Here is a 57,671-nt window from a genome sequence, read left to right on the forward strand (position 1 = left end):
GTAGTGGTACGCCAGAAGCTGGGCGATGGAGGCATCCGCGCGGGCCAGGATGCGGATCACCTCCAGCGCCGTGGCCCAATGGCCGCCGCCGCCGCCGAACTGCTCGGGCACCAGCAGGGTGACCAGCCCAGAGGCCTTGAGCAGCCGAGCTTCGCGGTAGGGCGTCTCATTCGCGCGGTCTCGTTCCACGGCATCACCGGCAAGGGTCTGCGCCACGTGGGTGGCGATGGAGCTCCAGTCCTCGAGCTCTGCGGCGGAAGCCCCGCCGGTCCAGTGTGTGCGGGGCTCCGCTGTGGTGTTCAAAGGATGTGACACGGGTTCTCCTGGGCAGTGAGGGGCGGGGCTGTGAGGTCGGGCTGGGCTGCGAGGTCGGGCGGGGGCAAGGACTGGGCGGGGTGCTGTGCCGAGACCGCCAGAGGCGCCTGCCCGGAGCCGAGGACCGGCGGGGCGGTGGAACGGCTGAGGACGTTGCAGCGTCTGAGGACAGCGCGGCGTTGGAAAGACGGAGGCGGCGTCAGGCGAGCTGGGTGACCGCCGGAACATCGGGCTCGCCCACACTCCACAGCCGGACCGGTTCGGTGCCGTTGACGCGGTGATCGCCGGCGATCCGCGCCTTGTACACCCAGGGATTGTGGCTGGTCACCGTGCGCGCATTGCGCCAATGGCGGTCCAGTCCGCGGGCCTGGCTCACTCCTGAGGCGCCGAGCACATCAAAGATGCGGGTGACCGCCTCAAGCACGGGCCGGTGCAGCGCGACCTGCGCCCGTCCTGTGGCCAGCTCCACCGCGTTCGCGGCGCCGATCGCCTCCTCGGGGCTGCCTGTGCGCGCGGCATAGGCGGCATCCAGGTGTGACGCGGTGTGCAGCACCTGCGCTCGGGCCAGCGCGGCGACCGCGTCCACTTCGCCGATGGCCTGAAGCAGCTGCGGGTCCGTGCGCGGAGTCCGCGTGTTTGCGTGCGTATAGGTCCGCGGGCGCTCATGCAGCAGCGCCGCGGCATCGCGCGCGGCGGCCTCCACGATCCCCGCCAGGACGATGAGCAGGATGTGCTGGTAGAGCGCGGTCTGATAGGGGAAGCGGTCGGTGAGACCGCGGAGCTCTGCGGTCTCGACGGCGGCATCGGTGAGTCTCGCGGTGCCCGAGCCCGTGGTCCGCTGGCCGAAACCGTCCCAGTCGTTCTCGACCTGCACCCCGGGCTGATCCCGACGCACCAGCACGGCAAGCTCATTATCGGCCTCGTCTCGGGCCGTGACATCCAGCCAGTCGGCGAAGATCGCTCCGGTGGTGTAGTACTTCACCCCGTTGACCACGGGCCCTGCCGGGGTCTCGCTGACGACTGTCCCGGAGCGATGGAAGCCTCCCTTGCCCGGCTCGGTCCACGCATTTCCCACCAGCTCCCCCGCAGCGAGTCGGCCCAGCCACAGCTGCACACTCTGCTCGGTCTCTGGACGCTCTGTCGCTGAGCGCCACAGCAGGTCCTCCTGCACCGCGAGATGTCCGCGCAGCACCTGAGGAAGGTTGCTGTCTGCCGCCGCAAGCTCGAGGAGGACCTCGGTGGTCTGCACCCAGTCGAGGCCATAACCGCCCACGGCTGCCGGGAGTCGCAGTCTGCCGATGCCGGCTGCGGCCAGGTCGCGCACCTGGTCACGGGCCAGGTCGCGGTTGAGCTCCCGGTCCAGCGCGGAGAGCCCGGCACGCTCGACGGCGTCGCGCAGCTCTTGGGACACAGGCAGATGTATGTTCATACTTTCCTCCATCGGTCCTGGCGTTAGCACCCGGCAGTCCCGGGTTGCTGCGACGTCGACGGGCCAGATCCCTCAGTCGCTCTGGATGGTGATGGACCCAAATATAGAGGACGAACGACGGGTTTCGTCAAATGATCATGACGCCAGGTGTCCTGCTGTGTTCATACGCCGGTCCTTGAACACAGTTTCTGCAACTCGGCGACCGGACGTCATACGACGTCTCACAGTGCGAACAAATATTGCTGGTCGATGGGACCAGCGCGTAGCGTTGCCCTGTAACCATCCCGAGCGGCTGAGAGATCTGGCTCAGAGACGCCGCAGCAACCCGGATACGCCGGGTGCTAACGCCAGGACCGATGGAGTTGATCTGCATGTCTGTCCCTGCTCGTACTCTCGAAGCTCCCGCCACATCCCGCGTGGACTCTCTTGCGCTGCGCCATGCGCTCGCCCAGTTTCCACAGGGTGTCGTCGCCGTCGGCGCTGAGGTCAACGGCTCCCCCGAGGCGATCATCGCCTCGACCTTCACCGTGGGCGTCTCGCTGGAGCCGCCGCTCGTCACCCTGGCCGTCCAGCACGATTCCTCCACCTGGCCGAAGCTGCAGTCCAGCGGCAGCGAGCTGGGCATCTCCGTGCTCGGTCGGGATCAGTACGGGCTGTGCCGCCAGATCGCCTCCAAGGACCGGGCCAATCGCTTCACCGGGGTCGGCTATCAGCTGCACGGCTCTGCGCTGCTCCTGGAGGGGGTGCCGATGTGGCTGCGCACCCGCATCTATGACCAGGTCAGGGCCGGGGACCACGACATCATCGTGCTCGAGATCCTGGATCTGGACTTCACCGAAGATGCCGCCGGACTGGTCTTCCACCAGCATGAGTTCAAGACCCTGACCCCGCTGAGCTGACCCTGAAGGGCCTTTTGTTGACCACCCACCACACCCCTGCCCTGCCCTCCGGCGCGCCCTCGGTGAAGGCAGGACGTGCCGCGCTCGCCTCCACGGATCCGCTGCGGGCAGATGTCCATCACTGGTCCGACCCGGTGAACGAGGACGAGCGCATGGCCTTCTGGACCGAGGCCGCCACCCTGCTGGACTGGGAGACACCCTGGGAGCAGACGCATTCCTGGGTCCCGCCGAACCCGGCGATCCGGCGGGGCCCGGAGATCAGCTGGTACCAGGGCGGAACGCTCAACGCCGCGGTGAACTGCGTGGACCGCCATGTCGCGGCTGGACGCGGTGAACGCATCGCCCTGCACTTCGAGGGTGAGCCCGGAGACCGCGAAGACGTCAGCTATGCCGAACTCGGCCGCCGGGTCAACCAGGCGGCGAACGCGCTGACCGATATGGGCATCACGCGTGGGGACCGTGTGGTGGTCTACCTGCCCGTGCTCGTGGAGACGATCGTGATCACCCTGGCCTGCGCGCGGATCGGCGCCGTGCACTCGCTGGTCTTCGGCGGGTTCTCCGCCGAGGCGCTGAAGTTCCGCGTGGAGGACACCGGAGCCAAGCTGCTGGTCACCACCGATGGTCAGTACCGACGCGGCAAGGCGGTCCCGGTGAAGGCCAACGCTGACGCCGCGGTGGCCGAGGCCGCTGTGGAGCACGGTGGAGATCTGGAACATGTCCTGGTGATCAGGCGCACCGACTCAGCCGTGGAATGGACCCCGGGGCGCGATCTCTGGTGGCACGAGGTGGTGGAGACCGCCTCGACCGAGCACAGCCCGGAGTTCTTCGATGCCGAGACCGAGCTGTTCATCATGTACACCTCTGGCACCACCGGCAAGCCCAAGGGCCTGGTCCACACCACCGGTGGCTACCTCACCGGAGCGCTCTACACGTATCTGCGGCTCTTCGCCCATCCGGACCCGGCGCGACGCGCGAATGACGTCCACTGGTGCACGGCGGACCTGGCCTGGGTCACCGCCCATACCTACGAGATCTATGGCCCGCTGGCCGCCGGCGCGACCCAGGTGATCTTCGAAGGCACCCCGAACACCCCGCACGAGGGTCGGCACTTCGAAATCATCGAGCGGCACAGGGTCAGCACGTACTACACCGCCCCCACGCTGGTCCGCTCGCTCATGGGCTGGTTCCCGGACGGCGTCCCGCAGCACTATGACCTCTCCTCCATCCGGCTCGCCGGAACCGTGGGCGAGGCGGTGAACCCCGAGGCCTGGCAGTGGATCCGTCGGCAGATCGGCCGAGACACCACCGACGACGCCGGCCAGCCGGCACTTCCCATGGTGGACACCTGGTGGCAGTCCGAATCCGGGTCCACGGTGCTCTCCCCACGCCCCGAAGACGCCGGGTTCACACGTCCGGGACTCAAGCCCGGTGCGGCCAGCCGCGAGATGCCGGGCTGGGGCGCCGCCGTCGTCGATGACGCCGGCCGACCGGTGCCTGCGGGGACGCAGGGGAACATCGTCCTCACCGCGACCGGGCCCTCCATGGCCAGGACGGTCTGGGGAAGTCCCGAGCGGTACTACAGCTCCTACTGGGAGAAGTACGCTGATCAGGGCTGGTTCCTCGCCGGGGACGGCGCCCGGAGGGATGAGGACGGGGACCTCTGGATCCTGGGACGGATCGACGATGTCATCAACATCTCCGGGCACCGGCTCTCCACCATCGAGATCGAATCCGCGCTGATCTCCCATCCCGACGTGGTCGAGGCGGGGGTCTGTCCCGTCTTCGATGAGATGACCGGTCACGCCGCCGTCGCCTTCACCGTGCTCACCACTGCGGCCCGCGAACGCCTGGACGCCGCAGGTGGCGCGGGCAGCGACGCCGAACGTGAGCTGCTGAGCGCGCTGCGCAGCCATGTGGGCGAGGTGATCGGGCCGGTGGCGAAACCGCGCAGCGTGATCCCGGTGCCGGAAGTGCCCAAGACCCGGTCCGGGAAGATCATGCGCCGGCTGCTGACCCAGCTGCATGACGGTGAGACCCTCGGGGACACCACGAGCCTGCAGAATGAACCCTGTGTTCCGAAAATTGAAGAGATCTGCCAACGGCGCGGGACCGCGCCGCGGAGAGAAGAGGTAGCTACATGAGCGATCGCCAGTTCGGCTTCCGCACCCGCGCCCTGCATGCAGGAGCCGTGCCCGATGCGGTCTACGGCTCCCGTGCCGTGCCCATCCACCAGTCCACCTCCTTCGTCTTCAAGGACACCACCGACGCCGCGAACCTCTTCGCGCTGCAGAAGTACGGGAACATCTACTCCCGCATCGGCAACCCGACGGTCTCCGCGCTGGAGGAGCGCATCGCCTCCCTGGAGGGCGGCATCGGCGCGGTGGCCACGGCCTCGGGGATGAGTGCCGAGTTCCTGGTCTTCGCGGCGCTCTGCGGCTCGGGGGACCATATCGTGGCCAGCTCCAAGCTCTACGGCGGCACCATCACCCAGCTCGATGTCACGCTGCGCCGCTTCGGGATCGAGACCACCTTCGTGGACTCTCTGGACCCTGCGGACTACGAGGCCGCGATGCAGGAGAACACCAAGGTGGTCTACACCGAGGTGGTGACGAACCCCAGCTCTGACATTGCCGACCTGCGCGGACTCTCCGAGGTCGCGCACAAGCACGGCGTGCCGCTGGTCGTGGACTCCACGCTGACCACTCCGTATCTGATCCGACCCTTCGAGCACGGCGCGGACATCGTGATCCACTCGGTGACCAAGTTCATGGGTGGTCACGGCACCACTCTGGGCGGGGTGATCGTGGAATCCGGCGAGTTCCCCTGGGACAACGGGAACTTCCCCGCCATGACCGAGCCCGTGGCGTCCTACGGCGGGCTCTCCTGGTGGGGCAACTTCGGCGAATACGGCTTCCTCACCAAGCTGCGCGCCGAGCAGCTGCGCGACATCGGGCCCTCGCTCGGCCCACAGGCCGCGTTCAACCTCATCCAGGGCATCGAGACCCTCCCGCAGCGGATTGACGAGCACGTCGCCAATGCCCAGAAGGTCGCGGAATGGCTCGAGGCCGATGAGCGCGTGGACTACGTGAACTACGCCGGGCTGCCCTCCCACCCGGATCACGACCGGGCCAAGGAGATGCTGCCCGAGGGCGTGGGCTCCGTGTTCAGCTTCGGCATCCGCGGCGGACGCGAGACCGGCGCACGGTTCATCGAGTCCCTGCAGCTGGCCAGCCACCTGGCCAATGTCGGCGATGTGCGCACGCTGATCCTGCACCCGGGCTCCACCACCCACCAGCAGCTCTCCCCCGAGCAGATGAGCGCCGCCGGGATCCCTGAGGACCTGATCCGCATCTCAGTCGGCATCGAAGACGTCGATGACATCATCTGGGATCTGGACCAGGCGCTGAGCACCGCAGTCGAAGGAGACAAGTGATGAGCGAGCAGACCCTGCATGACGACGGCGAGGCAACGGCCGAACACCCCCATGGCCGCTGGACCGCGCCGTCGCCCTCACGACGGTTGCAGCTGCTGCGCAGCGCGAAGTCCGTGGCGATCGTGGGCATGTCCGACAAGCCTGCGCGAGCCAGCTACTTCGTGGCCACCTACCTGATGAGCTCCTCCAGCTACACGGTCTACTTCGTGAATCCGCGGCTCACGGAGGTCCTGGGCCAGCCGGTCTACGCCTCGCTCAAGGACCTTCCGGAGGCTCCCGACATCGTGGACATCTTCCGCCGACCCGAGGACGTGCCGGGCATCGCCGAAGAGGCTGCCGAGGTCGGCGCCAAGACGCTGTGGGCGCAGCTGGGGATCCGCTCCGAGGAGGCCATGCAGCTGGCTCAGGACGCCGGACTCAATGCGGTGCAGGACCGATGCATCAAGATCGAGCACGGCCGCTTCCACGGCAACCTTCATCTCTCCGGGTTCAACACCGGGGTCATCTCCGCGAAGCGCCAGATCCTCGACGGCTGAGCGCCCGGTTCCGCAGGGGAGCGCCCGACACCACGACGTGGCGTATATCACACATAAATGTTGATAGGCTGTGCCGTGGATCTCCAGAAATGCGGACAGCCGTCCGATTCTGGTCTCCCAGGGGAGGAAGATCGCGCCCCTGATGCCTCACGTTCGCGCAGTGCCTGAACGGATGCATCCGACAGAGACGAACAGGAAAGTCGTGGTGATGCTGTGTCCTCCGGGCGGACCCATGTGGGACGACACAGAGAGGTGGATCAGCTTCGTCGGGCGGCCGAACTCGCCTCGCAGCGCAGAGCCCAGGTGGTCTACATCGAGGGCTTCGTCGGCGCGGGCAAGAGCGAGCTGCTCCGGGAGGCGCTGAAACCCTACGACCAGTGGCGCGAGATCGCCGTCGTCCTGGACAGAGAGCAGAGCTCGGTCTCAGGGGCGCTGCTGCGAAGGCTGGTCCTCCCTCCGGAAGTCCCTGTCGGGGATCAGAGCATCGACGAGCTTGTGAGCCAGGGCCTAGGCCGCGCCGAGAGCCTGCGGCGCCCCACGGTCATCACCCTGGCCAACATCCAATGGATCGACTCAGAATCCGCCGAGGCGCTCCTGCGGATCTGCACCTTGCTGCGGGACGCCGCAGTCCTCGTCGTGATGTGCGGGACGCCCTCCACCCGTCCAGTGGTCAGTCGCCTGGGCGACTTCGCGAGGAACAGCCCGAACGCCACTCACCTCACCCTGACTCCTTTGAGCAAGGTCGAGACTCACGAGCTGCTGGCACAGCATCTCCACACTCCTCTGAGCGTGAGTCTGATCGAGACGGTCCACCGAGAGACCTCGGGCTATCCGCTGCTCATCAGTGAAGTCGGTGAGCACCTCGCCGCGACTCCCGTCGGCCAGCGAAGGCTGGCTGCCTCCGTGGCCGCGATGAAGGGGGGACATGCCGCGCGCCGCATGCGCCGAGCCCTGGACGACATGCTGGAGTCTGTATCTGATGAGACCCAGCGGGCGCTGCAGCTTCTCGCCGTCGCCGCCGAGCCTCTCCGCAAGCACCAGCTCGACGCCGCTCTGGGACATTCCGCAGACGTGCATGGGCTGCTCGGGTCGGGGCTCGTGATCCTGGATGACTCTTCCCTCGGCTACGAGGTCCGCAACAGCCTCGTGGCGGAGGCGCTCGTGGAGAAGATCCATGTCACGGACCTGGCAGACATCCACCAGAAGCTTATGACGGTGGTAGGTGCCGCCCGGGCACTGAGTCATCGTGTGGAGATTGCACGGATACTCCCTGGAGCTGACTCCGAGAGCGCGTTGATCAGCGACCTTGCGGCCGCCGCCCGCGAAGCCGTCAATCGTGGAGAACTCGACCAGGCCTTTCACCGCCGTCTCGACATCGCGCAGCTGCGACCAGACCCCGATGCGCTGCAGGAGCTGATGGACCTGGCGGTGCCGCTGGGACACCTGGACTGTTTCGTGCGCTTCGAGTCCGCGATCAGATCCCTCGTCCCGGGACTGCTGCGGCAGGCAGGCATCGCCTTTGTGGAGCTTGACCGGGAGAACATGCACGGCGCGGTCGCCGCACTCGAGCAGCAACGATGGTCAGACGCAGGATCCCCAGCCGGACTGACCTACGCCTATGCGACAGCTCATGTGACAGTTCAGCTCGGCATCAGGTCAGCCTCTGCTGATATCGGGGACATCCAGAACGAGACTCTGGCGATGCTTGAGGTCATGGACCAGGACCTGAGCCGTCGCATAGAGCTGCAGGATCAGGGCGAGACCCCGCGTTCTGCTCTGGAGTGGGAACGTGCGCATGTCACAGGACTCAGGGCCTCGATCAGAATGTGGCGCGCCATGGAGCGCCGGGAGCCACACCGGATGAGTGAGGCCGTCGAACTCATCACCGGCGAGCTCCACACGCTGCACGACATTCCAGGTTCTGAGCTGTTCCAGCTGGGCCTCCTCGCCGCCCGCGGAACTCGGCTGCGTCTCATCGGCGATCCGAACAGCGCCTACGCCGACCTGCACAGCACCGGCGTGATTCCGCCTGACCTTCCGCTGCTGACCTACTCGAGAATCCAACTGTCCCACGTGTTGTTCATGGCAGGATTCTGGGAAGAAGGTGAGGACGTGGTGGCGTCCTCAGGCGGCAGTGCGCTCTCCGCAGGGGAGGACTCGATCGCCCTCCTCTCCTATCTGACCTGGGCGCTGGTTCCCGTGGCTCGCGGCCGGTACGACGATGTCGCTCCCCTGGTCGCTGAGATCTCGGCCGTGCGCAAAGAGGTGGGCCCGGTGGTCTCGGCCGCACTGGCTTACCTTCATGCATGGAAGGCCGTGGTCGAAGGAGAACACGAAGACGCGGTTCAGCAGCTGCTCCGCATGCGCGATGATTCCGGGGGCTGGGCAAGAGCCGGCATAGAGCCGATGCTGCTGCTGGTTCGTGAAGCGCACTACGCAGGCTGGGGATCCCTGGTGACATCTCTGCGCCGAGCGGTGGCGACCGGAGAGTCCCCCGCGCGGGCCGAGTTCCTCGAGACGGTCACAGACTACTGTGAGGCGTTTGGTGCGTGGCAGGCACACGATCCCGCAACGGCGATGACACGCTTTCTGCGAGTCTCCGAATGGCTGGATGCCCAGCCGCCGCTCCGCCATGGTCAGCCGGTATCCGACTCGGGCGGCTACCGCATGTTCAAAGCCCTGAACTTCCTGGACATGGGAGCCCTGGTGCTCGCCTTCCCTGATGAGCTCAGACGTCATCGCAGCACGGTGGTCGACGGGCTGGAGTGGACGGCTGCGGCATTTGCCAGCATCGGCTCGCCGGGTCTGCTGCGGATCACCCTGGACGAGTTGTCGGCTCTGCGGCCGAGGCTCACTGGCGGCCCGCGGGGCGCACATACCGCCTACCCCCCGACACCAGCTCAGCCCGCCGCGAAGTCGGGGCCCGTGGCAGAGGATGTCACGTCGGTCCATGCAGGGCCCATGGATGGCCTTTCTGCACGGGAACGCCAGGTCGCTGTGCTGATCTCGGATGGTTGGACCAATAAGGAGATCGCCGCGGAACTGGGAGTATCGGTGCGCACCGTCGACTTTCACGTGCGCAACGCCCTGGTGAAGTTCGACGTCAGCTCCCGCCATGAGATCCGCCAGAAGCTGCGCGGTGGAGTTCGTCGCGGCTGACGAGCCCTGGTGATACCTGCTGGGTATTGCGCTGAACCCCAGCACTTTTCACCGGACTTTCGTCCGAATAGAGACTTTTGTCTATATTTCCGGGTCTCCATGTCTAGGATGGCCCCTATACCCAAACTTATGCGCCTGCCGAGAGGACGGGGCGCCGGACGGACAGGGCCCGTGGTCACGCCAACCACGAATCGCCCTGGCAATTCCCTGATGGGTCTCCATCAGAATCCCGCCCCACTGCCCGCTGCGGCCGCTCAACACCCGTGGCGGAGACATGCCCGCTCCATTTCCAGGACCGTGACGCGAACAACTGTCGGTCCGACACGATGACGCCTAGGAGGCTCCTCATGCCTGCGCCCACACACGCCGCACACTCAGAGAACGCGACCGGATCATCCCGCCGGAAGAAGATCAAGGCAATACTCGCCTCCGGCACAGTGCTGGGCATCGGCGCGGTCGTGACGATGGCCACCTGGAACGATTCCCAGTTCGCAGAAGGAAACTTCACGGCCGGAGAGTACGACGTGGTCAGCTCGGCCGATGACGTGACCTACACAGACCACGGGGAGTCGAACGTTGCAGAGCTCACCTTTGGAGCTGCCAACGCAGCGCCAGATGACAAGTACGTTGCCAGCCTCTGGCTGCAGACGACCAGCACCAGCAGCTACGCGGGCGAGATAGAGGCGATCACGGCACCCACAAGCGCGGGACAGACCGAGAACTACACGGTCAAAGTCAGGCAGCTTGAACGGGACGCTGAATGCACGACGGAGACGACTGCCGGCTCTGAAATCGCGACCGGCACAGATCTCACTGAACTCAGCGAGGTGCAGCAGTCGATCGAGTTCGGCAACGACAGCGGCACTACTGATCAGACCACCCAGCTCTGCTTCCAAGTCACCGCCTCGGAGAATCTCATCAGCAGCGAGTCAGCCTCCGTCACATGGGAAGTCCAGACCGCGTCCGCGTCCGCCCCTGCCTCTGCGTCTGCCAACTAAGGGACATCCTCCCGTAAGCTCTCTTCATGATCACGCCTGCCTCTGAGCCGCCCCGGAGGGGACTGCCTGAGAACCCGCGGAACGTGCGCCGCGACAAGGTGCGCGCACTCCTGGCGAGCGGTTCTGTGCTGGGACTGGGTGCCGTCATGACCGTGGCATCCTGGAACGCCCCGCAGAGCGCCGGGGCGACGCTCACGGCGGGGGAGTTCATCCTGACCAGCTCCACAGACGGCCAGGAGTTCACTCAGTACAGCCCAGAGAGTCCCGCTTCGCTGGACATGGGCCTGCCAGACGTGGGACGAATCGCTCCCGGCAACACCGTCTATGCCCTGTTCAGCGTCTCGACCGCCGCTGAGTCCGTAGGCGGCACCGTTGTCCCAGTGGCCGATGCCGACAACGGCACAGGACTGGGTGAACATCTGACCTACGGCGTCAGGCGCCTGCCGACGGAGGCCCCATCGTCCCCGGCGTGCAACGCAGACACCTTCGCCGCTAGCAGCGCGGAGATCGTCCCGCTCGGGTCGCCGCTCGCCACAGGAGCGAGTCCGGAGAGCTCCCAGCTCCTCGCCGCCCACGGCGCAAATCAGGTTGATTTCTGCTTCTCCGTCCTCCTGCCTGAAGAGAATGCTGACTCTGCGCGGGGCACTTCTGTCAATGCTTCTTGGGAGATGGCTGGGACCACAGAAGGTGCAGAGGGCCGAGGATGATGTCCACCCGCCTCCGGATCGGCTCCTGGACGGCCATACTTGGCGTCGCCGCCTTGACGATCGGATCCCTGAATCAGTCCCCGGAACCTACCGAAGCGGCATGGACCGACTCAGAGTACGCCGCTGCGGAACTCCGATATGAGGGAGACGGCACGGATGAAGACCCTGCCCCTGAGGGAGTCAGCTATCAGCTCGTGTCTGTGACCCAATACGTGCCGGCACCGGATTTCTGTCAGAACTTCACTCTCACCAACGCCACCGCTGAAGCTGTTGAATGGGAGTACAGCTTCGACACCTCCAAAGCTCCGTTCTGGGGCTGGACGCCTTATGACTCGGACGGTTCACCGAAGTTCGACATACACGGAGAGGGCAGGTGGACCGGAGATTTCGACTCCACATCATCCATCTGGACCATTCGTGGAAAAGATTTCCAGGACTGGCGCGGGGATACTCGTTTCATGGCGGCCAATGAGACGCGCTCGCTGAGCTTCTGCACTCACACGGGCACCGTCCCCTATCCCAGTGTCGACCCGACACTGTTCACGTGGGACCTCGACGTGAGGGAGTCTGACTGGCAAATCGCCCTGCACGCCACGGTGGAGACGGAGTCTGAGTACTATATTCCGTTTGGCATCACCGTGGATCTCGCTGAGATCGTCTGCCCGGATGTAATCGACGACGTCAAGATCGTGTGGTGGCCAGACAACGTGCCACCGCCGACCAAGGCTGGACACGTTTACTCCTACAACCTCCCTTCCGGCAACTGGGCCGCCCTGATCAGGAGCGGCCATGCCTTTACTCATGACATCGCGAGGCTAGACCTGGGTACCGAGCGGGACATCCGGAACCACCTGCAGCCAGACTGCTGATGGGATCAGCGCGGGGTGTGAGACGCCTGCTCCATATCCTCAGCGAGCTATTCCTGTGGCTCGCAGCTGCGCTCGGGGTGATATCGATCCTGCTGGTCATCGCCGGCTGGGCTCTGAACGTCTCACTGATCATGTTCCGCACCGGGTCGATGGAACCGACGATCCCGACCGGTTCCGTCGCCGTCGTCCGCGAGATTCCGGCAGACCAGGTCGAGGTCGGTGACGTCCTCACGGTGGACCGGGACGGGCAGCTTCCGGTGACGCACCGTGTGACCAGCGTCGATCCCGGAGAAATTCCCGAGCAGCGTGTCATCCGCATGCAGGGCGACGCGAACGAGGTGGAGGACCCGTATCCCTATGCGATCACCGAGGCCCGCGTCTCCTTTTTCCACATCCCGCATATCGCCAACGCCGTGAACCAGATGAACAACCCCTATGTGCTGGGCGCTGTCACGCTGGCAGCCACGCTGGGAGTGGGGTGGGCGTTCTGGCCGCGCGACGACCGGACAGTCTCGGCACGGTCCACTCCACGGGCCAGTCCGCACAGGCCGCGCCACACCGGAGCGCGGTGAATCCCTGGGCCGGTCTCAGTCCTCGATCAGGTCGTGGATCGCGATGACCTGGTCACGTCCGGGGCCCACGCCGACGCCGGAGATCCGGCAGCCGCTCAGCTTCTCCAGGGCCAGCACGTAGTTCCGTGCGTTGAGCGGAAGATCGTCCAGGGTCCGGGCGCCGGAGATGTCTTCGGTCCAGCCGGGGTAGTTCTCGAAGACCGGCTTCGCGTGATGGAACTCGGTCTGGGTCATGGGCATCTCGTCGTGGCGCACGCCGTCGACCTCATAGGCCACGCAGACGGGGATCTCTTCGATGCCGGTGAGCACGTCGAGCTTGGTGAGGAAGAAGTCGGTGAAGCCATTGACGCGCGAGGCGTAGCGCGCCATCACCGCGTCATACCACCCGCAGCGGCGAGGGCGTCCGGTGTTGACGCCGAACTCCCCACCGGTCTTCTGCAGGTACTCGCCCCATTCGTCGAAGAGCTCCGTGGGGAACGGGCCTGCGCCCACACGGGTGGTGTAGGCCTTGACGATCCCGATGGAGCGTTTGATCCGGGTGGGGCCGATGCCGGAACCGACCGAGGCCCCTCCCGCCGTGGGGTTGGACGAGGTGACGAACGGATAGGTGCCGTGGTCGACGTCGAGGTAGGTCGCCTGTCCGCCTTCCATCAGCACCACTTCGCCGCGGTCCAGGGCGTCATTGAGCAGGATGGTGGTGTCCACGACCATGGGGCGCAGACGCTCGGCGAAGTCCAGGAAGTACTCAGCGATCTCATCCACGGCGATCGCACGGCGGTTGTAGAGCTTGACCAGCAGCTCGTTCTTCTGCCGCAGCGCACCTTCGATCTTCTGCCGCAGGATGGACTCGTCGAAGATGTCCTGGACCCGGATCCCGAGCCGGGCCACCTTGTCCATATAGGTCGGGCCGATGCCGCGCCCAGTGGTGCCGATGGCTCGCTTGCCGAGGAAGCGCTCGGCGACCTTGTCCATGGTCTGGTGGTACGGAGCCACCAGGTGGGCGTTGGCCGAGATCTTCAGCTTCGAGGTGTCAGCGCCGCGGGCCTCGAGTCCGTCGATCTCGTGGAAGAGCGCCTCGAGGTTGACCACCACACCGTTGCCGATCACCGGCACGGCGTTCGGCGAGAGGATTCCGGCGGGAAGGAGCTTGAGCTCGAACTTCTCACCGCCCACGACCACGGTGTGTCCTGCGTTGTTGCCGCCATTGGGCTTCACCACATAGTCGACTCGTGAACCGAGCAGGTCTGTGGCCTTGCCCTTACCTTCGTCGCCCCACTGGGCTCCGACGATCACAATGGCTGGCATGGCGGTCCTTTCCCGGGCTGAGCTGGTCTGGGAGCACCCGTGCTGGCAAAGGCGTCCCGAGTGATTCTATCAACGCAGTTCAACCCGCAACTCCGGGCGCCCCTCGGCCGAGCAGCTTCACCGGCTCGCATGGCATCTGCTCGTGTCCAGCGACCGCTCAGCGAGGCTCCCTAGTCTCAGACCACTTGCACCGCACACCTGTCCCTCTCAAGAAGTCTGGAGCGTGCCATGCGAATCAAAGGGTCAACAGTCGTCATCACCGGAGCATCCAGCGGAGTCGGCCGGGCCGCCGCTGTGCGCTACGCAAAATCGGGTGCCAACCTCGTCCTTGCGGCCCGCGACGCTGAGGCGCTGGAGGACGCAGCGGAGACCTGCCGCGAACAAGGGGTCATAGTGCTCACGGTCCCTACCGACGTCACGGATGCGCGCGCAGTTGATCAGCTGGCGAAGGAGGCAGTCCGCGAGTTCGCCGGAATCGATGTCTGGATCAACAATGCCTCGGTCTCACTCTTCGCCTCCATCGCCGACGCACCGCTCGAGGACTTCCGCCGCGTGCTGGACGTCAACATCATGGGCTACGTCCACGGGGCCCGGGCGGCGCTGCGCTATATGCGTCCGCAGGGCCAGGGCGTCCTGATCAATGTCTCCTCCGTGGTGGGCCACGTCCCGCAGCCCTACACCGCGGCCTATTCGATCTCGAAGGCCGGGGTGAACGCACTGTCGGTGAGCCTGCGTTCTGAGCTCGCCCTGGACAAGTTCAAGGACATCCATGTCGTGACAGTTCTGCCGCCGACGATCGACACGCCGTTCTTCGACCAGGTGGCCAACGCCACGGGTCGCAAGGTCCTGGCCATGCCGCCTGTGCATTCTCCGGAGGAGGTCGCCGAGGTGCTCCTGAAAGCCGCACGGAAGCCTCGCCACGACATGCCGGTGGGCTCCGCCGCCAAGCAGATGATCCGTCAGCACAGAGTCAGTCCAGCCTCTGTGGAGTCACTCATGGCGCAGCAGGTGGACAAAAAGCACCTCTCGTCCACCCAGCCGGCGGCTGCCACCCACGGCAACCTCTTCCAGCCCAGCCCCTCCGAGCGCCACGAGCTCCACGGCGGGTGGGACGGGCGGCGTCGCCAGGCGGGCCGGAGGCTGCTCGCCACAGGTGCCCTGGTGGCCGCCGCCGCGGGGGGCCTGGCGGTTCTGGGACGACAGCAGGACCGGCCGCGCCGCCGACACTGAGCTGGCCTGGCTGGGCTGTCCTAGCCGAGCCTGCCGCCGGAAGCTTCCAGGTAGCAGGCGGCGCAGAGGGATTCGTACCAGATGTCGGCGCCGTCGATGGCGACCTGGTCGCCGTCGAAGATGATGCCCTCCCCGGAGCGGCGGGTGTTGAAGACCGCCTTGCGGCCGCAGCGGCAGATCGTCTTGAGCTCCTCGAGGGCGTGGGCCAGGTCCATCAGCCGGGCGGAGCCGGGGAAGGCGGTCGTGCGGAAATCGGTGCGGATGCCATAGGCGAGCACCGGCACATCGTCGAGCACAGCGATGCGCAGCAGGTCCTCGACCTGTTCCGGAGCGAGGAACTGGGCCTCATCCACCAGCAGACAGGCCACGGGCTTGATCTGGCGGTTCAGCGCTCCTGACTCTGCCTCCATGTCATCGAGCAGGGTGCCCGGCGTGGTGCCCGCAGCATGCTGAGCGACGAGCTGGCGCAGCGGGGCCCGGGGCGGAATGAGGAAGTCCACATTGCGCGTGACCCCCAGGCGGGAGACGATCTCATCCTCGCCCTTGGTGTCCACCTGCGGCTTGGCCAGCAGGACCCGCTGGCCGCGCTCCTCATAGTTGAACGCGGCCTGCAGCAGTCCGGTGGACTTGCCCGAGTTCATGGCGCCGTAGCGGAAATAGAGCTTAGCCATCGTCGGGCCACCCTCCCAGCATGCGTGTCAGTGAAGGTCCGTGAACGTCAGTGACGATCTGTGCCGGTCTGTGCAGGCTCAGCGCAGGCGGCTGATCGACTCAGCCGCTGAGGGGTCGCAGTCACGCAGCAGCTGCATGATGCGCTCAACCTCGGCCGCCTCGCCGATGGCGGCAGCTGCCTGTCCGAGCGCACCGAGGGCACGCAGAAAGCCGCGATTGGGCTCATGGCTCCACGGGACGGGGCCTGCGCCGCGCCAGCCGGAGCCGCGCAGCGCATCGAGCCCGCGGTGATAGCCCACGCGGGCGTAGGCATAGCCCTCCACGGTGTATCCCTGGTCCAGCGCGTCCTCGGCGAGCAGGGCCCACACCAGCGAGGATTCCGGGTGCTTGGCAGCCAGGTCGACGGGCTCCTCGCCGGTGGCCAGCGATTCGGAGACTTCGGGTTCAGCCGGAAGCAGCGTGGGCTCCGGCTCCATCAGGTTCTGACCGACGATGCTCATGCGCCCATCCTACTGCCCGCACAGCTACAGCCCTGCAGCTGCCCGGTTCTCCTTGGGAGCCGGATCGTCCTCCACCCGGGGACCGTGCTCGGGGCCCGGATCCGGGGCGCCGTCGTCGTCCTCTGGGGTCTCTCCTCCGTCGCTGCGCGCGCCGCCCCCGTGGATCACCCGATGCCGGATGAACGCGGAGATCTGGTCCACGACCATGGTGACCACGATGATGACCACCAGGACGATCCCGATCCGGTCCCATTCCCGGGCGCCGAAGACGACGGAGAGCAGCGAGCCGATTCCACCGGCGCCCAGCACGCCCAGGATCGCCGAGGCACGGATGTTGACCTCGAAGCGGTAGAGCCAGATCGCGACGACCTCGGGCATGACCTGCGGCATCACGGCCCAGCGGATCATCTGAAGCTGGTTGCTGCCGGAGGCGCGGGAGGACTCCAGCGGGCCGCCGTCCACCGCCTCGATGGCCTCGGAGATGAGCTTGGAGAGGGTGCCGATAGAGCTCACGCCCAGCGCCATGGCGCCTGCCAGCGCACCGCCGCCTCCGCTGCCGAATCCGAACAGCGGCAGCATGATGGCGATGGCGAAGATGATCTCCGGGACCGCGCGGATGACAGAGAGGATGAAGCGCACCACGATGTAGACCGGCAGCGGGGACATGTTTCGCGCGGCGAGGAAGCCCATGGGCAGGGAGAACAGCGCACCGACCATGGTGCCGACCCAGGCGATGGCCACGGACTCGAACATCGCGTCGAAGGACTGGGCCCAGTAGCCCGCGACCGTCTCATCCGGGACCTGGAAGACGCCCTGTGCCATGAGCTGGCCGTATTGGACGATGCTGGCGGGCAGGTTCAGCAGTGCGCCGAAGTCCATGCCCGCTCCGTAGACCGCGGCGATGAAGATGATGCCCACGGTGAGCATGCCGATGTTGTAGCCGAGCTTGGAGGGCCGCACCGGGCGACGGTCCAGGGCGTCAGGGGCGAATCGCGGCTGACCGGGCTGTCTGGGCTGCGCAGCGGCATCGCCGGCGGTGGCGTCTGCAGCGTGGTCGCTGGGGTCGGTGTGGGCGTCGGGGTCGGTGTGGGCGTCGGGGTCGGTGTGGGCGTCAGGGTCGTTGTCAGCACCGGGGCGGGAGGTGCTTCCCGGGCCGGCATTGAGTCTTCCGTTGCTCATAGCAGCTTCCTCCGGATGTACATGGAGAACAGGTCCACCAGCAGCACCACGACGATCAGCGCGATCAGGATGGCAGCGACGTTCTCGAACTGGAAGCGGTTGAGCTGCAGCATCATGGCCGAGCCGATGCCGCCCACGCCGACGATCCCCAGCGCGGCTGAGGCGCGGATGTTCAACTCGAAGACGTAGAGGCCGTAGGACACGAATCCGGGGAGGACCTGCGGCAGGATCGCCAGCCGGTTGCGCTGAGTCAGATTCGCGCCGGAGGCGTCGGCCGCCTCCACGGGCCCGGGATTCACGGCGTCGATGGTCTCGCTGAGCAGCTTGGCCACGATGCCGATGTTGAACATCAGCAGCGCGAGGATGCCTGCCATGGGGCCCAGGCCGTGCGCGGTGCCGCCGATGAAGGCCACGAAGAGCAGCGCCCAGCCGACGTCGGGGATGGAGCGGATCACGGAGTTCACGGCCTTGATCGCCTGTGAAGTGCCCTTGTTCGGGCTGGAGACCGGGGAGGCGTACATGGCGAGCACCAGGCCGATGGCGCAGCCGATCAGGGTGGCCACCACCGCCATGGAGATGGTGATCAGCCACTGGTCTCGCACGGTCCAGATGTAGCTCCAGTTGGGGTCAAGGAACGCCATGAGGCGGGGCTCCACATTTGACCAGCGCTCGGGGATCTCCAGCAGCGTGAACCGGACGGTGGCTCCGGCCCAGTAGCTCATGGCGATGAAAGCCACCGTCCCGAAGGCCGCCATGGTGCCGACCTTGGCCTTGAAGCACAGCGCAAGGACCACCAGCATGACCAGCAGGCCGATGAGTGGATTCAGCGGCGCCCAGAGGGTCACGAACCCGAGCGGGATCAGCAGGATGTCCCCGGACTCCTGGGTGACCCAGAAGAAGATGAAGGCGAGGACGGCGAGGCCGACCAGCTCCAGGTAGACCAGTCCCCTGGGCCGCGGGGGCTCCGGGCGGATTGTCTGCGCAGTCTGCGGGCCGGGGCGGCGCCCCCGAGCAGCGGGAGGTGCTTCAGAAGAGGACGGTGCTTCAGAAGAGGACGGTGCTGCTGAAGAGGACGGTGTCGCGGGGGAGGTGGAGGCCACGCGCTACTCCGGGGCCGAGTCGGCGGTGACGATGTCCTCGGCGGTCAGCGAGCGTTGATAGACCTCTTCGATGGCCTCGTCGGTGGCCTCCTCCACGGGGCCGTCGAAGACCACTTCTCCGCCGCGCATGCCGATGACGCGGTCGGCGTAGCTGCGGGCGAGGTCCAGGTGGTGCATGTTCACGATGGTGGTGATCCCCAGCTCCTGCTGGATGCGGCGCAGATCCCGCATGACCTTGTGTGCGGTGGGCGGGTCCAGGGAGGCCACCGGCTCGTCGGCGAGGATGACCTCGGGATCCTGGGCCAGCACGCGGGCGATCGCCACGCGCTGCTGCTGGCCGCCGGAGAGCGAGGCGGCCCGCATATAGGCCTTGTCCACGATGCCCACGCGTTCCAGCGACTGGAAGGCGAGCTCCTTGTCCTCTGCCCGGTACCAGCCGAGCAGAGAGCGCCAGGTGGGGGTCTCCGCCGAGCGTCCGACCAGGACGTTGTTCAGCACCGAGACGCGGGTGACCAGGTTGAAGGACTGGAAGATCATCCCCACCCGTGAGCGCAGCCGGCGCAGCTTGGCCTTGCTCCGGGGGTCCACGACGACGTCGCCCACAGTCAGCGTGCCCGAGGTGAAGGGCACCAGTCCGTTCACCGTCCGGATCAGCGTGGACTTGCCCGCCCCGGAGAGCCCGACGATGGCCACGAACTCGCCCTTGTTGATCTGCAGGTTGACGTTGCTCAGCCCCTTGAAGCCATTGGGGTAGACGACGTCGATGTTCTCGAAAGTGATCATGGTCTGGTGTCCCGGCCGAGTCCGGGTGCGAAGCTCACGCCTGGAGCGTGGGAGCTTCGCACCCGGACCGCGGACTCACGGAGGACTGGTTCCTCTCTTCAAAAGGGTCTGCAGGTCACTCACCGAAGTCGTTGTACACCTGGCGAGCGCCGTCCAGTGCTTCCTCATCAGCTTCGACCATGCCCTCGATCTCGTAGACCTCGTCCAGAGCTGCCAGGCCGTCCTCGTCCTCAGCCACAGCGAGCCAAGCGTCGGTCAGGATCTGCTGCTCCTCCTCGCTGAACTCGGAGGAGACGACGATCCCGTCATTCGGGATCGGACCGGCCCAGGCGAACACGACGACCTCTTCACCCACGTCGGGGTTCTCCTCGACGACGTTCTGGCGAGCATCATCGAAGGAGGTGCCGATGGTGGCGTTGTCGTTGTAGACGTTCAGCACGGAGTTGTCGTGGCTGCCGGCGAACTGCTCGTCGATGTCGCCCTCGCCCGGGGCGAAGCCGAGCAGCTCATTGAGCTGGGTGGCGGGGTAGTAGTAGCCCGAGGCTGAACCCTGGTCCACGTAGGAGACGGTGGCACCCTCTTCGATCAGTTCGAGCGCCTCTTCCCCGACCGCTCCGGGCTCCGCCTCGTCGGTGCCGTTGCAGAAGAGCATGGAGTTGCCGTCGTCGTCGGGGACGTCGACCGGCTCGTCCATGCAGTAGGTGTCCGGGTCATTGGTGAACCACTGGGTCACGTAGACCTCGGAGCCGTAGCGGACGGACTGGGTGATCGGCACCGCGTCGGCCTGCTCCTCGGCCTGAATCATGCCGACGGGACCGGACATGACCACCTGGGCGTCACCGGTCTGCATGGCGGTGATGGCACCGAGGTAGTCCTGGGTCTCCTCAGCGCGGACGGGGAACCCGCCGAGGGCGTCACTGAGTGCATCTGCCAGGGGCTCGGCGCTCTCGACGATGTCATCGACGTCGTTGGAGGGGACGAGCGCAATGACGATCTCGTCGACGCTGCTGATCTCAGCGGCCTCGGAGTCGCTGGTCTCTTCGGTCTCTTCATCGCCGCCAGCCTCTTCTCCGTCGGCGACACAGCCGGAGAGTGCCAGGGTCAGCACGCCCGCCAGAGCGAACGTGGACTTGGTCTTCATACGCATATGGAGTTTCCTCTTCATCAAGATGCAAGGGCGACACCGGTCCGGACCACGTAGGACTTTCAGTGTTGCGGCACTCGGCGAGTCACGCTCCAGCTCAGCGCGATGATGCCGCTGACCTCGTGCGATTCTGAATTCACTCTAAGGGCCGCCTCAGGCCCCTCCAACCGGTGAAGGGGCTGTTCGCCAACCCGTCACACACTGTTAACACCCGGTTATCAGCGATGTGACGGAGATTACACCCTGGCTGCGCTATGAGACCAGGTGGACACTGCTTCGGCGGCGCCGTCGAAGCCCTCCACCCGGTGATCGGGCTCTCCCAGGCCGGTGCCGAAGCGGTCGATCAGGACCGTGGTGCCGCCGAGGCTGGCCACATGCTCGAGATCGTTGCGCCAGATGTCCCCGACCGAGAGGACCCGCCTCGGATCAGTCGGCCGCTCGGGCGCGCCAGCGCGGCCAGCGGTGCGGGCGCGCTCTAGCGCCGCTGGCATGCCGAAGGGTTTGCGCGCATCATTGATGACCAGGTCGAAGGCGCCACTGAGCCCCAGCGCCTGCAGCCACGGGGCGAACACCTCCGCAGGGGAATTCGTCACCAGCACGACGACGGCGCGCTGAGCGACCTCGGCCACCAGCTCACGCGCGCCTGATGGAGCATGCACATCGGTGTGCTCGAGCCCATGCGCCAGGAGGTCCTTGCGGGCCGCACGGAAGCCCTCCCCCGACTCTGCGTCGCTGAGCCCGGCCTGCCGGGCCAGCAGCTGGACGAGCTGATAGCCGTCCTGCAGGGGCCAGGAGACCGGGTGCGCCTTGGCATCATCATGCGTGGGCTCGCTGCGCACCGTGAGCGGGATGCCCTCTGCGTCGTACCTGATCTGCGGGACGAGCAGCGTGTTCGCGGCGAAGGCGCCGCTGAGGATCTCGCGCACGGTGGTTCCCGCGAAGAAGCCCCCCAGTCCCCGCTGCGCCAGCTGGGCGTCCACCCGGTCGGCGTAGAAGAGGACCGGGTCGTCGCCGAGACAGAGCGTGCCGTCGAAGTCGAGCAGCAGCAGCTTCTCGCGGGTCATGGGCATCGCTCTCTCGCAGGGCCAGCGGCACTCACTGGGTGCGGCTCACTTGTTCCGGCGGCTGGACTTCTTGCCGAGACCGATGAGCGCGACGGCGATGGCGGCGAGCCAGGCGTCCTTCGCCAACGGTGTGCCGTCCTGCGTGGGGCGAACGCCGTCCTGCTGGGTCATGGAGTCATTGCGGAAGTACATGCTGAGCATGCCGCTGGCGAAGGTGCCGAGGGCGACGCCTGCCACGCGGTTGCTGACGAACGGCGTGAGCAGCGCGCTGCCCAGGGCGATCTCGCCCCAGGCCAGGGACTTGCCGAACTGTTCGGGGGAGAGCTGCTTGACCGCAGGAACGCCGGTGGCGGCCATCCCCTGCATTCCGGCGGCAGACTCCTTGTCCAGCTTCAGCTTGCCGATCCCGGCATTGAGGATGAAGGCTCCGGGCACGGCGCGCAGGGCGATTGAAGAGATGTCCATGAGATTCTCCGAACTTTGTGGGGCTCGGCCGCCCGGGGTGGTGGCCGAATCTGACGATTTCCCAAGCCTCAACCCTATCGAGCGTCCGTCCATTCCCCGAGCGGCGGCCGCCCCCGCCTCCTCGAGGCCTTCCCGCAGCGCCTCCTTGCGGCCCTGCCGCAGCACCTCCGCGGCGCCTCCACCGGGGAGAGGCCATGCGCCGTTCGGCTCACCAGGCGGCGATGAGCTGCCCGGCTGCGGCGCGAGCCCGGGCCACAGGCTGTGCGGGTGCGCCGCGCAGCAGGCTGGAGAGCACTCCGTTGTAGAGCAGCAGGAGGGTCGCGGCGCCGGCGTCCGGATCGGGGCACGCTGCTTCGCGCGCGAATGCGCTCAGTCGCTGGGTCACGATGTCGGTGTCCTGCCGGATCAGGTCGAAGACCGAGTCCGCACTGCCCGGCTCGGGGGCTGGGCGCTCCGAGGCGGTGGCCAGGAAGCAGCACCACTGGGTCGCTCCGGCCGCGGCGCGGAAACTCTCAACGGCGTCGAAGATCGCCAGCAGCCGCCCCTGCGGCGTATCGGCAGCGGCGATCGCTGCATCCCAGTGCACGGTCCATTCCGCCAGCCGCCGCGCGAGGATCTCGCGGAGGAGATTGTCCTTGGATCCGAAGTGCTTGTACAGGGTGACGATCGACACCCCGGCGCTGGCGGCCACGCGATCAACACCGGTGGTGGCGATGCCCTCCTGGAAGAACAAGCCTTCGCCAGCATCGAGGATCCGGTCTCGGGTGCGTGTGGGGTTCGCCATGGAAATAGTATAACGTTCGTTACACTGAAACGATCGTTATGCTTCGACCCTGGACCCTGGGAGGCACCCCATGCTCAAGACTTCTCGGCGCACTGACGCCCATGCTCGAACGGGCATGCGCTCACCTGCCCGTGGCTCAGGCCTGGGAATCTCCTTCGCAGGCATGCTGCTGATCGCCGCCACGTACGGGATGGCGCGCTTCGGCGTCGGACTCTTCGCGCCGCGGCTGGCGGCCGAACGGCCTGAGCTCGTCGAGGTGCTCGGCTGGGCGGCGGCGGCTCAGTTCATCGCCTACTCGGTGGCGGCGGTCATGGCGGCTCGTTTGGTAGATCGGCGTCCGCGTGCGGGACTCGTGCTCGCCGGAACGACAGCGACGGCAGGTTCTCTGGGCATCGCCGTGGCCACGGATCCGGCGGTGTTCGTGACTGCCGTGGTCGTGGCGGGAATGGGCGGGGGCTTCGCCTCCCCCGCGCTGGTGCCGGTCATCGACGCGGTGGTCGCCGTCCACGCACGCGCCACCGCCCAGTCAGTGGTGAACACCGGCACTGCCGCGGGAGTGATCGGCGCCGGGATGGTGGCGTTCCTCGCCCCCTCGATCGGGACGGCGTGGCTGCTGATGGCGGGATTGTGTGCCGCGGCCGCGGCGTCGGTGATTCTTCCGCTGCAGGGACGCACAGAGCTGGCTTCACATGGAGGTGAGACCGCTGCCCCGACGTCGGCAGGGGGCGCGGACGGTGAGAGTGGCTCGGGCTCAGCAGCCTCCCCAGTGGTGAGGACACCCGACTGGCGGAAGCTGCTGCTGCCTGGCACCGCAGCCGTGGTCGCCGGTTCAGGATCTGCGCTGATCTGGACCTTCGGGCCGTTGCTGGTCACTGAGTCCGGCGCTGTGGCCCCAGACCAGATCGGTTGGCTCTGGATCGTGCTGGGCGCGGGCGGACTGCTGGGCACCCTGACCGGAGTGCTGGTGACCCGGGTGGGCGTACATGCCGGGTGGAGCATCACAGCAGGCATGCTGGCGGTCGCGAGCGCAGTCCTGGCCTGGGCGCTGCTCGGGGAGCATGCTGCCGCCGCCTGCGCCAGCATGGCGATCTTCGGCGCGGGGTACATGGCGCTGTCCGGAGTGTTGATCCTCTGGGCGCGGCGCGTCTGGCCCGATCACGCGGGAGCGGGCACCTCCGTGCTGTTCATCGCGCTGGCGACGGGACAGGCCGCTGGATCTGCGGGCTTCGGAGTGGTGCAGGGCAGTTGGAATCCGGCGGTCATGGCGGCAGTGGCCGCGGGCCTCTGCCTGGCTGGCGGCGCGCTGGCTGCGATCGGGGCGTGGATTCGTCCCGCAGAGCATTGATCGGTGGACATAGGACCCCAGGCAACGACGACGGCGGCCACCCCCTGCTGAGAAGGGGCGGCCGCCGTCGTCGTGCTGGTCAAGCTGATCAGACCGGGCTGACCGGGCTGACCGGGCTGACCGGGCTGACCGGGCTGACCGGGCTGACCGGGCTGACCGGGCTGACCGGTGAAGCTACTTGATGGTCTTGCCCGCGGAGCCGAGGCGCTGGGAGGCCTCGACGATGCGGGCGGCCATGGACTCTTCGGCCTTGGCGCCCCAGACGCGGGGGTCGTAGGTCTTCTTGTTGCCGACCTCGCCGTCGATCTTCAGCACCCCGTCATAGTTGGCGAGCATGTGGCCGGCCACCGGACGGGTGAAGGCGTACTGGGTGTCGGTGTCGATGTTCATCTTGATCACCCCGTAGGAGACGGCGTCGGAGATCTCCTGCTCGGAGGAGCCGGAGCCGCCGTGGAAGACCAGATCGAAGGGACGATCCCGGCCGTACTTCGCGGCGGCCAGGTCCTGGATGTCCTTGAGGATCTCCGGACGCAGCTTCACGCCCCCGGGCTTGTAGACGCCGTGGACGTTGCCGAAGGTCAGCGCGGTCATGTAGCGGCCGTGCTCACCCAGGCCGAGGGCCTCGATGGTCGCGGTGGCATCTTCGATGGTGGTGTAGAGCTTGTCGTTGATGGCATTCTCCACACCGTCCTCTTCACCGCCGACGGTGCCGATCTCGACTTCGAGGATCTGCTTGGCGGCAGCACTGCGGGGAAGCAGCTCGGCGGCGATGCGCAGGTTCTCCTCGAGGGTCTCGGCGGAGCCGTCCCACATGTGGGAGTTGAAGATCGGGTCGCGGCCAGCCTTGACCTCCGCCTCAGAGGCCTCCAGCAGCGGCAGCACGAAGCCGTCAAGCTTGTCCTTGGGGCAGTGGTCGGTGTGCAGCGCGATGTTCACGCCGTAGCTCTTGGCGACCTGCTTGGCGAAGGCGGCGAAGCCCAGGGAGCCGACCACCATGTCCTTGACGCTGGCGCCGGACCAGTACGCGGCACCGCCGGTGGAGACCTGGATGATGCCATCAGACTCAGCCTCGGCGAAGCCACGGATGGCGGCGTTCAGCGTCTGCGAACTGGTCACGTTCACCGCGGGGTAGGCGTATCCGCCGGCCTTCGCGGAATCGATCATCTGGTTGTACTTGTCCGGGGTTGCAACAGCCACGTGTGAGCTCCTTAGGCGTTAAGTCAGATACGGCAGCGTCATCGGTGCACTGCCGCCATCCTATCGGTGATGGGTTTCTGCAACAGGGGGCGACGGCTTCACTTTGCTGGCTCGACGACGAGGAGCAGGTCCCCGCCGTCGACCTGCTGCACGCCGGAGAGCACTGCCCGGGAGACCGTTCCCGCCACCGGGGTCGTGATCCCGGCTTCCATCTTCATGGCCTCGATGGTGGCCACGTTCTGCCCGGCCTCGACGGTCTCACCCTCCTCGACCGTGAGTGAGACCGCGCCGGCGAAGGGCGCGGCGACGTGTCCCTGCTTAGAGGTGTCAGCCTTCTCCGCCACGGCGACGGTGGCCTCCACGGCGTCGTCGCGGGCCCCGACCTGGCGGGCCTGGCCATTGAGTGTGCACATCACGGTCCTGAAGCCCTTGGGATCAGGATCCGAGACGGTCTGCAGGGTGACCAGCAGGCGCACGCCCTTGCCCAGGGAGATCACATGCTCGTAGCCGGTGCGCAGCCCGTAGAGGAAGTCCCGGGTATGCAGGACCTGGACGTCGCCGTACTTCTCCCGGGCGGCCTCGAAGTCCTTCGTGGGTCCGGGGAAGAGCAGCCGGTTCAAGGTGGCGCGCCGTGCGGCTGGGTGCTCCGAGTGCAGCGACGCCGAGTCCTCATCGGAGAGGTCCTGGTCCAGGGGTTTGACCGTGCGGCCTTGCAGCGCCTTGGAACGGAAGGGTTCGGGCCAGCCCCCTGGTGGGTCACCGAGCTGACCGGCGAGGAACTGGATCACCGAATCGGGCAGGTCGAAGCTCTGCGGGTTCGCCTCGAACTCCTTCGGGTCCACGTCCATGCCGACCAGCTGCAGGGCAAGGTCTCCGACGACCTTGGAGGACGGGGTGACCTTCACCAGCCGGCCCAGCATGGTGTCGGCCGCGTGGTACATGTCCTCTATTGATTCGAACCGCTCCCCCAGGCCCAGCGCGATGGCCTGCTGGCGCAGGTTCGACAGCTGCCCGCCGGGGATCTCGTGGCGGTAGACGCGGCCGGTGGGACTCGGCAGCCCGGATTCAAAGGGCATGTAGATCGAGCGCACGGCCTCCCAGTAGGGCTCCATGGAGGCCACTGCTTCCAGACCCAGTCCGGTGTCGCGTTCGGTGTGTTCCAGCGCTGCCACCAGGGCGGAGGCGGGCGGCTGGGAGGTGGTCGCGGCCATGGATGCCACGGCGACGTCGACGGCGTCGACTCCAGCCTCGGCGGCTGCCAGCAGGGTGGCCAGCTGGCCGCCGGCGGTGTCGTGGGTGTGCAGGTGCACCGGAAGATCGAAGCGTTCACGCAGGGCGGTGACCAGCGTCTTTGCCGCGGAGGGGCGCAGGAGTCCGGCCATGTCCTTGATCGCGAGGATGTGCGCGCCGGCGTCGACCATCTGTTGGGCCAGGCCCAGGTAGTAGTCCAGGGTGTAGAGATCCTCGGCCGGGTCGGTGAGGTTGCCGGTGTAGCAGATCGCGGCCTCGGCCACGGCGGTGCCGGTCTTGCGGACTGCTGCGATGGCCGGGACGATCTGGTTCACGTCGTTGAGCGCGTCGAAGATCCGGAAGATGTCCACTCCGGTGGCGGCGGCTTCGGCCACAAAGGCGTCGGTGACTTCCAGCGGGTAGGGGGTGTAGCCCACGGTGTTGCGCCCGCGCAGCAGCATCTGGAGAGGGATGTTCGGCAGCTCCGCGCGCAGCAGGCGCAGCCGGTCCCACGGGTCCTCGGAGAGGAAGCGCAGCGCGACGTCGTAGGTGGCACCGCCCCAGGCCTCCACTGAGAGCAGACCGGGGGTCACATGCGCGACCGCGGGCGCGGCGGCCAGCAGGTCTCGGGTGCGCACCCGGGTGGCGAGCAGGGACTGGTGGGCGTCGCGGAAGGTGGTGTCGGTGACTGCAAGGGCCCTCTGCTCGCGGAGCTTCTTCGCGAAACCCTCGGGGCCTTCAGCCAGCAGGACTTGTCGCCAGCCCTCGGGCTTGGGGTGATCGGAGGGGCCGTCGAAGGGGCTGCGGTCTGGTTCGTCACGCTTATCCCCGGGGAAGTGGGGCAGCTTGTCCCGCGGGTCGATGCCTTCCACGCGGGGCCCGTGCGGCTGGTTCACGGTGATGTCGGCGAGGTACTGCAGGGCCTTGGACCCACGATCCTGGGAGCGGTTGATCTTGGCCAGCTCGGGGTGGGCGTCGATGAAGTCGGTGGCCACGTCCCCGGCGAGGAACTCCTTGGAGTCCAGCACGTTGAGCAGGAAGGGAATGTTGGTGGCGACCCCGCGGATGCGGAACTCGGAGAGCGCGCGGCGGGCACGGGCGATGGCCGTCTCGTGGTTGCGGCCGCGGGCGGTGAGCTTGACGAGCATGGAGTCGAAGTGCGGGCTGATCTCAGCTCCGGCATAGACGGTGCCGCCGTCGAGCCGGATGCCCGAGCCCCCGGCGGAGCGATAGACCGTCACGGTGCCGATGTCCGGGCGGAACTCGTTCGCCGGGTCTTCGGTGGTGATCCGGCACTGCATGGCGGAGCCGCGAACGCGCAGGTCTTCCTGCCGGATGTCGAGGTCTTCGAGGGTCTCGCCTGCGGCGATGCGCATCTGCGCGGAGACCAGGTCGATGTCGGTGATCTCCTCGGTGACGGTGTGCTCCACCTGGATGCGCGGGTTCATCTCGATGAACACGTGCTGCCCGGCGCGCTCCCCGACAGTGTCCACGAGGAACTCGACGGTGCCGGCGTTGCGGTAGTTCATGGCCTTGGCGAAGGCGACGGCGTCGCGGTGCAGGGCCTGGCGGATGTCCTCGTCCAGGTGCGGGGCCGGGGCGATCTCCACGACCTTCTGGTAGCGGCGCTGCAGGGAGCAGTCACGTTCGAAGAGGTGGACGACGTTGCCTTCGCCGTCGGCGAGGATCTGGACCTCGATGTGGCGGGGACGCAGCACTGCCTGTTCCAGGAAGACGGTGGGGTTGCCGAACGCGGTCTCGGCCTCGTGCATGGCCGAGCGCAGGGATTCGGCGAGGTCCTCACGCTTATCCACTCGGCGCATGCCGCGGCCGCCGCCGCCGGCGACGGCCTTGACGAAGATCGGGAATCCGATCTCCTCAGCCGCGCGGGTGAGTTCTTCGGTGTCTTTGGAGGGTTCGGAGCTCTGCAGCACCGGGACGCCGGCTGATCTGGCAGCGCGGAGAGCTTTGACCTTGTCACCGGTGGATTCCAGGACATCGGCGGGCGGGCCGATGAAGGTGATGCCGGCGGCTTCGGCGGCGCGTGCGAGGTCCGGGTTCTCGGAGAGGAAGCCGTAGCCGGGGTAGATGGCATCGGCGCCGGCGTCCTTGGCGACGCGGATGATCTCCTCGATGTCGAGGTAGGCGCGGACGGCGTGGCCCTCTTCGCCGATCCGGTAGGCCTCGTCTGCTTTTTGGCGGTGGAAGGAGTTGCGGTCCTCATGCGGGTATACCGCGACGGTGCGTGCGCCGAGTTCGACGCCGGCGCGGAACGCGCGGATGGCGATCTCTCCGCGGTTGGCGACCAGGATCTTCGAGAACATAGGTGCGGTCTCCCTCACTTCGTGGCGCCGCCACCTCATTGTGGCGACGTTGGGGCGATCCTACCGGGTGCAGTGCTCAGGGAGGAGACGTCGGTGGGCTGCTTCCCCCCGACGCCGGCAAGCGTGTCGATCGACACCGATGAGGGACAAGCAGAAACGCGAAGAAAGAATGTGGAGCTAAGGGGAGTCGAACCCCTGACCTCGTCGATGCGAACGACGCGCTCTACCAGCTGAGCTATAGCCCCGTGCCCTGCCGCTCGTCACGATGACCGGACTTCTCCGGCCTACCGGACGGGCGGCGTCGGCGCTTACAGGATAATGGATAGACGACTTCGTTGCTGAGGCTGCGGTCTCCAATTCCTACCCGGTCTTCGATCCCACCCGCCATTCGGACGGCTGCTGAGTGCGGGCGAACCTCACAGCACCTGCTCTGAGCTGTACTCCGTCATCGCGTCCAGCAGCCAGAGCACCGTGAAGGTGGCGAATGATGAGCGCGGAAGAACGCGATAGCTGGACTCCCCGGAGCGATGAAGGATGACAGGCACGGGCCCGAGCAGGGTGGACACTGCTGCGGAGATCGGAAACTCTCGAGGGTGCAGATCGATGTGGCACCCCTTCTCCAGCACCTCTCGTGCGCAGCTGCCCGAGAGCTCGAGCACCGCGCGGTTGGCCGAGAGGTCGAGGATCTGCCCGGGGAGCCCCTCCAGTGCGGCGGCCTCCTGCTCCACCTCTCCGGGGATCTGTTCCCGGGAGACATCCACCACGAGGTACTCGTCCGGTGACAGCCACATGGCGTGCAGACCGTCCGCATCTCCAGTGGTGTTTCCGCGCCGGTCTGGCAGCGTGATCCCCAGTCTCTGCTCGACCCTCCGAGCGGACTCGCTGCCAGGCTTCACTCGGACTCCCCGCTGGGTCGGGAAGGCGATCTCCCGCAGTGCGACACTGCGTGAACCATTCACCTCTGCGGCGGCCATGCGTTCCCACAGATGGGCGGCTGGTGCGCGCCGCAGCGCAGCGAGCTCTTCGGAGATGGCGATCGTTCCGGTGGAGCTGGTCATGGATTGCAGCGTCGCTGTGTCTTCAGCCATCACGGCGACTCCCTTCGGGGTCATAGAGGACGTGTGAGGTGATTTCGACGTCGACCACGGCGTCGCCGACGGGAGACTTCACGATCTCGCCGATCCGGTTCCGTCCGTTCTCGACGAGGGCGAGACCGAAGGGCCGTCCCAGCGCTGCGGACAGATAGGAGGAGGTGACGTGACCGATCATGGGCACCGGACCGTCCTGCGGAGTGATCGCGGTTCCGGCCGCGACCAGCTGAGAGCCTTCGGGCAGTCGAGTGGTCTTGTCCACCGGCAGAACCCCCACCAGGTGCTTGCGGTCCTGGCGCGAGGTATCTGGCCTGGAGAACGATCGCTTCCCGATGAAGTCCTTGAGCTTGGAGACCACCCATTCCATGCCGGCGTCCTGGGGAGTGACCGTTCCATCGGTGTCCTGCCCGACGATGATCAGTCCCTTCTCTGCTCGAAGGACGTGCATCGTCTCAGTCCCGTAGGGGGTGATGTTGAACTCTTCGCCTGCCTCGGCGATGAGCTCCCAGGCCGCCAAGCCGTAGAAGGCCTCCACAGTGACTTCGAAGGCCAGCTCCCCGGAGAAGGAGATTCTGCAGATCCTGGCTGGGATGCCGTTGGCGAGGGTCGTCTCGCGGAAGGCCATGAAGGGGAAGGCTTCCTGGCTGACATCGAGGTCAGGGGCGATCTTCGCCACCACGGCGCGGGATTTCGGCCCGGCCACCGCGATGGTGCTCCATTGTTCGGTCACGGAGGTGAAGACGACGTCGAGCGCGGGCCATTCTGTCTGGTGCCACTCCTCCAGCCAGTCCAAGACCTTCGCGGCTCCACCTGTCGTGGTGGTCATCAGGTATCGGTTCTCCTCGATGCGCAGCGTGACGCCGTCGTCGAAGATCATTCCGTCGGGGGTGCACATGACCCCGTAGCGGCCCATGCCGATCTTGAGCTTCTTGTACCCGTTGGTGTAGACGCGGTTGAGGAACTCTCCGGCGTCGGCACCGCGGATCTCGATCTTGCCCAGGGTGGTGGCGTCCATGAAGCCCACGGAGCTGCGCACGGCGGCACATTCGCGCAGCACTGCGGTGTCCATGTCCTCTCCCGGGAGGGGAAAGTACCAGGGGCGCTTCCACTGGCCCACATCTTCGAAGAGCGCACCCCGGCTCTCGTGCCACGGATGGATCGACGTGGTGCGCGCGGGATCGTAGAGTTCTCCCTTGCGCCGTCCTGCGAGCGCGGTGAAGGCCACCGGCACGTAGGGAGCGCGGAAGGTCGTGGCACCCACCTCACCCATCTGTTCCTTCAGCACCGCGGCGATCACCCCGATGGCGTTGACGGCGCTGGTCTTGCCCTGATCGTTGGCGGTGGAGATCGAGGTGTAGCGCTTCACATGTTCGACGGATCGGAGACCGGCACCGGTCGCACGCAGAACATCGGCCACCGTCTGATCGCGCTGCAGGTCCACGAAGTGGCGTTCCCACTCCTGGTCCTCCTCCCCCCGGCTGGGAATGAGCCACACGGGCCGAACAGGACCGGCACCGTATTCGCGTCCTTCCGGCATAGCGGCTTCAGGGACCATCAGCGGGCCGGATCGGCCCGTCTGCAGCGCAGCCTGCTGACCCGCGACGGCGCCCTCGGCCAGGGCCCCTCCAAGGACGAACGTCCCATTCATGGCGCCGGCCGTCTGCTGCGCCTCGACGGACGTGGCCGGCACGAAGCCCGCCACGTCCTCGTTCCAGCGCAGGCGTCCCTGGCGCTGACTGTGCAGATGCACCACCGGTGAGAATCCCCCCGAGACTGCCAGCAGGTCCGTGACGATCCGTTCACCGGCTCCGCGGAGGGAGCCATCATCGTCCAGACCGGCGACGGTGACCGCCGCCAAGCGGCCCTGCGCGCCTGAACCTTCGGTGTCCACGGGCACCGAACCGAAGATGCCGCGGACACCGGTGCGCTCAAGGGTCTGAGCCGCAGCATCAGACGGCTCATGGCGCGAATCGACCACCGCCACGGGAGGGGTCCCCGCGGCAACGAGGTCCTCCACCAGTGCGTAGGCGCTGTCATTGGTGGTGGCGATCACGACGGCGCTGCCGGCCGCGACCGCATAGCGGTTCAGATAACTCCGCACGGCCCCGGCGAGCATCACCCCCGGACGGTCATTGTCGGCGAAGACGAGAGGTCTCTCATGGGCGCCGGTGGCCAGCACCACCTGCGTCGCCCGGACATGCCAGATGCGCTGTCGCGACACCCCTGGGCGTTCGCGTGGTGCAAGGTGGTCGGTGCGCTGCTGCACCGCGATGAGGTAGTTGGAGTCGTAGCTGCCGAAGACGCTGGTCCGTGGGAGGTAGCTGAAATCCTCCAGCGTCGAGAGTCGATCCACCACTGAGGACGCCCACTCGCGGGCGTCGTGCCCATCGATCTGTTCCTGGTCGGAGGAAAGCAGCGCACCCCCGGGCCGAGGCTGGTCATCCATCAGCATGGTCCGCGCCCCGGTCTTCGCGGCTTCTCGGGCAGCGGCGAGACCTGCAGGGCCTGCTCCCACGACGAGCACGTCGGTGTGCACGTACTTGTGGTCGTAGACGGCGGTGTCCTGGCCCGGGTCCAGCTGCCCCAGACCCTGCAGGAAGGACGCCTGCATTCCCTCGGCGATCTGCACGGCAGTGGCGGGCAGCATGGATTCATCCACGTGTCCGGGGAACCTCGCGGCGATCTTGACCAGAGCGTTCGGCTCTTCGATCCCGGCTGAGAGCACTCCGCGGGGCCTCTTCAGGTAGATGGAGTCTCCGCAGTCGAGACGTCCGGAGGCGATCATCGCGCTGGCGATGGTGTCACCGGCGTATCCAGTGCACGGCACCCCGTCCAGGGTGAACGTGATCTCTCGGCTGCGGTCGATCCCGTGTCCGGGAGCTGTGCCAACGTCCAGACGGCTGCCAGTCATGGGGTTCCTCCGTGAGTCGCGGCGACCCCATTCGGCGCCGATTCTCCGGCGGCGTAGGTCGATTGGAATGTATAGGTGACCGTGTCGCGCACCGCGTTGAACCACTTTCGACAGCCGACGGCGTGCTGCCACCGTTCCGCGAACAGTCCTTTGGCGTTGTCTCGATAGAACAGGAACTCGGCCCACTCGCGGTCGGTCAGCGCGTGCGGGTCGTCGGGGTAGGCGACGTGCGCCTGACCCCCGTAGTGGAATTCGACCTCGTCGCGGGGACCGCAGTGGGGACAGGTGATCAGCAGCATTGCGGAGCCCTTCTAGTGCGCCACGGCGGCTGCGCCGTGTTCGTCGATGAGGTGCCCGGTCTCGAAGCGGTCCAGCGAGAACGACTTGTTGAGCGGGTGGGCCGCTCCTGTGGCGATCATGTGCGCGAAGGTGTAGCCCGAGGCAGGCGTGCCCTTGAAGCCACCGGTGCCCCAGCCGCAGTTGACATACAGCTCTTCGACCGGAGTATCGGAGATGATGGGAGACGCGTCGAGTGTCGTGTCGACGATTCCACCCCAGGTGCGGAGCACATGGGCGCGCGCGAAGATCGGGAAGAGCTCCACTGCGGCTGCCATCTGTTCCTCGATGACGTGGAACGCGCCCCGCTGTCCGTAGCCGTTGTAGGAATCGATGCCTGCGCCCATCACCAGTTCGCCCTTGTGCGCCTGAGAGACATAGACATGCACGTGGTTGGACATCACGACGGTCGGGTGAACCGGCTCAAAGAGCTCCGAGACCAGCGCCTGCAGCGGATGTGACTGTATCGGCAGCCGCACACCGGCGAGCTCGGCCAGAACGGAGGAGTGGCCGGCGGCGGCGAGGCCCACCTTTCCCGCGGAGATCCTGCCTCGCGTGGTCTCGACCCCGACCACACGGTCACCATCCTTGAGGAAGCCGGTCACCTCGCAGTTCTGGATCAGATCCACCCCGAGCTGATCGCAGCGGCGGGCGAAGGCCCAGGCGACGTGGTCATGCTTGGCGATGCCGGCTCTGGGCTGGTACGTGGCCCCCATGATCGGATAACGGATGTCGTCACCGATGTTGATGATGGGACAGACCTCTTTCACCTCTTCGGGGGAGAGGAAATACGCGTCCACGCCGTTGAGGGCGTTCGCGTTGACCCGGCGCTGGGACTCACGGACATCTTGCAGCGTATGGGCCAGATTCAGCACCCCGCGCTGGGAGAACAGGAAGTCGTAGTCGAGCTCCTCCGGCAGCTGCTCCCAGAGCTTCAGGGAGTGCTCGTAGATCGCAGCAGACTCATCCCAGAGATAGTTGGAGCGGATGATGGTCGTGTTGCGGGCCATGTTTCCGCCACCGAGCCACCCCTTCTCCAGCACCGCGATATTGGTCATCCCATGCTGTGAGGCCAGATAGTAGGCGGTCGCCAGGCCGTGTCCCCCGCCGCCCACGATGATCGCATCGTAGCTGGACTTCGGGTCGGGGTTCCTCCACAGGAAATCCGGATGCTCGGGCAGTTTCTCAGCCATGCTCAGGCTCCCATCAGGGCGAGTATCGGGTGCAGCAGGTGCTGACGATCGTGGCCAGCATCGCTGATGAGATCGCTTGGGGACCACTGGTGAGATCGCTGCCGACAACTGGTATATCAGTTACGCATACATAGTATGATCTTCCTCATAACGGGGTCAATACCCACGCCGGTGAAGTTGGGGAGTGAGCGCTCATGCAGACCGAGATCGAGAGCCAGGGCCAGGCTCCGCCGCTGGCCGAACGCGCCTACCGCGTCCTTCGTGACCGACTCATCATGCTCGATCTTCCGCCCGGGTCGCCCTTGAGCGAGAGTCAGCTCTCTGCCGAGCTGGGACTGGGTCGCACTCCGCTGAGGGAGGCGCTGAAGCGGCTGGAGACCGACCATCTTGTCGTGTCCTACCCGCGACGCGGCACCTTCGCCACGATCGTGGACATCACAGAGCTCGCGGCGATCTCCGAGGTGCGCCTTCTGCTGGAGCCCGCCGCCGCCGGCCGTGCAGCTCGCATGCTGACGCCCGCTCTGCGCGGCGAGCTCGAACACACCGCCGCCGCTGTCGAAGCCATCGACGAGACGCGTGCACCCCGGGAACTCATCGAGTACGACCTCGAGGTCCATCGCCTGATCTACCGGGCCGCGGGGAACCACCACCTGGAGGCGTCGCTGGTGCGACTGGACAATCTCGCGACCCGCATCTGGTGCCTGGTCCTGGACCGCCTCCCACCGATCGCGGAACACATCGCGGGACACGGCGCGCTTCTTCGCGCCATCCTTGATGGCGACGATGCCGCAGCGCAGAAGCTCGCCCGGGACCACGTCCGCGACTTTGAGGTGACCGTGCGCGAGGCGCTCTGATCACAGCCACCTGGATTCGATCAGCAGAAGCAGGAGCGGCCTCCTGCCGCCTGGCGGGATGAGAGCGACCCGCCCTTCAGAGATCGTCTTTGAGCTGCTGGGTCAGGATTCGCTGCGCTCTGGCCTGCAGGATCTCCATGGACTCTCTGATGAGCGGTGAACCAGTGCTTCCCTGGCGGGCGACGGCCACGATTCGACGAGAGGGCTTCCCTCGCCCCGATATCGGCAGTCGAATCACATTCTCCGCGCTTCGCAGAGCAGCCAGCCGCGGCAGAAGACCCACACCCAGTCCAGCGCCGACGAAAGCGACCTGGGTCTCCCATTCGACGGCCTCATGCGCGACCCGCGGTGTCACCCCGATCGCCGTGAATGCGGCCGCGAAGAGGGAATGATAGGCGGACCCGGGAGCCTCGGTGATCCACGGCTCCAGCGCGAGCTCCTCGAGGGTGACCGTGGCCCGCGACGCCAGCCGATGGTCAGACGGAAGAATCACGTCGAGGGGATCGTTGAACAGCGTCGTCTGTTCGAAGCGTGGATCTTCGTCGACGTGCTCGTCGTCCTGCATCACCACGATGACGGCCAGGTCGATCCGTTCGGCGACCAGCAGATCCAAGCACCGTGCCGGATTCACTTCGAGCACCCGCACCTTCAACAGGGGCCGCGTAGTGCGAAGCGTGGCCGCGAGCGGCGCGAGCAGCTGCGCAGCTGCGGTGGAGAAGCCACCGATCTCGAAGTTGGATTGGATCTGCCCACCGGCTTCCAGCGCAGCAGCCCGCAGTCGCTCCCATTCAGCAACCACCGCGTCGGAGCCCGTCACAAGAAATCGACCAGTAGTGGTCAGTCGCAGTCCTCGTCCGTCCCTCGTCAGCAGCTCCATCCCCAGCACACGTTGCAGCTCTCGCAGCTGCGCGGAGACTGCGGAGGGGGAATATCCGGTGAGCTCCGCAGTGGCTCCGACGGTGCCGCACTGAGCGAACGTCCTGAGCGTCGTGAGTCGTGGATCGATCATGGCTCAATCATGCACTCATTCCGCTGAATAGTCGCCAGCATCTTGCGATTTTATTGCAGAGAGATACTGCCTACTCTCGGAAGTACACCAATTTCAGCAACGGTGGCAGGAACGACTCCCAGTCCCACGGATCGCACACTTGCCCGCCCCTCCTCAGGAGTAGATCCATGGTTGCTTCAGTCAAGGTGCCGAACAGTGCACGCGGCAGTCTGACGTCGTCAGTTCCGGCCGAGCAGATGACGGAGATCGCCAGGCTCTTCGAGCATCGGCGAGGAGGCTACTCCCTGGAGGCGCCCTTCTACACAGATCCGGCGGTGTTCAGGCTCGACGTGCAGGCCATCTTCGGCCAGCACTGGGTCTTTGCCGCAAGCGTTGCCGAACTTCCCGAGCCGGGCGACTTCGTGACGGTCGATTACGGCCCCTACTCAGTGATCGTCCTGCGCAACGACGACGGCGGGGTGAACGTCATGCACAACGTCTGCCGGCACCGAGGCGCACGAGTCCTGACCGAGTCCTCAGGGACCACAGGAAACCTGGTGTGCGGCTACCACTCCTGGACCTACTCCCCCGAGGGCAACCTGATCCACGCCTCGGCCCCCGGAGAGACCAGTTTCGACAAGAGCTGCTTCGGCCTCAAGCGAGCCCATGGCCGAGAGCACGCCGGACTCATCTTCGTCTGCCTGGCAGACGAGCCGCCGACGGATTTTGACGAGACAGCAGAGATCTTCGAGCCTTACCTCGCGCCCCACGATCTGGCCAAGACGAAGGTGGCCTACCAGCAGAACATCATCGAAGAGGGCAACTGGAAGCTCGTCATGGAGAACAACCGGGAGTGCTATCACTGCGACGGCCACCCCGAGCTGGCCTGTTCCCTCTTCCCCACCTGGGGACTGACCGACGGCCTGATCCCTGCGCACCTCGAAGAAGTGTGGGAGCGCAACAAGAAGGCTCAGGACGCGCTCATCGACCGCTGCCGACGCTATGACCTCCCCCACGGCGTGGTCGAGGAGCTCGACACCCGGGTGGCGGGGATCCGCATCGCGCGGGACTCCCTGGATGGCGACGGCGAATCGTTCTCCTCCGACGGGCACAGGCTCTCCAAGAAGCTGCTCGGAGACCTGCGCGATTTCCGCCTCGGCCGCTGCTCGATGCACCTGCAGCCCAACAGCTGGTTCCACTTCCTGAGTGACCACGTGGTCACGTTCGCAGTGTTCCCCGTCAACGAGCATCAGACACTGGTCCGCACCACGTGGCTGGTGGCCGACGACGCAGTGGCCGGTGTTGACTACGATCTCGAGAAGCTCACCCACACCTGGAAACAGACCAACCTGCAGGACAAGGCGTTCGTAGAGCTCTGCCAAGCCGGTGCCAACAGTCCGGCCTACGAGCCCGGGCCCTATATGAAGAGCGAGTATCAGGTCGAGGCATTCATCAACTGGTACGTCCAGCGGGTGCGGGAGCACTTGGCATGATCACGAGCACGACCATCTCTCGAGCAGAGCCGCAACGCATTCGTGGCCTCGAGATGCCGTGGAACAGGGTGCTCAGCAGCACCGCGGGACCCGCAGGGGCCGCTCGAGCACTTGGACCCTGGCATCCCCAGGAGTTCCTCGCCGAGTGCGTCGAGACAGTGCCCGAATCCGGCGGCATGATGACCTTCATATTCCGCCGCGTGGACGGCGCGCCCCTGGCGTTCCGTCCTGGTCAATACCTGAACATCGCCTTCCCCGTGAACGGCGAAGACCAGGACTCGTTGAACCGCAGCTACTCGTTGTCCAGTTCGCCGACGGAACCATGGACTTTCAACGTCACGGTCAAGCGTGACCCCACGGGAGTGGTCTCCCCCTGGGTCCATGAGAACGTCGGACCCGGCACGGTGCTCGAGATGCTCGGTCCCGTCGGGGCGTTCCACCTGCCCGACGCCGACCGACGGGCGCGCTACCTTCTGCTGGCCGCGGGCGCCGGCATCACGCCCATCATGTCGATGGTGCGGACCATCCATTCTCTGCCGGGGCAGGCGGATGTCATTGTGCTCTACCACGGCACCGCGCCCGGAAGCTTCGCCTTCTTCAAGGAGCTGGGGTACATCGCCTCGGTGGACTCTCGCGTCAAGGTCTTCTACTCCCTGGGCAATCGCCGCGAGCCGGAGGGCTGGGAGGGACTTAACGGACGCCTGACAGCATCAATGATCGATCAGGTAGCTCCAGACGCCAACGGTCGCAAGGTCTACGCCTGCGGCCCGGCGAGCTATCTCAACAACGCCGCCGAGTTTCTGGGCTCGCTCGGCGTCGACGACACCTCGATCCACATGGAGTTCTTCTCTGGGGATCACCAGACACGGATGGAATACCGAGCCGAGGTCGCGCTGGCCGAAGATATCGCGGAGGAGATCGCCGATTCCCCCGAGGAGTACTACGAAAGCCAGCCCGCGGCGTTCGGACTCTACGAACCCGGCTACGATTCCCAGGGCACGCTGGAGGCCGCGGGCCTGCAGCTGGAATCGGTGGACGCGAATCCGCCGCTCCCGGAACCCCCCGCCCGCGAGTCGGACACGGAGTCAGGGACCGGTTTTCTCGATACATCGACGTTCGGCACTGTGGGAACGGGTAGTCTCACCCTGTCTTTCATCCGTACCGGAATCAACGTCCGCATCCACCCCGACGAACAGATCCTTGAGGCGGCCAGGCATGCAGGCATCAAGATCGGAGCCAACTGCCAGGAAGGCATGTGTGGCTCCTGCAAGATCGTCAAGCTCTCCGGGGAGGTTGAGATGAACCATCAAGGAGGAATCCGGTCGCGGGAGATCGATGCCGGCAAGTTCCTGCCCTGCTGCTCCACGGCACGCACCGATCTGGTGATCGACGCCTGACCGATTCCGGATCCGCAGCCACAACCCTCGCCAGCATCGAGCCGCCAGGAGCACTCCGACGCACGTGCTCCACGGACTCTTTCCACCACGTTGATTCATCCGCCAACCTCAGGAGACAAAGATGTCAGAGAACAAGGCAGTCGCATATAAGGGACCCGGGATCGTGGAACTCATCGATACCCCGTTCCCGACCTTCGAGCTGCAAGATGGACCCGGCGTGAATCCTGAAAACGTCGGCCGAAAAGTCCCGCACGGGGTCATCCTCCGGACCGTCGCCACCAATATCTGCGGATCCGATCAGCACATGGTCCGGGGCAGGACGACAGCTCCCGTGGACCTGGTCCTCGGGCATGAGATCACCGGCGAGGTCATTGAAGTCGGCCCTGATGTCGAGTTCATCGAGGTCGGAGACATCGTCTCGGTCCCGTTCAACATCTCCTGTGGACGGTGTCGCAACTGCAAGGAGCAGAAGACGGGGATCTGTCTGCGCGTGAATCCAGATCGTCCTGGAAGCGCCTACGGCTATGTGGACATGGGCGGATGGGTGGGCGGGCAGGCCGAATTCGTCCTGGTCCCGTATGCGGACTGGAACCTGCTGCGGTTTCCCGACAGGGACCAGGCCCTCGAGAAGATCATGGATCTGACCATGCTTTCGGACATCCTTCCCACCGGATTCCATGGAGCAGTCACGGCCGGCGTCGGTGTCGGCTCCACGGTCTACGTCGCCGGTGCCGGGCCTGTCGGACTGGCCGCGGCTGCCAGCGCCCAGCTGTTGGGCGCGGCCGTGGTCATCGTAGGGGATCTCAACGAGGATCGACTCGCCCAGGCGCGGTCCTTCGGCTGTGAGACCGTCAACGTCGCCCAGGGGGATCCTGCGGACCAGATCGAGCAGCTCCTCGGCGTCCGGGAAGTCGATGCGGGCATCGACGCTGTGGGCTTCGAGGCTCGCGGGCAGGGACATGGCGCCTCCGCTGAGGAGGAGCCGGCGACCGTGCTCAACTCCTTGATGAACATCACGGCCGCCGGTGGATCCCTGGGGATCCCCGGGCTCTACGTCACGGGGGATCCTGGTGCCGCAGACGAGGCGAGCCAGAAGGGCAGCCTGTCCCTGAGTCTGGGGACCGGGTGGGCGAAGTCCCTCTCCTTCATGACCGGTCAGTGCCCGGTCATGAAGTACAACCGCCAGCTGATGATGGCCATCTTGCATGACAAGATCCACATTGCGGAGGCGGTCAATGCCAAGGTCATCTCGCTCGAGGATGCGCCTCGCGGCTACGCGGAGTTTGATGCGGGAGCGGCCACCAAGTATGTGCTGAACCCCAACGGCTACCTCAACAACTAGCCCATGCGGTCCGGTTTCGGCCACTCCTGATCCATCTCCGGGAGGGGTCGAACCGTTCGCGCTCGAGATCCCGCTCGGGTATAGCGGCGAAGCACAAGTACCGTACTCTCTGATATATCAAGCGACGAGGGAGTATGGGATCGCACATGCATCGAGGGCGCCAGTGAGCGTCGCGAATCCGGCACCGGAGGGCAGGACGCAGGCGGAACACGCCTACCTCGAACTGCGCGCGCGCATCATCGACATGCGCCTGGAGCCGGGTTCTGCGCTCGATGAGGAAGCTCTCATGCGTGAGCTCTCGGTCGGACGAACCCCGATGCGTGAAGCGGTCAAGCGCCTGGAATCGGACCGGATGCTCAAGGTCTATCCGCGTCGCGGCACCATCGTCTCCGATGTCAACATCCGCGACCTCAAGGACATCTCCGATGCGCGCCGGGTGCTCGAGGCCTTCGCTGCCCGGCGGGCTGCCGAACAGGCGACGGATGAGGATCGTGAGCTGCTGCGGAGCTGCCTGGAAGAGATCACCACTGAGGAATTCGCGTCGAACAGACTCTCCGTAGACCTGGACGGACGCATCCACAGCGCGGTCTACACCGTGATGCGCAACAGTTACGTGGAAACCACGTTGATCCAGTATTTTCACCTCTCCCAGCGCATGTGGAACTTTGTGCTGGCCGGTCTCGAGCCCATCGGCAGCCACATCAACGAGCACATAGCCCTGCTGCAGGCCATCATCGATGGTGACCCGGACCTGGCTGCGCGCTTGGCCGAGGACCACATCACCCACTTCGAGAACCGCGTGCGCGAAGCCCTGTAACGGGCCCTGCAACAGGCAGGGGACGATCGTCTGAGACACCCTCGTCGGTCTTCCCCGCTCTGTGGCCAGCGCAGGAGGCCAGCGCAGAAGAGCGGTGCACGGATCCGGACCGCCGCAACCATTGACACCTGTGGTTCAGCGCACTTAGGATCTCTTATATATCAGTTGTATTCCTGACGGCGAGACGTTGGAGCAGCATCAGCTGAGGCTTCGTCGGGCGACATGCAGAGCGAATCAGCGGGTGCTCCGCCCGGCACATCCGAGCTGGCCCCGCCGGCCCGCCCCTGATTCGACAAGCCAAGGAGCATCCGCCATGACGTATCTGCCTTCCACCGTCGCCTCGGGGGCCGCCCGCCTGTTCACCGCCCGTGAAGACACGGCCGCCAGCAGCCAGGCGGTCCTCACACTTTCCTGTCCGCAGCACAGCGGCATCGTCCACTCAGTGTCGAAGTTCCTGTTCGAGCGTGGTTTCGACATCGTCGAGCACCAGCAGTTCGACGATTCAGCGGCGCAGCGCCTGTACCTCCGGACCGCCTTCGTCCAGCGTGAGAAGGCGGAATCGGTCGATGATCTCGCCGAGGACTTTGCCGAGGTGGCCGAGAAGTTCTCGATGGACTTCACCTTCCACGACGGGACCAGGCCGCGAGTCCTCGTCATGGTCTCGAAGATGGGCCACTGCCTCAATGACCTGATCTTCCGCTCGACCACCGGAACCCTCGCCGCCGACCTGGTCGCAGTGGTCTCCAATCACGAGGACCTGCGCCGAATGGCAGAATCCGCCGGCCTTCCCTTCATCCACATCCCCGTGACCGCTGAGACCAAGCCGGCGGCCGAGGCTCGGCTGCTTGCGACCATCGACGAATATGACGCAGACCTGATCGTCCTGGCCAGGTACATGCAGATCCTCTCCCCCGAACTCAGCTCGCAGCTCACCGGGAAGGCCATCAACATCCATCACTCGTTCCTGCCGGGATTCAAGGGTGCCCGCCCCTACCACCAGGCCCACGTCCGCGGCGTCAAGCAGATCGGCGCCACAGCGCACTACGTCACCGACGATCTGGACGAGGGTCCGATCATCGAACAGGAGGTCATCCGGGTCGACCACCGGCTCAGTCCTCAGGAACTGGCGATGGTGGGCAGAGACAACGAGGCCCTGGCCCTGTCCAAGGCCGTGCGGCTGCACGTCGAGAACCGAGTCCTGGTCGACGGACTGCGGACCATCACCTTCACCTAGGCCCGCAGCCGATGCGCAAGCCCACCGCGATGACCGACGGGCCGTCACACGGCACCGCCACCCGATCCAAAGGAACGTCACCATGAAGCCACCACGCGTCGTCATCATCGGAGCCGGAATCGTCGGAGCCAACCTCGCCGATGAACTCACCCAGCGCGGTTGGAACAACATCACAGTCCTCGACAAGGGCCCGATCCCCCTCACCGGGGGCTCCACCTCGCATGCCCCCGGACTGGTCTTCCAGACCAACGCATCCAAGGCCATGACCGGGTTCGGCACGTATACCGGAGAAAAGCTCGCATCCCTGGTGCGCGGGGGTGAGAGCGCCTTCAACCAGGTCGGAGGGCTCGAAGTCGCCACGACCCCGGCACGGGTCGAAGAGCTCAAGCGCCGCCAGGGCTGGGCCACGTCGTGGGGATTGGAAGCTCGGCTGGTGGACTCCGCAGAGGCCAAGGCGCTGCACCCGCTCATCGACGAGGACCTGGTCCTGGCTGCCCTGCACATTCCCAGTGACGGGCTGGCCTCCTCAGTGCTCGCCGTGGAGCTGCTGCGCGAACGCGCCGAGTCCCGCGGCGCGGTGTTCATCGGTTCGACCCCGGTGACAGGGGTCGACCGCAAAGCCGGACGGGTCACCGCAGTGCGAAGCGGCGAGACGGTGTTCCCTGCCGACATCGTGGTCTCGGCGGCCGGGTTCTGGGGCCCTGCGGTAGGGGACCTGATCGGAATGAAGGTTCCGCTGGTGCCTATGGCGCACCAGTACATCACCACCTCTCCGCTCGCCCCGCTGCGTCAATCCGCAGCCGCAGCGCGCACCGTGCGCGGGACAGGAAACAGCGCGGACCTGCCGATCCTGCGGCACCAGGATGAGGATCTGTACTTCAGGGAGCACGGCGCGCGCATCGGCATCGGCTCCTACGCTCACCGTGCGATGCCCGTGGACTACGCCGAGATGCCGGACACGGCGGAGATCACCACGCACAACATGCCTTCACGCATGCCGTTCACCGGTGAAGACTTCGATGTCTCGTGGAAGAACAGCCAGCTGCTCGTGCCGTCCCTGCGGGACGCCACCTTCGAGGACGCCTTCAACGGAGTCTTCTCCTTCACCCCCGACGGCGGATCGCTGGTGGGCGAGTCGCGGGACCTGCGTGGATTCTTCATCGCCGAGGCCGTCTGGGTGACGCATTCCGCAGGCGTGGCGAAGGCCGTCGCTGAACTGCTGGTCAACGGCCGCTCGGAGACCGATCTCCGGGAACTCGACGTCGCCCGCTTCGAGCAGCTGCAGCTGCAGCCGGACTATGTCCTGGAGACCGCGCAGCACAATTTCGACGAGATCTACGACATCCGCCATCCGTTGGAGCCGCGCTCCTCTCCGCGAAACATCCGGGTCTCACCTTTCCACCAGCGACAGGTCGAGCTCGGCGCGTTCTTCTTGGAGACTGCCGGCTGGGAACGTCCCCAGTGGTACGAGGCCAATGCGGACCTGGTGACGCGGCTGCCCGAGGAATGGCAGCCGCCCGTGCGCGATGAGTGGAGCGCGAAGTTCGAGTCGCCCATCGCAGCGGTCGAGGCCCACGCCACACGCACCAACGTGGCCATGTACGACATGACGGCGCTCAAACGGCTGGAGGTCACCGGTCCCGGGGCGCTCCCCCTGCTGCAGATGCTGACAACCAGCAATCTGGACAAGTCGATCGGCTCAGTGACCTACACCTTGATGCTCGACGAGAAGGCCGGGGTGAAGAGCGATCTGACGGTCGCACGCATCGAGGAGGACCTGTTCCAGATCGGCGTCAACGGGGGCCTGGACCTCGACCACATCCTGAAGCACGCCGCCGACCAGTCCGCGCAGAGCCCCGAACTGTGGTGCCAGGTGCGTGACACCACCGGGGAGACCTGCTGCATCGGTGTCTGGGGGCCGCGGGCCCGCGATCTGGTTCAACCGTTGACCGCACAGGACCTCTCCAACGACGGATTGAAGTTCTTCCGTGCGGCCAGCACCAGCATCGCGGGGGTCCCGGTGCGCCTGATGCGCCTGTCCTACGTCGGGGAGCTCGGCTGGGAGATCTACACGACCGCGGACTTCGGACTGCGCCTGTGGGACATCTTGTGGGAGGCGGGCCAGGACCTGGGAGTCGTCGCGGCCGGGCGCGGCGCCTTCAACAGCCTGAGGCTCGAGAAGGGCTACCGCTCCTGGGGCAACGACATGGACACCGAACACGATCCGTTCTCCGCTGGGGTGGGATTCGCCGTTCGAGCGGCCAAGGAGGAGTTCATCGGGAAGGAAGCTGCCGAGATCCGCCGCAATGAACCCTCCGCCAGACGGTTGCGCTGCCTGACCGTCGACGACGGCACATCAATGGTGATGGGCAAGGAACCGGTCTTCCGCGAGGGACGCGCGGTCGGCTACGTCACCAGCGCTGGCTTCGGTCACACCGTCCACAGACCGGTGGTCTACGCATGGCTCCCCGCCACGCTGGAGGTGGGTCACAAGGTGGAGATCGGCTACTTCGGGAAGATGATCAGGGCGAGCGTCGTCTCCGAACCGCTTGTCGACCCGGACATGGTCAAGATCCGCGCCTGATCCTTGTCGCGGGGAAGGCCCCCTGTGCATGTCGGCGCGGCAGCTGGCCCGTGAGGAAGGGACAGATGCGTTGATCCTGGTTTTCGACGACAATGACTCATAACGTTCAGGTCTGCTCCACCGTGTTCGAGACTGAGGCGTCCCGCAACAGGGCGGGCGGCCTGGAAAGGATGTCCGATGACTCGCTCCAATCCTCCCGTCGAGGAAGCCGACGAGAACGATCTCGAAGTCGGGGAGCCCAAGGCCTGGGCCGCCGGCCTGCCCGGTGTCTATCACTCCATGCAGCCGGCACTGAAGCACATGGGCGCGGAACGAAGCGCGCGCACGCTGCTGAGGATGAACCAGAAGCAGGGGTTCGACTGCATGAGCTGCGCATGGCCGGATCCCTCTGGCGAACGCAGCACCTTCGAGTACTGCGAAAACGGCGCCAAGGCCGTCACCTGGGAGGCGACACCGGTCACGGTCGCCTCGGAATTCTGGGCCGAACACCCGATCAGTGAGCTGCGTGAACGCTCCGAGTACTGGCTGGGAATGCAGGGTCGACTCACAGAGCCGGTCTACAAGGCGCCGGGTGAGGATCACTATCAGCCCGTGAGCTGGGACAAGGCGATCACGCTGATCTCCGAGAAGCTCAAGAGCCTTGCTTCCCCGAACGAAGCTGCGTTCTACACCAGTGGTCGCGCCTCAAACGAGGCCGCCTTCATCTATCAGCTTTTCATCCGCGGATTCGGCACCAACAACCTGCCTGACTGTTCGAACATGTGTCACGAATCCTCCGGCGTCGCCATGGGCGAGACGATCGGCATCGGCAAGGCGACCGTGGCCTACAACGACTACCTCGAGTGCGATCTGATGATCGTGATCGGCCAGAATCCCGGCACCAACCACCCCCGCATGCTCAGCGCGATGGAGAAGCAGAAGGAGAACGGCGGCCAGATCGTCGCGATCAACCCTCTGCCCGAGGCGGGGCTGCGCAGGTTCAAGAATCCACAGAAGCCCAAGGGTGTTCTCGGCCGCGGAACTGATCTGGCCGACCAGTTTCTCCAGATCCGGGCGGGCGGAGACATGGCGCTGCTCCAGGCGATCTCCAAGCGGGTGCTTGAAGCTGAAGACCAGAACCCCGGCTCAGTGCTGGACCACGACTTCATCGCCCAGCACTGCGAAGGCCTGGACACGCTTCGCGAACACCTCGCACACCTGGACGAGCAGACGGTGCTCGAGGCCACGGGGCTGCGCTCGGACGCGATCGATGAACTCGCCGACCGCTACATCAACGCCGAGAAGGTCATCATCACCTGGGCGATGGGCGTCACGCAGCAGAAGAACGGTGTGGGCACGATCAAGGAGATCATCAACCTGCTCCTGCTGCGCGGCAACATCGGCCGTCCGGGTGCCGGTGCGTCGCCGATCCGGGGGCACTCCAACGTGCAGGGTGATCGCACCATGGGAGTGTGGGAGCAGATGCCGCCGTCGTTCCTGGATGCGCTCGGCAAGGAGTTCTCGTTCGAACCCCCGCGGGATCACGGTGTCGACTCGGTCGCCGCCGTCCGAGGGATGCGCGACGGCGAGATCAAGTTCTTCCTCTCGCTGGGCGGAAACTTCGCGGGCGCGATGTCGGACACCGCGGCCACTGAGGCAGCGATGCAGAACCTCGAGATGAACGTGCAGATCTCGACGAAGCTCAATCGCTCGCACACCGTCCTCGGTGAGGAAGCGCTCATCCTGCCGACGCTGGGTCGCACTGAGGTCGATCACCGGGCGACCGGTCCGCAGTTCGTCTCGGTGGAGGACACTGTCTGCGCCGTCCACTCCTCACAGGGAACGGTGGAACCGGTGGCGCCTGGGCTGCTGTCCGAGGTCGCTATCATCAGTCGACTTGCACACGCGACCCTGGGCGACCGGGTCTCTGCTGACTGGCAAGGGTTCGAGGACGACTACGACCGCATCCGCGACCACATCTCCCACGTGGTGCCCGGCTGTGAGAACTACAACAGGCGCATTCGCGAGAAGGACGGCTTCCTGCTGGCGAACGGGCCGCGCGACTCCCGCACGTTCAACACCCCCAGCGGCAGAGCGATGATGACCGCGAATGAACTCGACCCGATGCAGTGCCCTCCCGGACGCCTGATTCTGCAGACCCTGCGCTCACACGACCAGTTCAACACCACCATCTACGGCTACAACGATCGCTACCGCGGCATCAAGAAGGGCCGTCATGTCGTCTTTGTGAACCCTGAAGACCTCGCGCAGCTGGGTTTCAGCGACGGCGACCTCCTCGATGTGCACGGCGAGTACGAGGACGGCAAGGATCGTGTGCTGCGCAGCTTCCGCGCGGTGTCCTACCCGACGGCCCGCGGATGCGCCGCCGTGTACTACCCGGAGGGAAACGTCCTGGTGCCGCTTGATGACACGGTCCAGGGAAGCAACACCCCGGTCTCGAAGGGAGTCATCATCCGATTGGAGCCCGGAGAGGCCGTCCTTGCCGGATAATGGAGACGTGACTTCCACTGCTGAGACTGCTGTCTTCAACCCCGCCCCGCCCTTCGGACTGCTGCTCGACGTGGACGGGCCCATCGCCTCTCCGGTCAGCCGCACCGTCGCCATCGAGTCCATCGCCCAGGATCTCGCCGCCCTGGCCAACCAGGGCATCCCGGTCATCTTCAACACCGGGCGCTCGGATGACTTCATCGCGCGGCAGGTGATCCCACCGATGCGTGCGGCTGGCCTGCTGCCCGACACGCCGGTCTTCACCGTGGCCGAGAAGGGCGCCGTCTGGGCTGAGGTCACCCCCGAGGGGCTCGGCGAGATCCACATCGACGAGGACCTGAAACTCCCCACCGAGCTCTCTGATGAGGTGCGGGACCTGGTCGCCGAACGGTTCAGCGAGCATATGTTCTTCGACGAGACCAAGCGCGCCATGGTCTCCGTGGAGCAGTCCACCGAAGTGGAGAACAAGGACTACCTCGAAGCGCAGAAAGAGTTCGACGCCGCCATCCCCGGCCTGCTGCAGAAGCACGGCTTGGAGCATGTCCGGATCGACCCGACCATCATCTCCACCGATGTGGAGCACGAACGCGTGGGCAAGGACCTCGGCGCCGAACGCTCCCTGACCCTGCTCGAGGCACGCGGCGTCACCGCGCAGAGCTGGTTCACCATGGGTGATTCCCGCACCGACTACGCCATGGCCGGCTGGCTGCACGAGCGGGGGCTGCCCGTGACCCACGTGGACGTCCGCCCTGAGGACGGCATCCCGGAGACCGATTACGAGGTGCTCACCTCGGAGAGCGGCGCGATCCATGACGAGGCCGGGGCCGAGTTCCTCACCCGCTGGGCCGCAGACCCTGAGAACACCAGGGCCGGACGCCGTGACTGAACACGAGCTGCTGAGGGTCGCCGACGTCGCCGCTTGGCGCGCCTGGCTGGATGAGCACGAGGACAGCTCTGATGGGGTCTGGCTGGTGATGGCGAAGAAGGGTGTCACAGAGCCGACGTCGCTGAGCTACGCGCAGGCTCTCCAGGAGGCCCTGTGCAGCGGATGGATCGACGGGCAGCGCAACGCTCGCGACTTCACCACCTTCCTGCAGCGCTTCACCCCGCGGCGCAAGACCTCCATGTGGTCGAAGCGCAATGTCGGCTACGTCGAGGCACTCATCGCTGAGGGACGGATGCGGCCCCGGGGCCACGCCGAGATCAACAAGGCGCAGGCCGACGGGCGCTGGGATCGAGCCTATGCCGGCCAGGCGGGCGCGGTGGTTCCCGAGGATCTGGCTGCGGCGCTGGAGGTCTCATCGACCGCGAAGGCGACCTTCGAGTCTCTGACCAGTCAGGGCAGGTCTCACGTGCTGCACCAGCTGATGATCGCGGCGAACCCGGCGACGCGTGCTCGGCGGATCGAACGGTTCCTGGAGAAGTTGGAGCGAGGGGAGACGCCCTAGATCCCGGGCCGGCCGGGCAGGACGGTTCAGCCGCTGAAGCGGTGCTGTCGGATCCAGGCATGCATCGCGATCCCTGCCGCAGTGCCGGCGTTGATGGACCGGGTGGAGCCGAACTGTGCGATGGAGAGCGTGTCCAGCGCCGCCTCCCGGACCTCTTCGCTGAGGCCGGGGCCCTCCTGGCCGAAGACCAGCACGCAGCGCCTGGGCAGCTCGTAGGTCTCTATCGGCCGGGAGTCTGGGAACAGATCCACACCGAGCACCGGCAGTCCCTCGGACTCAGCCCAGACCACAAACTCCTCCACTGACGCGTGATGGCGCACGTGCTGGTAACGGTCGGTGACCATGGCGCCGCGGCGGTTCCAGCGGCGGCGGCCGATGATGTGGACCTCCTTGGCCATGAATGCGTTGGCCGTTCGGACGACGGTGCCGATGTTGAAGTCGTGCTGCCAGTTCTCTATGGCCACATGGAAGTCATGCCGGCGTGAATCCAGGTCCGCGACGATCGCGTCATGGGACCAGTAGCGGTATTCATCGACCACATTGCGGCGGTCGCCCTCGCGCAGAAGCTCCGGATCATAGTGCTCACCCTCGGGCCAGTCCCCCTCCCAGGGGCCGACACCGATCTCGCGTGCGGAGACGTCCCGTTCTGCGCCGTCGGCGTGCCCCTGCTGATCCATGGATTCGAGGCTATCCCACCGAGTCTCAGCCGAGGACCTCGTCCACCGCCTCCTCGATCGTGCCCAGCAGCAGCGGCAGGTGCTCCTCCCGCAGGGCCAGCGGAGGACGGATCTTCAGCACCGAGCCGGTGGGGCCGATCTTGCTCAACAGCACGCCGCGAGCCTTGATCGCCTCGACGAGCTGCCTGGTGGTCTGCGCGTCAGGGTGCAGCTGGTCGGCGTCGGAGAAGACCGAGAAGCCGAAGAACAGTCCCGAACCTCTGGGAACCCCCAGCTGCGGGCGCGCCTCCACGAGCTCGGCCATTCGAGGGCGGATCAACGCGCCGAGACGCTCGGAGCTCTCCACGAGGGCCTCGTCGTCGACGATCTTCAGCACCTCGTGGCCCACGGCCGAGGAGACCGGGGTCCCTGCGAAGGTGTTGAAGTACTCATTGCGAGCGCCGAACTCCTCGAGCAGCTCGGCCGTGGTCACCACGCCCGCCAGCGGATGCCCGTTGCCCAGCGGCTTGCCCATCGTGACGAAGTCCGGGACGATCCCATGCTTCTGGTAGCCCCAGAAATGACTCCCGATGCGGCCCAGTCCGGCCTGGACCTCGTCTGCGATGACCAGGCCACCGGCTTGACGCACCAGCTGGGCGATCCCAGTGACGTATCCCTCGGGCACCCGGGGCAGCCCTTCGGTGGAGAAGATCGTCTCCACGATGACGGCGGAGACCCCGTGCCCGCTTCTGACCAGGTCGGCCAGGCAGGCTTCCACCTCGGCCAGCGCGGCGGTCAGAATCTCCTGCTCGCTGCGGTCACGGTTGGCCGCCTCGTCGAGGTCAGGGACGTGGAAGGTGCGCACGTGGTCACCGAGCGGCTCATGGGTCTTCAATCCGGTGGTGATCTCGGTGAGGAATGAGGTGTGGCCGTGATAGCTGTGATCGGTGACCAGGATGCCGCGAGCTCCGGTGTGCTGGTGCGCCATCCGGAAGGCGAGATCGTTCGCCTCGGAGCCGCTGTTGCTGAACAGCACGCGGTCCAGGCCGGGCTCGAAGCGGCTCAACAGATCCTCGGCGTAGTCCACGACCCGGTCGTTGAGGTAGCGGGTGTGGACGTTCAGAGTCCCCGCCTGCGCTCGCATGGCCTCGACCACACGAGGGTGGGCGTGCCCGACGTGCGGCACGTTGTTATAGGCATCGAGGTACTTCCGTCCCTCGACGTCCGTAAGCCAGACGCCCTCCCCCGAGACCAGGTGCAGCGGCTCCTCGTAGAACAACGGCGAATGACGGCCGATCGTCGCGAAGCGCCGGTTCAGCAGGGTGTTGTTCACAGTGTCGTCTCCTTCAGGGACTCGGCGTCGGCAGCATATGGCGCAGGCGCGCCGTCGCAGTAGGCCCGGGCAAGCCGCAGCACCCAGGGAACCACGCTGTGCTCGATGAACAAGGATGCCTCATCGCCGGGACGTTCAGCGGCCCAGCCCAGATAGCTCAGGGCGCGGCCCAGCATCAGCGCGTCCCAAGCGCCGCGCTCGGCGTCGGAGAGGACCCTCTCCTTCTCATAACCCTGCAGCAGCGCCTGCTCCAGGACCTGGTACTGCGGACCCGGAGTGTAGAAGAACAGGGCAGTGACCAGGTCGAAGAGGTACCAGCCGGTCCCGAAATCATCGAAGTCGATGAGCATCAGACCCGTGGGGGTCTTCAGAACGTTCTCCGGGGTGGAATCACCGTGGATCATTCCGTAGGTTCCCGGTTCCGGTCCGAGCTCGGTGAGGTCAGCACGGAGTCTCTTCATCGCGTGCTCGAGCAGAGCCCGCTCCTCCGCGGCGAGTGTGGACAGAGCCAGCGGGTCGCCCCACAGCGGAGCGTGCCCAGCCAGCCCGTCTGCGTCCCAGGCGCCGCGCTGGAATCCGGCAAGAGGCTCCATCGACTCGCTCACCCGGTGCAGGCGACCCAGCAGCTCGCCCATCGCGGTGAAGTCCTCCGGGGCGGCAGCCTCCTCGCCCGCGAAGGCCGCCCCCGCATCCCCGCTGGGTTCAGCGTCGTGGATCCACCCCACCACCGAGACCCGCCGGGTGTGTCCACCATGGGAGACGACGGCGTAGAGCTCGCCTGTGCGGGTGCTGCGCGCTTCCGGGACCGAGATCCCCCGCGCGCGGAGCTCGCTGATATGGCGCAGCTCGGTGAGGATCTCCTCGTCAGTGCGGTACCCCGCCCGGTGCAGTTTGAGTGCGAAGGACGACCCCGCAGGGGAATCCACTCGAAACACGTGATTCTCCCGGTACTTCACAAAGCTGATCTGGCTCTCGGGGGCGAGGCCGAACTCCGCCAGTGCCACTCCTGCAAGTTCGTGCGCTGTCTCCAGCTGCATGGCTTCCTCTCGCCGGACGGTCTCTCGATGATCTGCCCAGTCTGTGCTGATCTCCCCAGATCAGGTTTGCCTCCCGATGCATGCTCCTTGTGCATACGTGCGCCGGAATTCACGTCAAAGATCGACCGACAGTTTGTTTCACCATTGTTTTGAACTCCTCATCCAAGGTGAATTCCGCACCGCGCTAAACGACAAAGAGCCTGCACGAGTATCCAAGTCGCCCGAACCGTGTCGGACCTAGAGTCACTGCAACCCCAGTGGCGAGACACAGACTTCGCTCACTGCGCACCGGCGAGACAGGACTTCATATGGACGCGGTCGACTTCATCCTCTACAACGGAGTCATCCTGACGATGGATGACCAGCACACGACAGCCACGGCGATGGCGCTCGGCGGAGGGAGGGTCCTCGCCGTCGGATCCGCCGAGGAGATCCTGCGGCTGGACGGGCCGGGGGTCACTCGCCGAGATCTCCGTGGACTGACGGTCCTGCCGGGTCTGGTCGACACACACAACCATCACAATGTCGCCGGGGAGGTGGATCTCCACCGGCTGAAGATCTCCCCGAGCGCGTCTGTGGAGCAGATCGTGCAGGCCGTCAGTCAGTGGGCCGAACAGCTGAGCCCTGGGGCCTGGGTGCTCGGTGGAAGCTGGGGCTCGGGACTCTACGCGGACCTCTCCACCCCCGAGGCGCTGCGCCTGCTCGACGCCGCCACCGGGGACCGACCGGTCCTGCTGACCGATGACTCCCAGCACAACAAATGGGCGAACACGGCGGCGATGCGCCGCGGCGGCATCTTCGAGCTCACGGCGGATCCCGACGGGGGACAGGTCGTCCGGGACCCTGAAGGCCGTCCCACCGGCGTGCTCATCGAATCCGCCGGCGCACTGGTGGAACAGGCGCGGATCGCCGAGAGCGGACCGCTCGACGCCGCACATGTGGCGGCCAGCTCAGAACGGGCGATCGAGATGCTGCATGGATACGGCATCACCGCCTTCCAGGACGCGGCCGCCTCGAAAGAGATCATGGCCGGGCTGAAGACGCTCGACGACGAGGGCCGCCTCAAAGCATGGGTAGTCTCCTCGATGCTCATCAACGATTTCATCTTCGGCACTGAGTTCGTCGGAGATCCCCTCATCAGCAGCGGTGAGCAGTACCGAACCGTGCACCACAGGCCGGACTTCGCCAAGATCTTCCTCGACGGCGTGCCGCCCTCACGGACCGGGGCCTTCCTGGAGCCGTATCTGCCCGATGACCTGCATGGTCATGATCACCTCGGTGCCACCACCATGCCCATCCAGGAGCTCGAAGGGTGGCTGCGGCGCTGCGCCGAGCTGGGCATCGGGACCAAGATCCACTGCACCGGAGACGCCTCCGTGCGCGCCGTGCTGGACACTGTGGAGACCCTCCGCAGTGACGGTCTGACCGAGATAAAGGTCCACATCGCCCACGGCAACTACATCCATCCCGAGGATGTTCCCCGCTTCGGTCAGCTGGATGTGGTCGCCGAGATCTCACCGAGCCTCTGGTACCCAGGGGTCATCGTCGAAGCGCTGAGCAGCGTGCTCCCCGAACCCCGCGCCAGCGAGCTCCACCCGAACCGCGAACTGCTCGACACCGGCGCCACCGTGGCCGGCGGTTCGGACTGGCCGGTCTCGGAGGACCCCAACCCCTGGTCAGCGATCTACGGCCTGGTCACCCGGCGCAACCCCAGCGGCGAATTCCCGGGACAGCTCTGGCCCGAGCAGGCGATCACGCTTCAGGAGGCGCTGCACGTCTACACCACCGGGCCTGCGAAGGCGATGGGCCTGGACGACGTCATCGGGCGCCTCGCGCCCGGATACTCCGCCGACTTCATCCTCCTCGAGAAGAACCCGCTGAGCACCGACATGGAAGAGGTCAAGGACTTCAGCGCCCTCGAGACCTGGTTCGCCGGACACCAGGTCTACACCCAGGAGTGACCCTCCCCGGAGTCACAGATCGTCCCGCATTCACCGCACCACTAGCCAGAGGAACCACAGACATGACACACCTTGACCCCACCGCGCCCTCCCGGCGCAGAACACTGCTGCTTGCCACCGCGCTGACCGCGGGAATGGCTCTGAGCGCCTGCTCCGGGCCACCCGAAGAAGAAGCCTCGGCCGCCGCCGGCGACGACGCCTCCACCGAGGATCAGGGACAGGAGAAGGTGGACAAGATCCTGTTCTCCTACCCGTTCAACGCCCTGCCGGTCTACTCGATCCTGACCGAACAGGCGAAGGAATACGCTGCTGACCGCGGAGTCGAAGTGGTCTTCACCAACGACAACATGGACCTCGGCCAGCAGGTCTCCAACCTCACCACCTACCTCGACGACGACAGCATCGACGCCGCCGTGGTCTTCCCTGCAGACCCGGCCTCGCTGGACCCGATCGCCGCGCAGTACATGGACGCGGGAAAGCACTGGGTCACCTACGGCGGTGACCTCGAGAATCAGGACGCCACCCTCCAGTTCAGCTTCGAAGAGTCCGGATGCATGCTCGCCGAAGACGCCGCGAAGTGGGCCGGTGAGACGCTCGACGGTGAAGGCACCGCCCTGGTGCTCATCGACGAGACGATCCAGATCGGGCAGGAACGCACCGATGGCATCCTCGACTGCCTGGAGGAATCCGCACCCGGGCTGGAGGTCGTCACCCAGCAGTCCGTCACCCCAGGCGATGGTCTGTCCGCCACAAACACGGTGCTCGCGCAGAACCCAGACATCGACATCGTCCTCAGCGCCTCCGGGGATGCGGCCCAGGGCGCTTACCAGGCACTGGTGGAGAGCGGGCGGGCGACTGACGATGAGAACACCTATCTGGGCGGCCTCGACGGCAACGGCACGCTCTTCGCGTCCATGAAGGAGGGCAGCTTCGTCCGGGGGATCGTCACCGCCGCCTTCGACGAGCTCGGAGCCCAGATCATCGATCTGCCGATCGCCGTGGGTGAAGGCGAGGCCGAGGCCGTCGTCGATCTTCCGGCCTACCTGGTGACCGCTGAGAGCGAGGACCTTGATGACTACATCGAGGCCTTCGGCGGCGCTGAGCAGTGAGCGCTGCGCTATGACGTTCAGCGTGAGGAACCTGACGAAGCGGTACGGCGCCACCCTGGCCCTGGATGACGTCAGTCTGGAGATCAACCCCGGGGAGGTGCACGCCCTGCTCGGTCACAACGGCGCGGGGAAATCCACGGTCATCGGGTGTCTGGGCGGTCGCACCTCCCCCACCGGGGGCGTCATCGAGATCGATGGAGACGAGTTCACCGAGCTCTCCCCCCAGGAGTCGATCCACCGGGGCATCGCGGTGATCTACCAGCACATGAGCCTCATCGATTCACTGACCGTCACGGAGAACCTCTTCCTCGGCCAGGAGATGAGCAGGGCCGGTCTCGTGGAACGTTCCCGGCAGCGCGAGATCGCCGTGGAGGTGCTCTCTCGGGTCGGAGCTGCGGCGCGGCCCAATGACCGGGTCGGGGAGCTCTCCATGGGGCAGCGTCAGCTGGTCGAGATCGCCAAGGCGCTGCGCCGCGACGCCAGACTGCTGATCCTCGACGAACCCACGGCCGCGCTCAGCCCGGCCGAGGCCGAACGCCTGGCTGAACTCGTGAAGCAGCTGCGGACCGAAGGCATCGCCATCCTGTACGTGACGCACCTGCTCAACGAAGTCATGCGTCTGGCCGACAGGGCCACTGTGCTGCGCAGCGGCAGAGCCGTCTGGACCGAGAAGATCGCCGAGGTGACCAAGGCAGACGTCGTCTCCGCCATCAGCGGACGGCACGGAACGCAGACCGCGCCTGCCCGGCCCTTCGCGGAGGACGCCCCACCTGTCTTCGAGCTGGAGGGGCTGAGCACGGAAGGGCTGCAACCGGCGACCCTGGCGGTCAGGCCTGGGGAGATCGTCTGCCTCTACGGCCTCATCGGGTCCGGCAGGACAAGGCTCTTGGAGACCATCTTCGGGAAGCGGAGAGCCCAGGGACATGTGCTTGTGGAGGGCCAGCGCCAGATCATCCACAGTCCCAACCACGCATTGAAGGCCGGGATCGCTCTGGTGCCGGGTGACCGGCTCAAACAGGGCCTGTTCGGACGGCTCACGGCTGCCGAGAACACGGTCACCCGGGTGATGACGGCACTGGCCCGGATGGGGTTCCGCGACCGCACCCGTGAAAGCGGAGTCGTCACAGCGACCACGTCTTCGATGTCACTGCGGCCCAATGCTCCGAACCTCGCCGCCTCGCGCTACTCGGGCGGCAACCAACAGAAGATCCTGATCGGCCGCTGGGTCAACCCCGCTTCGAGCGTCAAAGTCCTGCTTCTGGATGACCCAACACAGGGTGTGGATGTCGGAGCTCGCAGCGAGATCTACGCGGTCATCAGGGAGCTGGCCGAGACGCGGCCAATCGCCGTGGTCTTCGCGACCAATGAACCCGAAGAGGCGCTGGCGCTCGCCCATCGCGTGATCTTCATGCGAGACGGTGCGCTCCACGAGTCCCTGCGCGCCGAAGATCTGGATGAAGAGACGCTGATGGACCACATCCACGTTGAACCGGCCAGCTCCTGAGCGCACCCGCGCCCGCCCACTTCTCCCGCACCTAGAACCAAGAAGGTCCCACTCCATGAATCGCTCCATGCCACAACGTCTTCTTCACGGGCTGATCCAGAACCCGCTGCTCGTCATCCTGATCGGGATGGTCCTGCTCGTGCAGGCCACCACCGGGTCGCAGCTGAGCTGGGGGAATCTGCGAGGCGTTCTGCTCGACGTCGCGGTCATCGGCATCGTGGCCGTGCCCGTGGCCATGCTGCTGATCGCGGGATACATCGACCTCTCCGTCGGGTCCACGCTGGCCATCGGCGGGGTCTGCGCGGCGCTGGTCGTGCAGAACACCGGATCGATGTGGCTGGGTGTGGGGGCGGCGATCCTGGTCGGCGCTCTGGTGGGGGCCGTGAACGGGGTGCTGGTCGCCGTCGTCGGTCTCTCCTCGCTGATCACGACGCTTGGAGTGCTCACCGCTGGGCGGGGCGCGGCACAGCTGATGAGCCCCCTGCCGGTCAGCGGCTTCAGCGCCGACTTCGCCTTCCTCGGCGCGGGCGCGATCGCAGGTGTCCCGGTGCCGGCGATCATCGCAGGACTGCTGTTCATCCTGGCCGGAGTGTACCTGGTCATGACTCCGACCGGGCGCCACATCTACGCAGTGGGCGTCAACCGCGAAGCCGCCTA

Annotated in this window: 47 protein-coding genes, 1 tRNA gene and 2 riboswitches (2 of these 50 only partly in view); of the genes, 25 read left to right on the top strand and 23 right to left on the bottom strand. The window is 66.0% G+C overall.

Going from position 1 to position 57,671, the window contains the following annotated elements:
- Window positions 1-315 carry the 5' end (the start) of an acyl-CoA dehydrogenase family protein gene (locus tag H4W27_RS10200; protein WP_318782286.1) on the bottom strand. Its footprint begins 921 nt before the window's first position, so 315 of the gene's 1,236 nt are visible here — the first part of the coding sequence; it begins with the start codon at window positions 313-315; the stop codon falls past the left edge of the window.
- Between the two features lie 199 nt (window positions 316-514).
- The gene (locus H4W27_RS10205; protein ID WP_225939083.1) at window positions 515-1,744 is read right to left on the bottom strand and encodes an acyl-CoA dehydrogenase family protein; all 1,230 of its coding nucleotides are present in this window, start codon (window positions 1,742-1,744) and stop codon (window positions 515-517) included.
- Window positions 1,745-1,749: 5 nt separating this feature from the next.
- A riboswitch (SAM riboswitch) is annotated at window positions 1,750-1,836 on the bottom strand.
- A gap of 184 nt (window positions 1,837-2,020) precedes the next feature.
- Window positions 2,021-2,107: riboswitch (SAM riboswitch) on the top strand.
- Window positions 2,108-2,115: 8 nt separating this feature from the next.
- On the opposite strand from H4W27_RS10205, the gene H4W27_RS10210 reads away from it, so the two are divergent.
- The 9 genes from H4W27_RS10210 (at window position 2,116) to H4W27_RS10250 (ending at window position 12,917) form a co-directional block, all read left to right on the top strand.
- Window positions 2,116-2,643, top strand: coding sequence for a flavin reductase family protein (locus tag H4W27_RS10210; RefSeq protein WP_192595838.1), 528 nt, complete (start codon window positions 2,116-2,118; stop codon window positions 2,641-2,643).
- A gap of 152 nt (window positions 2,644-2,795) precedes the next feature.
- Window positions 2,796-4,784, top strand: coding sequence for an acetate--CoA ligase (acs, locus tag H4W27_RS10215; RefSeq protein WP_192596551.1), 1,989 nt, complete (start codon window positions 2,796-2,798; stop codon window positions 4,782-4,784).
- On the top strand, window positions 4,781-6,076 hold the full coding sequence (locus tag H4W27_RS10220) for an O-acetylhomoserine aminocarboxypropyltransferase/cysteine synthase family protein (RefSeq protein WP_192595839.1): 1,296 nt from the start codon (window positions 4,781-4,783) through the stop codon (window positions 6,074-6,076). The genes acs and H4W27_RS10220 overlap by 4 nt, the downstream gene beginning before the upstream one ends.
- Complete coding sequence (locus tag H4W27_RS10225) at window positions 6,076-6,612, top strand: CoA-binding protein (protein WP_192595840.1); 537 nt, start codon at window positions 6,076-6,078, stop codon at window positions 6,610-6,612. Before H4W27_RS10220 ends, H4W27_RS10225 begins: the two co-directional genes overlap by 1 nt.
- Before the next feature lie 234 nt (window positions 6,613-6,846).
- Window positions 6,847-9,771, top strand: a complete 2,925-nt coding sequence (locus tag H4W27_RS13880) for a helix-turn-helix transcriptional regulator (protein WP_192595841.1) — start codon at window positions 6,847-6,849, stop codon at window positions 9,769-9,771.
- A 347-nt stretch (window positions 9,772-10,118) separates the two neighbouring features.
- On the top strand, window positions 10,119-10,769 hold the full coding sequence (locus H4W27_RS10235) for a SipW-dependent-type signal peptide-containing protein (protein WP_192595842.1): 651 nt from the start codon (window positions 10,119-10,121) through the stop codon (window positions 10,767-10,769).
- A 26-nt stretch (window positions 10,770-10,795) separates the two neighbouring features.
- Entirely contained in the window at window positions 10,796-11,476 is a 681-nt protein-coding gene (locus H4W27_RS10240; protein ID WP_192595843.1) for a hypothetical protein, read from the top strand.
- Window positions 11,473-12,345 (top strand): hypothetical protein, encoded by an 873-nt coding sequence (locus H4W27_RS10245; protein WP_192595844.1) that lies wholly within the window; start codon window positions 11,473-11,475, stop codon window positions 12,343-12,345. The genes H4W27_RS10240 and H4W27_RS10245 overlap by 4 nt, the downstream gene beginning before the upstream one ends.
- Window positions 12,345-12,917 (top strand): signal peptidase I, encoded by a 573-nt coding sequence (locus tag H4W27_RS10250; protein ID WP_192595845.1) that lies wholly within the window; start codon window positions 12,345-12,347, stop codon window positions 12,915-12,917. Before H4W27_RS10245 ends, H4W27_RS10250 begins: the two co-directional genes overlap by 1 nt.
- A gap of 15 nt (window positions 12,918-12,932) precedes the next feature.
- On the opposite strand, the gene H4W27_RS10255 is transcribed toward H4W27_RS10250, so the two are convergent.
- Window positions 12,933-14,222 carry an adenylosuccinate synthase gene (locus tag H4W27_RS10255; RefSeq protein WP_192595846.1) on the bottom strand — a complete coding sequence of 430 codons (1,290 nt, stop codon included), beginning with the start codon at window positions 14,220-14,222 and terminating at the stop codon, window positions 12,933-12,935.
- Window positions 14,223-14,450: 228 nt separating this feature from the next.
- Between H4W27_RS10255 and H4W27_RS10260 the strand changes: the two genes are divergently transcribed.
- Window positions 14,451-15,452 carry an SDR family oxidoreductase gene (locus tag H4W27_RS10260; protein WP_192595847.1) on the top strand — a complete coding sequence of 334 codons (1,002 nt, stop codon included), beginning with the start codon at window positions 14,451-14,453 and terminating at the stop codon, window positions 15,450-15,452.
- Window positions 15,453-15,472: 20 nt separating this feature from the next.
- On the opposite strand, the gene H4W27_RS10265 is transcribed toward H4W27_RS10260, so the two are convergent.
- The 9 genes from H4W27_RS10265 to H4W27_RS10305 form a co-directional block, all read right to left on the bottom strand.
- Window positions 15,473-16,123, bottom strand: coding sequence for a thymidine kinase (locus tag H4W27_RS10265; RefSeq protein WP_192595848.1), 651 nt, complete (start codon window positions 16,121-16,123; stop codon window positions 15,473-15,475).
- A 78-nt stretch (window positions 16,124-16,201) separates the two neighbouring features.
- Window positions 16,202-16,624 carry a DUF3151 domain-containing protein gene (locus H4W27_RS10270; RefSeq protein WP_192595849.1) on the bottom strand — a complete coding sequence of 141 codons (423 nt, stop codon included), beginning with the start codon at window positions 16,622-16,624 and terminating at the stop codon, window positions 16,202-16,204.
- Window positions 16,625-16,648: 24 nt separating this feature from the next.
- Window positions 16,649-17,803 carry a phosphonate ABC transporter, permease protein PhnE gene (phnE, locus tag H4W27_RS10275; protein WP_192595850.1) on the bottom strand — a complete coding sequence of 385 codons (1,155 nt, stop codon included), beginning with the start codon at window positions 17,801-17,803 and terminating at the stop codon, window positions 16,649-16,651.
- Complete coding sequence (phnE, locus tag H4W27_RS10280; protein ID WP_192595851.1) at window positions 17,800-18,903, bottom strand: phosphonate ABC transporter, permease protein PhnE; 1,104 nt, start codon at window positions 18,901-18,903, stop codon at window positions 17,800-17,802. The genes phnE (H4W27_RS10275) and phnE (H4W27_RS10280) overlap by 4 nt, the downstream gene beginning before the upstream one ends.
- A 3-nt stretch (window positions 18,904-18,906) precedes the next feature.
- A complete protein-coding gene (gene phnC, locus H4W27_RS10285) occupies window positions 18,907-19,686 on the bottom strand; it encodes a phosphonate ABC transporter ATP-binding protein (protein ID WP_192595852.1) in 780 nt (259 codons plus the stop codon).
- Window positions 19,687-19,801: 115 nt separating this feature from the next.
- Window positions 19,802-20,833: a phosphate/phosphite/phosphonate ABC transporter substrate-binding protein gene (gene phnD / locus H4W27_RS10290; protein ID WP_225939084.1), complete on the bottom strand. Its 1,032-nt coding sequence runs from the start codon at window positions 20,831-20,833 to the stop codon at window positions 19,802-19,804.
- A 233-nt stretch (window positions 20,834-21,066) separates the two neighbouring features.
- Window positions 21,067-21,894 carry an HAD family hydrolase gene (locus H4W27_RS10295; RefSeq protein ID WP_192595853.1) on the bottom strand — a complete coding sequence of 276 codons (828 nt, stop codon included), beginning with the start codon at window positions 21,892-21,894 and terminating at the stop codon, window positions 21,067-21,069.
- 45 nt (window positions 21,895-21,939) lie between these two features.
- Window positions 21,940-22,359 (bottom strand): hypothetical protein, encoded by a 420-nt coding sequence (locus tag H4W27_RS10300; RefSeq protein WP_192595854.1) that lies wholly within the window; start codon window positions 22,357-22,359, stop codon window positions 21,940-21,942.
- Window positions 22,360-22,567: 208 nt separating this feature from the next.
- Window positions 22,568-23,143 carry a TetR/AcrR family transcriptional regulator gene (locus H4W27_RS10305; RefSeq protein ID WP_192595855.1) on the bottom strand — a complete coding sequence of 192 codons (576 nt, stop codon included), beginning with the start codon at window positions 23,141-23,143 and terminating at the stop codon, window positions 22,568-22,570.
- Window positions 23,144-23,213: 70 nt separating this feature from the next.
- On the opposite strand from H4W27_RS10305, the gene H4W27_RS10310 reads away from it, so the two are divergent.
- On the top strand, window positions 23,214-24,488 hold the full coding sequence (locus tag H4W27_RS10310; protein ID WP_192595856.1) for an MFS transporter: 1,275 nt from the start codon (window positions 23,214-23,216) through the stop codon (window positions 24,486-24,488).
- Between the two features lie 174 nt (window positions 24,489-24,662).
- On the opposite strand, the gene fbaA is transcribed toward H4W27_RS10310, so the two are convergent.
- From fbaA to H4W27_RS10345, 7 genes are all read right to left on the bottom strand, one after another.
- The gene (gene fbaA, locus H4W27_RS10315; protein WP_192595857.1) at window positions 24,663-25,685 is read right to left on the bottom strand and encodes a class II fructose-bisphosphate aldolase; all 1,023 of its coding nucleotides are present in this window, start codon (window positions 25,683-25,685) and stop codon (window positions 24,663-24,665) included.
- 98 nt (window positions 25,686-25,783) lie between these two features.
- On the bottom strand, window positions 25,784-29,239 hold the full coding sequence (locus tag H4W27_RS10320; RefSeq protein ID WP_192595858.1) for a pyruvate carboxylase: 3,456 nt from the start codon (window positions 29,237-29,239) through the stop codon (window positions 25,784-25,786).
- 172 nt (window positions 29,240-29,411) lie between these two features.
- Window positions 29,412-29,484 (bottom strand) — tRNA-Ala (locus H4W27_RS10325).
- A gap of 171 nt (window positions 29,485-29,655) precedes the next feature.
- On the bottom strand, window positions 29,656-30,327 hold the full coding sequence (locus tag H4W27_RS10330; RefSeq protein ID WP_192595859.1) for a sarcosine oxidase subunit gamma: 672 nt from the start codon (window positions 30,325-30,327) through the stop codon (window positions 29,656-29,658).
- A complete protein-coding gene (locus H4W27_RS10335; RefSeq protein WP_192595860.1) occupies window positions 30,320-33,241 on the bottom strand; it encodes a 2Fe-2S iron-sulfur cluster-binding protein in 2,922 nt (973 codons plus the stop codon). The genes H4W27_RS10330 and H4W27_RS10335 overlap by 8 nt, the downstream gene beginning before the upstream one ends.
- Window positions 33,238-33,540: a sarcosine oxidase subunit delta gene (locus tag H4W27_RS10340; protein ID WP_192595861.1), complete on the bottom strand. Its 303-nt coding sequence runs from the start codon at window positions 33,538-33,540 to the stop codon at window positions 33,238-33,240. Before H4W27_RS10340 ends, H4W27_RS10335 begins: the two co-directional genes overlap by 4 nt.
- A 12-nt stretch (window positions 33,541-33,552) precedes the next feature.
- Window positions 33,553-34,770, bottom strand: coding sequence for a sarcosine oxidase subunit beta family protein (locus H4W27_RS10345; RefSeq protein ID WP_192595862.1), 1,218 nt, complete (start codon window positions 34,768-34,770; stop codon window positions 33,553-33,555).
- Window positions 34,771-34,964: 194 nt separating this feature from the next.
- Between H4W27_RS10345 and H4W27_RS10350 the strand changes: the two genes are divergently transcribed.
- Window positions 34,965-35,624, top strand: a complete 660-nt coding sequence (locus H4W27_RS10350) for a GntR family transcriptional regulator (RefSeq protein WP_192595863.1) — start codon at window positions 34,965-34,967, stop codon at window positions 35,622-35,624.
- Between the two features lie 76 nt (window positions 35,625-35,700).
- On the opposite strand, the gene H4W27_RS10355 is transcribed toward H4W27_RS10350, so the two are convergent.
- On the bottom strand, window positions 35,701-36,633 hold the full coding sequence (locus H4W27_RS10355) for a LysR family transcriptional regulator (protein WP_192595864.1): 933 nt from the start codon (window positions 36,631-36,633) through the stop codon (window positions 35,701-35,703).
- Between the two features lie 167 nt (window positions 36,634-36,800).
- Here H4W27_RS10355 and H4W27_RS10360 point away from each other — a divergent pair, with 167 nt between their 5' ends.
- The 9 genes from H4W27_RS10360 to H4W27_RS10400 all read left to right on the top strand — a co-directional run bounded on the left by H4W27_RS10360 (window position 36,801) and on the right by H4W27_RS10400 (window position 49,414).
- Window positions 36,801-38,105, top strand: coding sequence for an aromatic ring-hydroxylating oxygenase subunit alpha (locus H4W27_RS10360; protein WP_192595865.1), 1,305 nt, complete (start codon window positions 36,801-36,803; stop codon window positions 38,103-38,105).
- On the top strand, window positions 38,102-39,502 hold the full coding sequence (locus tag H4W27_RS10365) for a flavin reductase family protein (protein ID WP_192595866.1): 1,401 nt from the start codon (window positions 38,102-38,104) through the stop codon (window positions 39,500-39,502). The genes H4W27_RS10360 and H4W27_RS10365 overlap by 4 nt, the downstream gene beginning before the upstream one ends.
- Before the next feature lie 121 nt (window positions 39,503-39,623).
- Window positions 39,624-40,844 carry a formaldehyde dehydrogenase, glutathione-independent gene (gene fdhA / locus H4W27_RS10370; protein WP_192595867.1) on the top strand — a complete coding sequence of 407 codons (1,221 nt, stop codon included), beginning with the start codon at window positions 39,624-39,626 and terminating at the stop codon, window positions 40,842-40,844.
- 163 nt (window positions 40,845-41,007) lie between these two features.
- The gene (locus tag H4W27_RS10375) at window positions 41,008-41,661 is read left to right on the top strand and encodes a GntR family transcriptional regulator (RefSeq protein ID WP_192595868.1); all 654 of its coding nucleotides are present in this window, start codon (window positions 41,008-41,010) and stop codon (window positions 41,659-41,661) included.
- A 313-nt stretch (window positions 41,662-41,974) separates the two neighbouring features.
- Window positions 41,975-42,895, top strand: a complete 921-nt coding sequence (gene purU / locus H4W27_RS10380; protein ID WP_192595869.1) for a formyltetrahydrofolate deformylase — start codon at window positions 41,975-41,977, stop codon at window positions 42,893-42,895.
- 82 nt (window positions 42,896-42,977) lie between these two features.
- A complete protein-coding gene (locus tag H4W27_RS10385; protein WP_192595870.1) occupies window positions 42,978-45,479 on the top strand; it encodes a GcvT family protein in 2,502 nt (833 codons plus the stop codon).
- 177 nt (window positions 45,480-45,656) lie between these two features.
- The gene (locus H4W27_RS10390; protein WP_192595871.1) at window positions 45,657-47,969 is read left to right on the top strand and encodes an FdhF/YdeP family oxidoreductase; all 2,313 of its coding nucleotides are present in this window, start codon (window positions 45,657-45,659) and stop codon (window positions 47,967-47,969) included.
- Window positions 47,970-47,976: 7 nt separating this feature from the next.
- The gene (locus H4W27_RS10395) at window positions 47,977-48,852 is read left to right on the top strand and encodes a Cof-type HAD-IIB family hydrolase (RefSeq protein ID WP_318782291.1); all 876 of its coding nucleotides are present in this window, start codon (window positions 47,977-47,979) and stop codon (window positions 48,850-48,852) included.
- Window positions 48,845-49,414 carry a YdeI/OmpD-associated family protein gene (locus tag H4W27_RS10400; RefSeq protein WP_318782292.1) on the top strand — a complete coding sequence of 190 codons (570 nt, stop codon included), beginning with the start codon at window positions 48,845-48,847 and terminating at the stop codon, window positions 49,412-49,414. The genes H4W27_RS10395 and H4W27_RS10400 overlap by 8 nt, the downstream gene beginning before the upstream one ends.
- Window positions 49,415-49,440: 26 nt before the next feature.
- Here H4W27_RS10400 and H4W27_RS10405 read toward each other — a convergent pair whose 3' ends face one another.
- From H4W27_RS10405 to H4W27_RS10415, 3 genes are read right to left on the bottom strand one after another with little or no spacing between them, the layout of a single operon-like run.
- Window positions 49,441-50,091, bottom strand: coding sequence for a TrmH family RNA methyltransferase (locus tag H4W27_RS10405; RefSeq protein WP_192595874.1), 651 nt, complete (start codon window positions 50,089-50,091; stop codon window positions 49,441-49,443).
- Window positions 50,092-50,116: 25 nt separating this feature from the next.
- Window positions 50,117-51,403: an aspartate aminotransferase family protein gene (locus H4W27_RS10410; RefSeq protein WP_192595875.1), complete on the bottom strand. Its 1,287-nt coding sequence runs from the start codon at window positions 51,401-51,403 to the stop codon at window positions 50,117-50,119.
- Window positions 51,400-52,440, bottom strand: a complete 1,041-nt coding sequence (locus tag H4W27_RS10415) for a phosphotransferase enzyme family protein (RefSeq protein ID WP_192595876.1) — start codon at window positions 52,438-52,440, stop codon at window positions 51,400-51,402. Before H4W27_RS10415 ends, H4W27_RS10410 begins: the two co-directional genes overlap by 4 nt.
- A gap of 257 nt (window positions 52,441-52,697) precedes the next feature.
- Here H4W27_RS10415 and H4W27_RS10420 point away from each other — a divergent pair, with 257 nt between their 5' ends.
- From H4W27_RS10420 to H4W27_RS10435, 4 genes are all read left to right on the top strand, one after another.
- Window positions 52,698-54,401, top strand: a complete 1,704-nt coding sequence (locus tag H4W27_RS10420) for an amidohydrolase (RefSeq protein WP_318782294.1) — start codon at window positions 52,698-52,700, stop codon at window positions 54,399-54,401.
- A gap of 62 nt (window positions 54,402-54,463) precedes the next feature.
- Window positions 54,464-55,510 (top strand): sugar ABC transporter substrate-binding protein, encoded by a 1,047-nt coding sequence (locus H4W27_RS10425; RefSeq protein WP_192595877.1) that lies wholly within the window; start codon window positions 54,464-54,466, stop codon window positions 55,508-55,510.
- Window positions 55,511-55,520: 10 nt separating this feature from the next.
- The gene (locus H4W27_RS10430; protein WP_192595878.1) at window positions 55,521-57,014 is read left to right on the top strand and encodes a sugar ABC transporter ATP-binding protein; all 1,494 of its coding nucleotides are present in this window, start codon (window positions 55,521-55,523) and stop codon (window positions 57,012-57,014) included.
- A 67-nt stretch (window positions 57,015-57,081) separates the two neighbouring features.
- On the top strand, window positions 57,082-57,671 hold the 5' portion of the coding sequence (locus tag H4W27_RS10435) for an ABC transporter permease (RefSeq protein ID WP_225939085.1). It continues 436 nt past the right edge of the window; 590 of the gene's 1,026 nt are visible here — the first part of the coding sequence; the start codon lies at window positions 57,082-57,084; its stop codon lies off the right edge, out of view.

This window comes from Nesterenkonia lutea (assembly GCF_014873955.1).
GTDB lineage: Bacteria > Actinomycetota > Actinomycetes > Actinomycetales > Micrococcaceae > Nesterenkonia > Nesterenkonia lutea.

Excerpts from the sequence above, each read along its gene's own strand:
- H4W27_RS10360 (WP_192595865.1), top strand. The coding sequence starts at position 36,801 with ATGGTTGCTTCAGTCAAGGTGCCGAACAGTGCACGCGGCAGTCTGACG.
- H4W27_RS10210 (WP_192595838.1), top strand. The coding sequence starts at position 2,116 with ATGTCTGTCCCTGCTCGTACTCTCGAAGCTCCCGCCACATCCCGCGTG.
- H4W27_RS10355 (WP_192595864.1), bottom strand. The coding sequence starts at position 36,633 with ATGATCGATCCACGACTCACGACGCTCAGGACGTTCGCTCAGTGCGGC.
- H4W27_RS10350 (WP_192595863.1), top strand. The coding sequence starts at position 34,965 with ATGCAGACCGAGATCGAGAGCCAGGGCCAGGCTCCGCCGCTGGCCGAA.
- H4W27_RS10430 (WP_192595878.1), top strand. The coding sequence starts at position 55,521 with ATGACGTTCAGCGTGAGGAACCTGACGAAGCGGTACGGCGCCACCCTG.
- H4W27_RS10260 (WP_192595847.1), top strand. The coding sequence starts at position 14,451 with ATGCGAATCAAAGGGTCAACAGTCGTCATCACCGGAGCATCCAGCGGA.
- H4W27_RS10335 (WP_192595860.1), bottom strand. The coding sequence starts at position 33,241 with ATGACTGGCAGCCGTCTGGACGTTGGCACAGCTCCCGGACACGGGATC.
- H4W27_RS10220 (WP_192595839.1), top strand. The coding sequence starts at position 4,781 with ATGAGCGATCGCCAGTTCGGCTTCCGCACCCGCGCCCTGCATGCAGGA.
- H4W27_RS10365 (WP_192595866.1), top strand. The coding sequence starts at position 38,102 with ATGATCACGAGCACGACCATCTCTCGAGCAGAGCCGCAACGCATTCGT.
- H4W27_RS10330 (WP_192595859.1), bottom strand. The coding sequence starts at position 30,327 with ATGGCTGAAGACACAGCGACGCTGCAATCCATGACCAGCTCCACCGGA.
- phnD (WP_225939084.1), bottom strand. The coding sequence starts at position 20,833 with ATGCGTATGAAGACCAAGTCCACGTTCGCTCTGGCGGGCGTGCTGACC.
- H4W27_RS10385 (WP_192595870.1), top strand. The coding sequence starts at position 42,978 with ATGAAGCCACCACGCGTCGTCATCATCGGAGCCGGAATCGTCGGAGCC.
- H4W27_RS10235 (WP_192595842.1), top strand. The coding sequence starts at position 10,119 with ATGCCTGCGCCCACACACGCCGCACACTCAGAGAACGCGACCGGATCA.
- H4W27_RS10265 (WP_192595848.1), bottom strand. The coding sequence starts at position 16,123 with ATGGCTAAGCTCTATTTCCGCTACGGCGCCATGAACTCGGGCAAGTCC.
- H4W27_RS10310 (WP_192595856.1), top strand. The coding sequence starts at position 23,214 with ATGCTCAAGACTTCTCGGCGCACTGACGCCCATGCTCGAACGGGCATG.
- phnE (WP_192595850.1), bottom strand. The coding sequence starts at position 17,803 with ATGAGCAACGGAAGACTCAATGCCGGCCCGGGAAGCACCTCCCGCCCC.
- H4W27_RS10225 (WP_192595840.1), top strand. The coding sequence starts at position 6,076 with ATGAGCGAGCAGACCCTGCATGACGACGGCGAGGCAACGGCCGAACAC.
- H4W27_RS10345 (WP_192595862.1), bottom strand. The coding sequence starts at position 34,770 with ATGGCTGAGAAACTGCCCGAGCATCCGGATTTCCTGTGGAGGAACCCC.
- H4W27_RS10390 (WP_192595871.1), top strand. The coding sequence starts at position 45,657 with ATGACTCGCTCCAATCCTCCCGTCGAGGAAGCCGACGAGAACGATCTC.
- H4W27_RS10340 (WP_192595861.1), bottom strand. The coding sequence starts at position 33,540 with ATGCTGCTGATCACCTGTCCCCACTGCGGTCCCCGCGACGAGGTCGAA.
- H4W27_RS10425 (WP_192595877.1), top strand. The coding sequence starts at position 54,464 with ATGACACACCTTGACCCCACCGCGCCCTCCCGGCGCAGAACACTGCTG.
- H4W27_RS10270 (WP_192595849.1), bottom strand. The coding sequence starts at position 16,624 with ATGAGCATCGTCGGTCAGAACCTGATGGAGCCGGAGCCCACGCTGCTT.
- H4W27_RS10405 (WP_192595874.1), bottom strand. The coding sequence starts at position 50,091 with ATGGATCAGCAGGGGCACGCCGACGGCGCAGAACGGGACGTCTCCGCA.
- H4W27_RS10295 (WP_192595853.1), bottom strand. The coding sequence starts at position 21,894 with ATGACCCGCGAGAAGCTGCTGCTGCTCGACTTCGACGGCACGCTCTGT.
- purU (WP_192595869.1), top strand. The coding sequence starts at position 41,975 with ATGACGTATCTGCCTTCCACCGTCGCCTCGGGGGCCGCCCGCCTGTTC.
- H4W27_RS10205 (WP_225939083.1), bottom strand. The coding sequence starts at position 1,744 with ATGAACATACATCTGCCTGTGTCCCAAGAGCTGCGCGACGCCGTCGAG.
- H4W27_RS10250 (WP_192595845.1), top strand. The coding sequence starts at position 12,345 with ATGGGATCAGCGCGGGGTGTGAGACGCCTGCTCCATATCCTCAGCGAG.
- acs (WP_192596551.1), top strand. The coding sequence starts at position 2,796 with ATGGCCTTCTGGACCGAGGCCGCCACCCTGCTGGACTGGGAGACACCC.
- H4W27_RS10245 (WP_192595844.1), top strand. The coding sequence starts at position 11,473 with ATGATGTCCACCCGCCTCCGGATCGGCTCCTGGACGGCCATACTTGGC.
- H4W27_RS10240 (WP_192595843.1), top strand. The coding sequence starts at position 10,796 with ATGATCACGCCTGCCTCTGAGCCGCCCCGGAGGGGACTGCCTGAGAAC.
- H4W27_RS10305 (WP_192595855.1), bottom strand. The coding sequence starts at position 23,143 with ATGGCGAACCCCACACGCACCCGAGACCGGATCCTCGATGCTGGCGAA.
- H4W27_RS10300 (WP_192595854.1), bottom strand. The coding sequence starts at position 22,359 with ATGGACATCTCTTCAATCGCCCTGCGCGCCGTGCCCGGAGCCTTCATC.
- H4W27_RS10415 (WP_192595876.1), bottom strand. The coding sequence starts at position 52,440 with ATGCAGCTGGAGACAGCGCACGAACTTGCAGGAGTGGCACTGGCGGAG.
- H4W27_RS10320 (WP_192595858.1), bottom strand. The coding sequence starts at position 29,239 with ATGTTCTCGAAGATCCTGGTCGCCAACCGCGGAGAGATCGCCATCCGC.
- phnC (WP_192595852.1), bottom strand. The coding sequence starts at position 19,686 with ATGATCACTTTCGAGAACATCGACGTCGTCTACCCCAATGGCTTCAAG.
- H4W27_RS10255 (WP_192595846.1), bottom strand. The coding sequence starts at position 14,222 with ATGCCAGCCATTGTGATCGTCGGAGCCCAGTGGGGCGACGAAGGTAAG.
- fdhA (WP_192595867.1), top strand. The coding sequence starts at position 39,624 with ATGTCAGAGAACAAGGCAGTCGCATATAAGGGACCCGGGATCGTGGAA.